Below are 57,438 nucleotides of genomic sequence, written 5' to 3'. Positions count from 1 at the left end.
GGAGTTACCTTCCAGGACGGAGCCCCGTTCAATGCGGAAGCAGTAAAAAAGACGATTGATCGCATTTTGGACAAGAAAAACCCGACGCCAAAAGCAAACATGTTCGGGATGATTAAAGAAGTAAAGATAATCGATCCACAAAAGGTGCAAATTATTCTTCATTATCCGTTTGCCGGTCTCCTGTCTGTTCTGGCAAGTGCTGAGGGCGGTATCATCAGCCCAAAAGCAATCGAGCAATACGGAAAAGATTTGTCGAAGCATCCGGTAGGAACAGGGCCTTTTACTTTTGAATCTTGGACACCAGGTCAAGAAATCGTCATCGTCAAAAATGAAAACTATTGGGGAACGGGGCCAAAGGTTGACAAGGTCGTCTTTAAAACGGTTCCAGAAGATACGACGCGTGTTGCAATGGTGGAAACAGGAGAAGCACATGTGGCTGAACAGCTGCCTGTAACTGAGCTGGAGCGGGTCCAAAATTCCACGAACATGTCTTTGGGGCGTTTTGAATCGTTTGCCGTAGACCATATCGGCATGAATGTTACCAAAAAGCCGTTTGATGACGTACGCGTGCGTCAAGCGATTGCCCATGCTGTGGACAAGGAATCCATTATTAAAGGTGTCTACAATAACGTAGGAAAAGTAGCTATCTCATCGCTGGGACCAAAAGTGATCGGGTACAGCGCCGACATCAAAACGCCAGAGTACGACTTGAACAAGGCAAAACAATTGCTGACAGAAGCGGGCTATGCAAATGGTTTCAAAGCGACCATTTATTTAAATGACAACAAAGCTCGGATCAATGTAGCGGAAGTGCTCCAATCTCAGTTGAAGGGCATTGGCATTGATTTGCAGATCCAGGTAATGGAATTCGGTGCCTATCTGGATCTTGCAGCCAAAGGAGAAGCCGAGATGTTCATTAGTGGCTGGGGGAATGCAACTGGTGACGGCGACTATAATCAGTACAATCTGTTCCACAGTACTTCGGCAGGCGTCCCAGGCAACCACTCCTTCTACAACAATCCCAAGGTGGATGCTCTGATTGAAGCGGCTCGCAAGGAAAAAGACCCTGAGAAGCGCAAGGAAATTTACGCCGAAGCACAGCAGATCGAGATGGAAGAAGTTCCACTGCTCCCATACCGCAGCAGTGAAAACCTCGCTGCCATCGCCAAAAATGTGCAAGGAGTTTACATTAGTCCGTCCGGTTATATCGACGTGAGTGATGTGACCATCGAATAGCAGTGACCAACAAGACAAAAGGCTCTCTCCATGAAAACGGAGAGAGTTTTTTTGTACTTCGCTCCGCTCTAAAGCCGTCTAGAAAAAAGCTGTTTCCTCTCCCCCACTACAGCCCGAACGCATTTAAATCTTTAAAATTTGTTTAAAAATCTGAAAAAATAGTAAAGAAAGTGAAAATTCTAGTAAAGAGAGTGAAAAAATATTGGCGGAATTGTAGGTAAAATGAGACATGCGCGAATGGTTAAAATATTCAAATTGATGAAGCGCAAACGAAAAAGGGGGACATCTACATGAAAAAGACGCGCTTTTTCCAAACGCTGATTGCGCTGACTGTCGCGGTTTCTGCTGCACTCTCAGGCTGCTCGTCAGCACCAGAAGCAGGAACAAATGCAAACGCAAACGCTTCCGGACAAGCTAGTACAGCAGCACCAGCCAGTAAAACAGGAGGCACTCTCGTCATTGCCCGTTTGTCTGACGCGAACAATTTAGACCCGCATTTCCTCACTCAAATCAATTCCGCCGCTATTATTCATCACAAAGTATACGAGGGTCTCGTCCGGATGGACAAAGAAAGTAAATACGTAGGCGCTCTTGCAAGCGAATGGAAGCAAGTCGATGGTGTGACGTGGGAGTTCAAGCTGCGTTCCGGGGTCACTTTCCACGATGGCTCACCGTTCAATGCCGAAGCCGTGAAAAAGACGATTGCGCGTGTCCAGGATCCCGCAGTAGGTTCGAACCGCGCCAATCTGTTTGAAGCGATCAAAGAAGTAAAGGTCGTAGATGATCAGACAGTTCAATTTATATTGCATTACCCGTATACTCCGCTCTTGTCCGTACTCGCAAGCGCAGAAGGAGTCATCCTGTCTCCAAAAGCAATTGAGCAGTACGGCAAAGAACTGACCAAGCATCCGACTGGAACCGGGCCATACAAATTCGAGTCTTGGACACCCGGTCAAGAAGTCGTGTTGGTGAAAAACGACAGCTACTGGGGTGACAAACCGAAATTGGACAAGGTCGTTTTCAAGACCGTTCCAGAGGATACGACCAGGCTCGCAATGGTAGAAACGGGTGAAGCCCAGGTAGCCGAGCAGCTTCCGGTTACTGAGGTAGATCGTGTACAAAACTCTTCCTCTATGACACTTGGGCGCTTTGCTTCCTTCTCCAGTGATCATATCGGAATTAACACGAAGAAAAAGCCATTTGATGATGTCCGCGTACGTCAAGCGATTGCGCATGCGATTGACAAGGCATCCATCATTCAAGGTGTTTACAATGACGTAGGAACTGTGGCACATTCCTCCGTTTCTCCATCAATGGTAGGATACAGCCCGAATGTAAAAGACGCGGACTACGATTTGGAGAAGTCGAAAAAACTGTTGGCAGAAGCGGGCTACGCCAATGGATTCAAAGCAACGATTTACTTAAACGACAACAAAGCACGAATCAACGTAGCAGAGGTTCTGCAGCAGCAACTGAAACAAATCAACATTGATCTGCAAGTAAAAGTGCTGGAGTTTGGAGCTTACATCGATGCAGCGACGAAAGGCGAGACTGACCTGTTCATCAGCGGATGGGGCAATGCTACCGGTGACGCGGACTACAATCAGTACAACTTGTTCCACACCAAATCCCAAGGCGCTCCTGGTAATCACTCCTTCTACAGCAATCCTGAGGTGGACAAGCTGATTGAAGAGGGTCGTAAGGAACAAGATGAGGAAAAGCGGAAACAATTCTATGAAAAAGCACAGCAAATCGAAATGGACGAGGCAGCATTGGTGCCATATCGTTACTCAGAAAACCTGGCAGCGATTGAAAAAGGTGTAGAAGGTGTATGGATCAGTCCAGCAGGTCATATCGAAATTGATGATGTAACCATTCAATAAATGTACACCATGAGCAGCATAGCGACCTTCCTTCTTTGGAACGAGCTATGCTGCTGGTATTTATGAGCTTGCGCAACAGAAAAATAGAGTAATTGGGGGTTGGAGTATGAAAAAGAACAAACGGTTGAGTTCGGTACTGGCAAGTGTACTTAGCGTAGGCATTTTACTTGCGGGCTGTTCCGCGGGTAGCGAACAGAGTACAGGAGGAACCGTAACCGAAACAGAACCAGGGAAGTCGAATCAGACTTTGATTATCGCACGTCAGTCCGATGCCAATAACTTGGACCCGCACTTTATTTCGGCAATAAACGCAGCGAGTGTCGTCCATCACAAAGTTTATGAAGGATTGATCTCACGGGATGAAAACATGGCGTTCAAGCCACTGCTCGCCACTGAATGGAAGCAGCTTGACGATGTCACGTGGGAATTCAAGCTGCGACAAGGCGTCACCTTTCACGACGGAACGCCGTTTAATGCCGAGGCGGTAAAAGCGACAATTGGCCGTGTACTTGATGAAAAGGTTGGATCTCCACGAGCGACCCAATTTCAAATGATCACAGAAGTGAAAGTGGTAGACGATTATACGGTACAGTTCAAGCTGGCGTATCCATACTCACCGTTGCTCTCGATTCTCGCCAATCACGAAGGAAGCATCATCAGTCCAAAGGCGATCGAACAATACGGCAAAGATTTGAGCAAGCATCCAGTTGGGACCGGGCCCTTTGTATTTGAGTCATGGACACCCGGACAAGAAATCGTCCTCGTGAAAAATGACAACTACTGGGGAGAAAAGGTGAAATTCAACAAGGCTGTGTTTAAGGTTGTTCCCGAAGACACGACAAGAATCGCCATGGTTGAGACCGGAGAGGCCCATATTGCCGAGCCTTTGCCAGTCACTGAGATTGAACGAGTGAAGAATTCCCCACAGCTTGATCTATACCGAACTGTTGGGTTGGGAACTGATTTTATCGGCTTCAATAATAAAAAGAAGCCTTTCGATGATGTACGTGTCCGCCAGGCGATCAATTATGCAATTGAGACAGATGCGATTATTCAAGGGGTATACAACAATATCGGAACCAAAGCAAATTCTGCCATGAGTCCAAAGGTTCTTGGTTACAGCGAGAGTCTGAAAGGTTACAATTTTGATCCGAATAAGGCAAAAGCACTTCTGAAGGAAGCGGGTTATCCGAATGGCTTCAAGACGACCATTTGGACAGGAGATCGAAAAGAGAGAATCAATGCGGCAGAAGTCATTCAATCCCAGCTAAAGGGAGTAGGAATCGAAGTAGAACTAAAAGTACTGGAGTATGGCGCTTATTTGGATGCCGAAGATAACGGCGAAACAGACATGTTTATAAGTGGCTGGGGTAACGCAACGGGCGATGGAGACTACAATCAGTATAATTTGTTCCATTCCGCTTCTTTAGGCAAAGGTGGGAACACAACCTTTTACGAAAATCCGGAAGTTGATAAACTGATCGAGGAAGGACGCCGTGAACAGGACATAGAAAAGCGGAAGCAAATTTATGCGAAGGCGTTGCAAATCGAATCCGATGAAGCACCGATGGTTCCCATTCGCAATCTAGAGCATGTTGCTGCTGTAGGGAAAAATATTAAAGGATTCTGGATCAGCCCATCTGGCTACATGATGATCAACGACATTACGATCCAGTAATCGTGAAAGGAAGGAAGAAGTGGTATGAAAGAAAGCTTCTGGATCGCGAATGCAAGTCTGGAGTGCAGCTTTTTAGTGGAAGACGGCAGGGTGAATGGAACAAGTACAGATCAGTTTCATATATCGGTAGCTGATGGACGCATAGAGCGGATCATTCCTGCAGCAGAGCCGCTGCCAGAAGGAGAAGCGGTTTGGGATGCAGACGGACTCCTCATGCTTCCTTCGTTTCGGGAAATGCATATTCACCTGGATAAAACATTTTATGGAGGACCGTGGCAAGCCGTAATCCCTGCCCCTAATCGCTTTTTCAGGATTGAACAAGAGCAGGAGCTATTGCCACTTCAATTACCGGTTGCGAAGGAAAGAGCAGAAAAGCTGTTGCACCTCGTGCAATCTCATGGAGCTACCCATGTTCGGACACATTGCAACATTGACCCGGTCATCGGGCTCAAAAACCTGGAGGCTACCCTACAGGCATTGGAGACATACAGGGGGAAACTTTCCTGGGAAATTGTTGCCTTCCCTCAGCATGGGTTGCTGCGCAGTGATTCTGTTGCGCTGGTGCGGGAGGCGATGAAGCATGGTGCCGGTCTGGTAGGCGGTGTCGATCCGGCTACGTTTGATGATGATGTCGAAAAGTCTCTCTACACCATGATGGATATCGCTGTAGAAGCGAATGCAGACATTGATCTGCATTTGCACGAGCCAGGACATTTGGGGCTCTTTATTATGAAACGGCTTGCGGCCATGACGGAGGAGGCGGGTTGGCAGGGGCGCGTCAGCATCAGCCATGCTTACGGACTTGGGGAAGTAGCTACTGGGCTTGTCGAAGAAATGGCAGAACGCTTGGCCAGCTTGCAGATCTCTGTGATGACAGCAATTCCAATTGATATGCCGACGATTCCGGTTCCGCTTTTGCATGCGAAAGGTGTTCACGTAGGGCTTGGCAACGATAATATTACCGACCACTGGGACCCGTTTGGCACAGGGGATATGCTGCAAAAGGCAAATCGGTTAGCGGAGCGTTTTCGCTTGATCGACGAGGTATCATTATCCAGGGCTTTAGGCTTTGTAACAGGGGGGATGACTCCGCTGGATGAAGCAGGCAATCAAGTCTGGCCAAAAGTAGGGGATGTGGCCAATGCAGTGTTTGTGCGAGCAAAATGCTCAGCAGAGGCAGTCGCCCGTCAATCCTCCAAGGAAGCAGTCATTTTTTCTGGCAAGATCGTCTGGCAAAAGGAAACGTGTGAACGAGGTTAGTTTGTCTAAAAGGGTAAACCCGATCTTCCTTACTGGTTAAGGAAGGTCGGGTTCTTTAAATAAAAGTAAAAATAATATAAATAGATGTAAAGATGCTGAAAAGACTGTCGAATAATATCCCGTATAATGCAAATAGGACATAGATTCAGAATTTTCGACAGTGTTCGACAAGGGGGATTTACAAATGAAGAAGACACGCTTGTTCGGCTCTTTGCTTGCTCTGACGCTGGTAATTGGTACAGCGCTGACGGGATGCAGTTCAGGGGCAGAACAAACGAATACGGGGAATACGTCAGCCGCAGAAGCTCCAAAAGAAGGCGGTACATTGATTGTAGCCCGCAAGGCGGATGCCAACAATCTGGACCCGCACTTCATCTCCAATATTCCATCGGCTAACTACATCTATGGAAAAGTATATGAGAGTCTGGTTTCGCGTGATAAAAATGCTGAATACAAGCCAACGCTCGCAACGGATTGGAAGCAAGTCGACGACCTGACATGGGAATTTAAACTGCGTGAAGGCGTTACCTTCCATGATGGTGCCCCATTTAATGCAGAAGCGGTGAAAAAGACGTTCGAACGAGTACTGGATCCAAAGGTTGCTTCTCCACGTGCATCCAGCTTCTCCATGATCAAAGAGATTAAAGCGGTAGACGATAAAACCGTACAATTCATCTTGCAGTATCCGTTTGCTCCGCTGCTCTCCATTTTGGCTAGCTCTGAAGGCAGCATTCTCAGCCCGAAAGCGATCGCTGAGCATTCAGATACATTGTCCAAGCAGCCTGTGGGTACAGGGCCTTTCAAATTTGAATCGTGGACGCCCGGTCAGGATATGACCCTCGTAAAAAATGATAGCTATTGGGGCGAGAAACCAAAAGTAGATAAAGTCCTCTACAAAGTCGTTCCAGAAGATACGACTCGGATCGCGATGGTCGAAGCTGGTGAGGCTCACATCGGAGACCAGCTCCCTGTAACAGAGGTAGAGCGCGCGCAAGCTACTCCCAGCATGAACTTGGTACGTGCAGAAGGGCTTGGCGTCGAATACATTGGTTTCAACGTACAGAAAAAACCGTTTGACGATGTGCGCGTACGTCAGGCAGTCGCACATGCAATCGAGAAAGAAGCAATTGTCAAAGGCGTATACAACAATGTAGGAACAGAGGCTGTATCCTCGTTGTCTTCCAAAGTGATCGGTTACAATCCGAACCTGAAGGATTACTCCTATGATGTGAACGAAGCGAAGGCACTGCTCGCCGCTGCCGGCTATGCCAACGGTTTCAAGACCTCGATCGTAACAGATGACCGCAAAGAGCGGATGAACGTAGCAGAAGTGATCCAGTCCCAACTGAAGGGAATCGGGATTGATGTTGAAATTAAAGTAATGGAATACGGAGCTTATCTGGATTTCACAGACAAAGGTGAACATGCGATGTTCATCGGTGGCTGGGGTAATGCGACCGGTGACGGCGACTATAACCAATACAATGTTTTCCACAGCTCGTCCAAAGGAAGCGCCGGTAACCTGGCTTTCTACAACAATCCAGAGGTAGATAAATGGATCGAAGAAGGTCGTCGTGAAAAAGATGCAACCAAGCGTAACGAAATCTATGCAAAGCTGCAAGAAATCGAATTGAAGGAAGTGCCAGTCATCCCGATTCGTACGATTGACCACGTATCTGTTACATCCAAAGATGTAAATGGTTTCTGGCTCAGTCCTGTAGGGTATTTGATGCTGGATGAAGTAACTGTAAAATAAATTCAATCAGTGGGGATGGCGATTGACGCTATCCCCCTGTTCTGTTTGGAGGGGCGCATGCTTAGGAACGCACAGACAACAGGATGGAATCAGTCACTAGGGGCGATACAGTGGCCCTTTGGAAGGAGATCGTGCACTGGCTGGACTGGTAGCCATCGGTGTGTTCGTCCTCGTCTTTTGCCTGTCGACATGGGGGAAAAGCTGGTGGAAAAGCTACGCCGTACTCATCGGCATCGCTGCCGGATGGTTTGTTTTCGCCTGTATGGGGATGGGGGGCTCAGCGATTACCGACTCTGCCTGGTTTCGCTTGCCGCACATTTTTGCGTGGGGACCTCCGCAATTTGATAGCGGAATGGCAGTTGCCGTGCCCCCGCTTACTCTGATGCTCCTCTCCAGTACATTGGCTGCGACAGAGTCGATGGAGCAAGCGATCGCAGAGATTCCCAAAAAGGATTCCAGACGTTTCTCACGCGGTGCGGCTGTAGGTGGGCTTGCTCATGTGCTTTCTTCTGTTTTCTCGACGGTCGGGATTGTCCCGCTGGGTGGAAGCGCTGGTTTCGTGCGGATGACTGGGCAAAGCAGACTAGCTCCCTTCCTCATTGGAGGGATCGTTATGGTGTGCCTTTCCTTCATTCCGCCCGCGATCGGACTGCTGACCAAATTACCTGCTCCCGTTGCGTATGCGGTCGAGCTCGCTGCCTTTATACCAATGGTGGGGCTTGGCGTTCGAGCCATTCTGAGGGAAGCGTTGACAGAGAGAAGGATGACGATCCTTGGAGTGACCCTTTTGTTCGGAATGTCGATCATGTTTTTACCGACTGATATGTTCCAAGGGCTGCCTACAGTGATTCAATATATTGCAGGCAATGGCCTCTTGGTCGGCGTCCTCATTGCGATGGTGTTGGAGAGGGTTTGGAAGGATACGGCATGCAAAGAGAGCGGGGCTGTGCAAGCCGAGTTTCAGAAATAGTTCAAATGAGTGTGATAGAATAGGACGGTATGTGAATTTATAGGAAATACAACTTTGAATGAAAGGAAAGACTTGTAACGACTTATGCTAACTAAAAAAAATCGCCTCATGCTATTTCTATCACTCTCTGCCGTGCTGTTGAATGTCCTTCTATTTGTGATTACCAAGTTCTTCGATCCGTTTCATCATTCGATGGGAATGCACGCCACGGGTTTTACAATGAATCCTTCGCTTTTTGTAGAACAAATCGCAATTTGTTTCTTGCCGATCATTTCTATGGCACTAGCCATTTATTGGTATATTGGAAATAAAGAGAACCCTGTCCTGCCATGGATCAACACGCTGACGCTGACGTTGTCGAGTATCGGAATGATCAGCGGTAGCGGTGGTGGCGTGGAATTTCATTTTTCCATCTTTATGGTCATCGCAGCAACGGCTTACTATGAAAATGCACGTTTGATCATGATGATGACACTTCTGTTTGCGGTACAGCACTTGGGAGGATATTTTTTCTTGCCGCAACTGGTGTTTGGAACCGAGACATACCCTTTTACCATGCTGCTCATCCATGCCGGATTTCTGCTTCTGACCTCAGGAGCAACATGTATGCAAATCAATTCGAAGAAGCAGATGACTCTACAGTTGGAAGCAGAAAAGAAAACCAAGGAAAATGAGATAGTGAACTTGCTGGAGCAGGTCCAGTCATTAGCTGAGCAAATTGGCTCCACTTCCAAAATCGTTTCGGGAAAATCAGAACAAAACGTGAAAAGCAATCAAGAGATGCGAAATGCTTTTACTGAAGTATCGCAAGGACTAGGTGACCAAGCCAAAGCAATCGAGCACATGGAATATAATCTGCAAAGCATCCACAACTCGATTCAAGCTGCGCTGTCGGCATCAGAAGAAATGAAAGAAAATGCGGGAGTGACCGAGCAAGCGATCGGAACCAGTTCCCAAAAGGTTCAATTGCTGCATGAGCATATGCTGCAAATTATCGTGGCAATCAGCACGGTCGTGGAAACGATGCGCTCTCTCAAGCAATCCTCAGATCGGGCAAAAAACATGATCGGCATGATTCAACGAGTAGCGGATCAAACGAATTTGTTGGCATTGAATGCCTCTATTGAAGCGGCTCAAGCAGGGGAGCATGGCAAAGGCTTTTCAGTTGTAGCAAGTGAAATCAGAAAGCTCGCGAATCAGAGCCGTGAAGCCGCAAAAGAGGTTCAAATGATCATGGAAGCCATCCAAAAAGAAAGTGATTTGACGTCTGCCCTGATTCAAAACAGCCAAACAGTGGCGGAGCTGTCGGTCACCGAAGTAGATGTGTTTGCAGATGATTTCGTACAAGTGAAGGAGACGATTACGCACCTGCTTACGTTTATTCGAAGGCTGAACCAGATGATGCTCTCTATCAAGAATGATTCAGCTCATGTAACGGGAGAGATCTCACAAATTTCGACGGTTATCGAGGAAGGCATTGCTGCCATGGAGGAACTGTCGATGATGAGCGTTCATCAGATTGAGTCGGCCAAGCAGGTTGATGGTGAAATTAAGCAGTTGACCAGTTTGAATCTTTCCTTGCAGGAGCGCTTCAGTGCGTAGCGAATGATTCATTCAGCCTGAATTTGCCTGCAATTGTGGTAGCCATAAACTGCCATGCCTGTTATCGTGGAGAAAGATAGATACAGGGATGAGAGGTGGATGGCATGCAGGAAGAAAAGCTGGACATTTTCGATGAAGAAGGACAACCTATCGGGATCGAAAAAAGAAGTGAGGTACATCGCAGAGGACTATGGCACCAGACATTTCATTGCTGGATATTTCGAACCACAGGGCAGCAAATTGAGCTGCTGTTCCAAAAAAGACATCCGGATAAAGATACGTGCCCCAATTTGCTCGACATCACTTCAGCCGGTCATCTGCTCGCTTCTGAGCAACCAAGCGACGGTGTGCGAGAACTGGAGGAAGAGCTGGGGCTGTCTGCTCCTTTTCAAGACTTGCATGCTGTCGGTATCATTCGCGATGTGACAAGCGCTCCGGGAGTCATGGACAAAGAATTCTGCCACGTGTTCCTGTATGAATGTGATCAACCGCTCAGCGAGTACCGTTTGCAAGCAGAAGAGGTAACGGGCTTGGTCTGGGTCCATTTGGATGAGATAGAAAAGCTGTTCGCCGGGCAGGTATCCACCATTCGCGCAAGAGGCTTTTTAATCGAAGGAAAAATCGTAAACTGGGACGTCGACGCAGAGGTGGACAAAACCCACTTTGTACCACATGAAGATCATTATTATCAGCAGGTGTTTGCAGCGGTAAAGGACTACGCTGCTCACAGACGGAGCAAATAACATGAGACAAACAAACCTCGTCTTGTTGTGAACATGACGAGGATTTTTCTTTTGCCGGGAAGCAGTCTGTGAAAGAAAAAACTGTGCTATACTATGACAACGCTTTTTGGCGGTCATGATTTTTTTGCAGATAGAGAGGAGAGCATGATGAGAGTAAAGATTATGATGGCACTGATGCTCTCGACATTCCTTGCCGCGATGGAAGGAACGATTGTGAGCACAGCCGTGCCGCGTATTACGAGTGATTTGGCGGGCTTTGAGCAAGTGAGCTGGGTGTATGCGATTTACATGCTGGCCACAGCAGTTTCTGCCCCGATATACGGGAAGCTGGCTGATTTGTTTGGAAGAAAGAATGTGCTGTTGACCGGGATCGGAATCTTTTTGCTAGGTTCTACCCTCTGTGGAGTGGCATTGTCGATGGAACAACTGATTGTGTACCGTGCAATTCAGGGGCTAGGCGCAGGGGCTGTGATGCCGATTACGATGACGATCATCGGCGATTTGTACACAGAGCAAACGGCAAGAGCGAAAGCCCAGGGCTGGATCAGTGCCGTTTGGGGGCTTTCCGGTGTGGCAGGTCCGTTGGTGGGAGGATTTTTGGTCGATACGCTATCCTGGCGTTATATTTTCTTTCTCAACTTGCCATTTGGACTCCTGTCGTTTTTCATGCTGGTGCTGTACTACAAAGAGAAGCTGGCCGTAAAAACGAAGCGGCATATTGATTATCCAGGTGCCCTTATTTTTTCTGTAGGAACGATTGCATTGCTGTACGCATTGTTGACAGGCAGTCAGCATCAGTCTTGGACGAGTCCGGTGACCATTTCCTTGATCGTGTTTGCACTTTCGACCTTTCTCGTTTTCGTGTCAGTGGAAAAGAGGTCGCCCGAGCCGCTCATACCGCTCTCACTGCTCACGAATCGCAACGTGATGATGATCAACTTGCTCACGCTGCTGACGAATGGCATCGTGATCAGCATGGTGGTCTACCTGCCGATCTGGAGTCAAGGCGTTCTGGGAGAGAGTGCGACGATGGCCGGATTTGTCCTGACTCCGATGCCCGTTTGTTGGACAATCGGCGCCGTCCTCTCCGGGAATTTGCTGGGGAAGCTGCGGGCAGAGCAATTAATTATAGCTGGGACAGCCGTACTGACAATAGCTGCGTCGCTACTCACCCTTTTGTCATCCCATTCGGTTGGCTACCTTATTTACGTGGCAGTCGGCTTGATTGGTTTAGGCATGGGTCTGATCAGTCCGATCGTCATGGTAAAAATCCAGGCCTCTGTCACGGTCGACAAACGAGGCACAGCGGTCGCGCTCAATACGTTCACGGGTACATTTAGCCAAACCTTTGGGGCAGCCGTATTCGGGATGCTATTCAATCTGGTGACAGTCGGCAGCGGGCATACCAACCTTGGTGCCTCGTTTGAAGCAGGCGGCATCCCAGTTGAGCAACTCATGCAAATCCGGGATATTCTCGCATCCGGTGTACATGTCGTGTTTACGGGCTCCCTCGTACTGGCTGTATGCTGCTTCTGCCTGTCGCTGGTGTTTGCCAAAGCACAGAAGGAACTAGCAAGGAATAATTAAGGAAAAAGCGTCAGCTATTGGCTGGCGCTTTTTTATGTCAAAAGTGGCAAAGAGCCGCTTCTACAAAAAACTTCATCGAAAATCCCCAAAAAGAACTCCCGACAAAGAGCAAAAGCTGGTGTGAGGAAAAAGGAGAAATAAGCGGAACACGCTTTTAGCGTCCACCTCTGAGATACTCCATGATCGGCTACTTTGGACGCGGTTCCGCTTTTGAAATGGAGCCGGACAGGAATGCCCCCAAGCAAGTGTTCCAAGAACCGGAGCGTTTTCTCCTTTTTCCTCACTTCCATTGAAGCTCGCCACAATTTACCAGAATATACAAATTTCTTATTGCCTTATGCCCCCGAGATTCGATACTATTTTCTGTAAGTAGATAAGGTATCCTCATAATTCAACAGACAGGAGTGCATTGGATGATGGAGGAGATTCGCCCCGTTTCAATTGAGGAAGTAGGCGATGTTGTCAGAATTACAGCTAGGGCTTATCCAGGTAGCAATCTCTTGGGACCGGAGAATAGCCAGCGATTTAGTGAACGTGTAAAGGATACGCTGGAAAACGACCCTAATGTCAGTTTCCACGGGTGTTACCGAGATGAGCGCCTCATTGGAATCATGAAGTGGCACGATTTTTCCATGAACGTACACGGCACACAAATGCTGACAGGCGGTATCGGGATGGTAGCAGTTGATTTGTTGCATAAAAAAGAAAGAGTAGCAAAATCCATGCTGAAAGGATTTCTCGAGAGCTATCGCGAGCGTGGTATCTGTCTTGTCTCGCTGTATCCATTTCGGGTCGATTTTTATAAACAGATGGGGTTTGGAATGGGCACCAAGATCAATCAATACCGGATCAAGCCATCCAGCCTGCCTTATGTCGGCAAAGACCAGATCGTTTACTTGGGAACCGAAGACAGGGAAGAGATTTTGGCCTGTTATCATCGGGTCGTTCGCCAAACACACGGGATGATCAGAAAGACGGATCGGGAATTGAAAAATTTCCTGGAACAACCGGACCAAGTCGTGGTTGGCTGCAAATGCGATGGACGCCTAAGTGGCTATCTCGCCTTCCACTACAAACATGCCCATGAAGAAAACCGGATGTACAATGATCTGGTAATCAAGGAGTTCCATTATGAAACACGCGAGGCACTCGGTCAGTTGCTTTCCTTTTTGCATAGCCAGGCGGATCAGATTCAGCGTATTGTACTGACCACTGCTGATGAAGATTTCCATGTCCTGCTGTCTGATCCTGGAAATGGGACAAACAATCTCCTCCCGAGTGTATATCACGAAAGCCATGTCGCTGGAGTTGGACTGATGTATCGGGTCATTGATGTACCAGGATTTTTTGCAAAGCTTTCCGAGCGTTCTTTTGGCTTAGAAAATGTGACGTTGCGCTTATCCATTCGTGATTCGTTCTTACCGGAAAATGAGGGAACCTGGCTCATCCAATTTACTGAAGGGCATCCGCAATTATTGGAGAACAGTCATGCAGATGTCAGTGTGCAATTAGATATTTCTGATTTTTCTTCGCTCGTAATGGGAGCGGTCAGCTTCCGTAAGCTGTATTTGTATGGACTGGTCGAGGTTGACGCAGCCGAGGAAATTGCCAGGCTGGATCGACTCTTTTACGTAGCAGAAAAACCGCGGAGCACAACTCCTTTTTAATTAAAAGTGTCACATTTTCGCCACATATGGTAATCTTTTTTTATTCCCTCCCATATCATGTAACAAAAGGGGAGGGGGGTTACAGATATGATCTATTTAACGTTAGTCATCTTTTCTGGGTTTCTGCTGGTTGTCTGGTTTCTTGTCAAACTCCTCTTCCGATTGGAACGGAACGACTCGATCGTCCACGACCAAAGACAGCTGTGGGAAAAATCAAAAGTCAGCTTGCAGGATATGCATTACCCCAAGCGGAAAAAATAGAGAAATGGCGCCTATGATTTAGCACTCTATCTATTGGGACGGTGAGCGAATTGGCAGGCATGGAGGAGGGACATCAACGAGAATATTTTCGACTGAAGCTGGAGCACGCCCTCTGTGCTGAAATGACGATTGTGCTTGTCAAAGGGAAAACGATGGAAATTGGGAGTACAACTGTTTTGATTGAGGATATAGGAGCAGGTGGACTTCGTTTTCTGTCCCACCTAAAAATGCCTGCGAATGATCAGCTTGTCCTGCAGTTCGAGACAGTAATGTGTGCCCAACCTTTAAAAATGTACGGGCATGTCGTTCGAACTACGCGATGGGAACAAGATTTTTATGAGTACGCTGTCCGTTTTACAATGGATGAGGTGCAGCATCAGGAGATCAATCGCTTGGTTAATCGGTTAGCGATCCGTTATCGACAGAAGAGAGAAGCGACTGATGGACGTTTTTTGAAAGGAGATCGGCGAGAATTCCTGGAGAAGATGGCGCAAGCGAGTCATGTTCTGCAAGCAAAGGAAAGATCATGACGGCTATGTTTACCTGCATGGCGGACTGTAAAATCCGTATACTAGATCGCGGATCGTTGTTTACATGTAAAAGTCCCTGTCTGTTTATATAAAGACAGGGGTCTTTTTTGTTTGACAATAAATAGACGTAATGATAAATTATCTATAATAAAACAAACGAACGAAGGTTGTGTTTATAAATGTCGCTGGTCGATCAGTTTTGGAGTGCTTCCGTGGAAGATCTGAAACACGGGTATGTAGAACAAGCGGATGACTATTTGTGCCTGCTTTGCGGGGAGAAGGTTGAGAAAGGGATTATTTATCCGGTGGAGGGTAGGCTTTATGACGCTGCCCGATATATGCAGCATCATATTGCGAACACGCATGAATCTGTGTTTGAACACCTGAGCAAGCTGGATAAGCGATTGACAGGATTGTCCGATCATCAAACAAGTCTGTTGCGCCTTTTTTATCAAGGAAAAAACGATAGTGAAGTACAAAAAGAAATGGGAATTGGCAGTGCTTCCACCATTCGCAATCACCGGTTTGCATTGAAGGAGAAGGAACGTCAAGCCAAAGTGTTTCTTGTGATGATGGAGCTGCTCAGAGAAACAGATAAGCAAACATCCTTCTCATCCCCGTCGAGTGTCAAAACGAACAAGGCGGCAGAGGGAGTCCCGCAGTCCCAGGCTAAATTGCAGGCAACTACCGAGGAAGCCGTTGAGATTACAAGCAAGTATTTCCCGGAAGGAACGGACGGTCCTTTGCTCAGATTCCCGCGAAAGCAGAAGCATCGACTCGTTATCCTGCGTCTGATTGCCAGTCGCTTTGATCCGGAACGTATCTATAACGAAAAAGAAGTGAATGAAATACTGGAGGCAGTTTATGCCGATCATGTCACGCTGCGGAGATATTTAATTGATTTTGCATTCTTGGACAGAAAGCCGGATGGCAGTGAATATTGGGTAAACATAGAGAACAACCAGCGAGAGGAACAGGAGGAAACAACGATGAATCGCAAGCAAGAATTAAAGCAATTGTACAAGGAAGTCAAGATAGAGGCAGGCGTTTATCAAATTAAAAATACGAAGAATGGTAAAATATTCATTGACAGCACACCGAATCTAAAGACGATCAATGGGAAGAAATTCAGTCTTCAGCATGGCTCACATACAAATCGTTCTCTGCAAAAAGAGTGGAACGAATTCGGAGCTGAAGCTTTTGAGTTTGAGGTGCTTGAAGTTTTGCAGAAAAAGGATGAGCCATACTTTGATACAGCGGATGCATTGGAAAAGCTGGAAAACAAATGGTTGGAAGAACTCGCGCCGTATGGTGAACGAGGATACAACCAAGAGAAAAAACGCTAGAGGCTGCCATTTGGCAGTCTTTTTATCATTCCTCCAGTAACCGAAAGCGCTGAAGCTGATCCCAGAGACCTTCTTTTTGCAAGATTTCCTTTTGCTTTGGACCGAGCAGGTCAAAATGGGGAAACGGCGGCCGATCGTGAATATAAACGGGATTTAAGCCATGGGCTAGGCACCAGTTCGTCAAAAGCTCACGGTTTGCACAGCCTACTTTTGTAACTGTTTTTATACCTGGAAAACGCGGATCAATCCAATAATGAGTCAAAAAGGCGATCTCTTCTCTAATCACGGCCTGCTTCCACCTGTTTAATTCTTCCCTCGTAATCCCAAATGCCATACTCCGTCATCCTTTGTACGTCTTGTTATACTTCGATCCCATCATTATAGCAAAAAACATAAAGAGACAGCCTTCTTCAGTTTAAAATGAAGGAAGACTGCCTGGGGGTGACTCCTATCGCATACCTATTGGGAGAGACGGGGGAACGTAATTTAATTCTTCATCCGCAGTAATGTAATCAGTATTTACCATGAGCAGCAGGTAGCGCTTGCCTGTTTGGGGGTCGCTCAAGATAATGTGGTCACGACCTGCCGTTTCCAGCACCCCGCGAAAAATCTTGGCGTTCCATTGGCTGTTGTTTTCAAATGTTTGATAGACGGTGATTACTTTGCCGCGGTTTAAACGCAAAATGTTCTCGATGTACGACTCTTCTACGAGCATTTGCCCAGGTGTAACGGGGGTTCCAGGAATAAAGGTCCCGCTTGGTTGCATAGGTGCCAATTGTTGCTGCTGCTGTTGCTGCTGGGGCATTCCATAAGGAAACTGTGTGGATTGATACATATCATACCCGTAAGAGGGGTAGGAAGGGTATGGCATTTGTTGACTCATGATGAACTCGCTCCTTTATCTATCCTTACTAGTAAACACGCGGACAATCAGCTGGGGTCGGTATGAAGAAGCAGTGCGCCTTGTAACGTCCGGAGTTTTGCTGATCCCACCAGGTAGCTGGGCAATCACCGGTCGGGCGGTAAAACCACAAGGCATTACTAGCTGGACGCGTGCGCTCCCCATTAATAGCACGCTTGGCAAGACGTTTTTCTTTTTCGCGTGCACGCTGATAGAAGTACGGTTTTTGAACGGATTCATATCCGCCTGGTGATTGGTATACCATATCACTCATTGAACGGATGTTTTTAAAGTCAAGACAATTACCAAGAATCCGATTTACCCCGACATTTCCCACCATCAGCATGCCAAGCTCTCCTTCACCTTCAGCTTCAGCACGCATTAACCGTGCAAGTAATGCCACGTCATTCGCGTTTGCTTTTATGACGGCCATTGCTTCACCTCCTCCAAAACTCACAATTACAATATATGGGCGAGTAGCAAATGGGTGATTGACTCGCGAAATTTTTATGCAAATGCGGTTTGGTTGACGTTTACGTAAACGACAGGTAAAATGTGTATAATCAGTTATTTCCGAATATTCGCTAAATAATTTCAGGAGGACCTCCATAACATGAGCAGAGAAGGAATTGATCGACAAGAAGCGTGGTCCATCTCTGATCTTGCTCAAGAATTGGATGTCAGTACGAGAACGATACGTTATTACGAGGAGCTGGGCTTAATCTTGCCGGGACGTACTGAGCGGGGGATCAGATTTTACAGCCGCGGGGACCGCGCGAGGCTGCGCTTGATTCTGCGCGGAAAGCGATTTGGATTCTCGCTGGATCAAATCCGCGAGATGATTGAATTGTTTGCTATGGATCGTACTGGCCAAGCACAGCTTTTGCGCACCATTGAGTACGGAAACCAGAAGCTGGCGGAAATCGACGAGAAAATCAGCGAGTTGGCACAGCTAAGGGAAGACATTCTCGTCTACAAGCAAAGCTTTGAACAAAAATTGCTTGAAGAAAGTAGGAGGACAACCGATGAATGTATCAGCTCTACTTGCAGTAAACGGACGAAAGTATGCGAATAAGCCTGCACTGATTGCAGGAGAGGTGGAAGTAAGCTATTCCCAGTGGAACGACATAGCCAGCCTGTGGGCCTGCCATTTGCGTGAACAAGGCATCCAGCCAAATGATCGGGTTGTCCTCTTGATACCGAACTGTCTGGAGTTTGCCTTTTTTTACATGGCAGTCATTCGGTGCGGTGCCATTGTAGTGCCGATAAATGCTCGTTCTACGCAGGAAGAAGTACGCTATATTTGCGAGCAGTCAGGTGCAAAAGCGTTAGTGGTCCACGAGGCCTTGGTGCCAGCGGTGGGGGAGCTAGTCGAAGAAGCCGCCGGGCTGATTGCTATCAAGACGGGAAGAAGCCAAGGCGTTTGGGCAGGAACCGATGACTGGGTATTGGATGAAAATGTATCCTGCAAGCTGAATGTCCATTCGATTGATCCTGATGCGCAGTGGGCAACGGAGGATAGTGAAGTCAGTATTTTGTACACGTCAGGTACGACTGGCCGACCCAAAGGGGTGTTATTTACACATCGCAGCTTGCTTACCGTAGCCAAAATGATGTCGATTGAAATGGGAATGACGCATCGTTCCCGAATTCTGCAACTGATGCCGCTCAGTCACTCTGCGCCTCTGCACCTTTTCTTTCTTCCGGCTTTACTGCTCGGTGCCACGCAGGTGAGTGCGTTAACCTTTTCTCCGGAATTGCTGTTGTCGCTGGTCCAGAAGCACAAGATTACGCATTTCTTTGGCGCACCAGTAGCGTATTTGCTGACGATGAAGCACCCTGAATTTAGCCGGTACGATCTTTCTTCCATTGAATGCTGGGTATACGGAGGGGCTCCATTGTCCAAAGAAATGGCAGCACTTTTGGAGCAGGCATACGGACGTGAGAAGCTGGTGTGCGTGTACGGTTTGACAGAGGCTGGTCCAACTGGTACGTGCCTGTTCCATCGGGAATACCCGGATAAGGTAGGGAGCGTGGGCAATCGAGGTGTTTTGTTTGCAGAGATCGAGGTCGTGGATGAAAGCGGGGCAAAGGCAGCCGTGGGTGAAGTGGGTGAAATCCGCGTGCGAGGGGAAGGAACGATGAAGGGCTACTATAACGACCGAGAGGCGACGAGTGAAACGCTTCAGAATGGGTGGGTTGCTACTGGAGATATGGGGCGAATGGATGAAGACGGGTTCTTGTGGATCGTTGATCGTAAGAAAGACGTCATGATTACAGGCGGCATCAATGTGTACCCAAAGGAGATTGAGCTTGCGCTAGAGCGCCATCCGGCTATTCAAGAGGTGGCTGTCGTCGGCTTGCCGCATCCAGAGTGGGGCGAGACGGTTGCTGCTTATATCGTATTGCGCCAAGGGGAAGAGGCTCCCCGGGATTGGCAGCAGGAAGTGAGCAGCTTTTTGGAAGGGCGCCTAGCCGATTACAAGCTGCCGCGGCAAGTCACTGTCCTGCCTGCTCTGCCGCGCAATACGAGTGGAAAAATACGAAAGCACAGCTTGCGAGAGTCGCATTCATTGACGGGAGTGGAGCGGACATGAGCCGCCTGCAATGGAGCATTGACCGTAGAGCTTACAGTGACAATATCCCTCATCCTCGACCAGCGAGCGAACAAAACTTTTTTCAGGCAGATCCCAATATTCACTACTTGTTAAAGCGTTATTTGCCAGCCGCTATGCAGAATTGGGCAGAAAATCAGCTGTTTGCATTGGGAGCATATGTAGCTGGTCCCATGGACGAACGCGCTGCGCATACGGACAAAGAGGGTAAGCCCCGCCTGCGCAAATACAATCGGCTGGGGGAAGACATTTCCGAGATCGTCACCAACGAAGGCTATAAAGAAACGGTTGCTCATATATATGGTGCCGGGATTGTCAGCCATCTCTATCATCCGGTCCCGGAGCTGGGAGAGACTGTTCCTTACACCAATTCCTTTCTGATGGGATATGTGGTCAGTCAATCCGAGCCGGGTTTTTACTGCCCAGTTACTTTGACCATGTCAGCGGCTTATTTGATCAACCGCTATGGGAACGAGGAGCAGAAAAAGCAGTACTTGATGGGTCTTACTACATGCGACCGTAAACGCATGTATGAGGGAGCTACCTGGCTGACAGAGCGGCAGGGCGGTTCGGATGTCGGGGCAAATGTTACGGTGGCACAACCTGTAGAAGGGCAACCGGACGTATACCGTTTAACAGGCGAAAAATTTTTTGCGAGCAACGCTGGTGCCATGGTAGCGACTGTGCTGGCGAGAATCGATGCTGACAAGCCGGGAACAAAAGGATTGGGACTTTTTTTAGTACCGTGGATCAAGCCGGATGGGGAGCGTAATCAGATCCAGATTCGGCGTTTAAAGGATAAGCTCGGGGTGAATGCCGTGCCGTCCGCCGAGGTGCTGCTTGAAGGAGCGGAAGGCTATTTGATCGGGCAGCCTGAGAGTGGCTTCAAATACATGGCAGAGGCTCTGAATCTGTCCCGCATTTGCAACGCAGTCGCTTCGATTGGCATTATGCGCAGGGCTTTTTACGAGGCCCAGTATTATTCCCATGAACGACGGGCATTTGGCAATCCGATCGACCAGTATCCGATGGTGCGGCAAATGCTGATAACCCTCCTGCTGGATGTAGAAGTAAGCAGCGGAGCTGTGTTTGACATGATTCAGGTGTACGATCGACTCCAATCTAAACAAGTGAAAAAAGAAGATGCAGCGCTGGCTCGCTTGCTGATTCCCCTGCTGAAATACCGCACAGGTGAGGAAGCGGTCTCAGCTGCGCACACCGCCATCGAAATCCATGGAGGAAACGGGTATATCGAGGAATATGTGACTCCGCGATTGCTGCGTGATGCACAAGTTCTCACTGTGTGGGAGGGGACTTCCAATATTCTTGCACTGGATCTATTGCGGGTGATGCAAAAAGAGAACAGCCATCAGATTTTTTTTCAGATGATTCGAGAGCGTGTCGCTCGTTGGAACTACGAATTATCGGCTCCTTTTGCCCAAATCGTGTTAGCTGAGCTACCGATTCTGGAGGAGAATATCGCTTACTTGATGCGCCAATCGGCTGATTATCTGACTTATAAATTGAAGCCGCTTGCCGATCACATGGTAGACATTTATTCCTTGACCTGCATCGTAAGTGAGGCAGAGGATCAGGCTGTTCATGAAGGGAATGTGCGAAAATACATTCTCGCCAGACTTTACGTAAATAAGCATTTACAGGAAAAAAGGAAAAGGGGAATTCAAGACGATCAGCTTCTGGATGTCCACTTTTTTACAGAGCTTATGGAGTATCGACCTGTTTCCATAGAAATGTGGCAGGGTAAGGTATCCACTGCTTTCAGATAATTTTTGACCAATCTAAAAACGCCCAATGCCTCTGCGAAAGCTGGCCTGGGCGCTTTTCATTTCAGTGCGTAGCGTTTTCTTCGTTTGTTCCAAATAAACCAGGCGATCGCAACAATTGCAGCAATCCCTAGAAGGCTTACCTCTAAATAATCATCCAAAAGCACTTTTGCATGTTTGCCGTATAGCTGAAACAAAGTTCCGATTAAGAAAAATTTTAAACCTCGTCCAATAATGGCAAAGAGCATCAGCTTGGTCAGCGAATAATTAAACACACCGCTAAGCACAGTAAACACCTTGAAGGGAATCGGTGTAAAGGCTCCGATCAATACGGCAGCATCCCCGTTTTTAGCAAACTTCTCGGTGGCCAGCACAACCCATTTTTCCGGCAGCAGCTTTTGCAAAAGTGGTTTTCCTAACCATTTTCCGAGCATATATCCGATGGGTGCACCGAGTACGGAGGCGGTAAAGGCGACCGTAGCATAACGGAGGGCAGACTCGGGATTGAGCAGACTCATCGCAATTTGCATAAAGAAGGGAGGAATCGGACTGATGAACGAATCCAAAAATGCCATCCCAAAGAGTCCCCAAATTCCGTAATTCATGAAAAGTTGCGTTAATTGTTCGAGCATGAGCATCTCCTTACGACGTTTCCTATCGTATACGATTATACAGGAAAGATTCGGGTTTCTGTAGTTAGGTTATGCCTCTTTGTCCAAACAAAGACCGACAAGCGGCTTTTGGTGGGCAAGGGGTACCCGAAAATCAAGGTATGACAATAAGGAATACGGTTGCTTCCGGTAATGGGTTACAACAATAGTGCTAGTCATTTGGTCCTTTGTTTTTTTATTGACGCTAGGAAAGATTATCCATTAGTATAGAAAAATAGGACAAACAGCATTGGGAGGAACCCATGAAGACATTGGGATCGGGGAAAGTCGTTTACTATGCGCCAAACGGGACCAGCTTGCAGTTATCAGGGGAGATTGACGTTCGCGGCGATCGTGTATCCGTGACGGAAATTATCTATTTCAATGGACAGCCAAATGGAGCGAGAGAAACCAATTTGCCGCTTGCTCAAAGCGTTATTTATTGGGAACCAGAAGTGTATGAGCAGATTGGTTTTGAATAGAATCATATAAAGAAAGCCCGAGCAGCCTTGCTTTTCGCATGGTTGTTTTTTATTTCGGCACCACTCCCGCAGCACCTGAGCTATAGCCGGGGTGTTTGTATTGTGATATCATGTGGAGTGGAATTTACGTATGGTACAAGGAGTGATCCTTATGATCGACAACATATTGGAACGTGCCGTTGCTGGCGAACGCCTGGGTCTAGAAGATGGTTTGGCCCTATTTGCGAGCAATGAGATCGAAAAAATGGGCCATTACGCTAATCAAGTAATGCTAAAGCACCATCCAGACCCCATTGCTACATTTGTAATCAGCCGCAACGTTAACTACACAAACATTTGTGACACGTATTGCCGTTTTTGTGCATTTTACCGCGCACCGGGATCATCACAAGGATATGTTCTCCCGAGAGAAACTATTTTCCAAAAAATTCAGGAGACGGTAGATGTCGGCGGAACGGAAATTTTGATGCAGGGTGGAACGAATCCTGATTTGAAACTGGATTACTATACGGATTTGTTGCGTGCTATCAAACAACGTTTTCCGCACATTACCATGCACTCTCTGTCTGTAGCAGAAGTAATCAAAATCGCCGAGGTTTCCAACATGACAGTGGAGGACGTGCTCAGAGAGCTGAAAGCAGCCGGGCTCGATTCATTGCCAGGGGCGGGCGGAGAGATTTTGGATGACCGCACTCGTCGGAAAATTTCTCGTCTGAAAGGCTCGTGGACCGAATGGATTGATACCCAGAAAGCGGCACACCGCGCAGGCCTGCCAGGTACCGCTACGATGGTTATCGGTTTCGGTGAGGAAATGGAAGAGCGTGTCTTGTCCCTCATGCGTATTCGTGAAGCGCAAGACGAGACTCATGGCTTCAAAGCGTTTATCGTATGGACCTTCCAGCCGGACAATACCAACATGAAAGCTGTTAACAACACACCGGAAGAATATCTTAAAACACTGGCAATTAGTCGACTAATGTTAGACAACGTAGAGAATTTCCAGTCTTCCTGGGTGACCATGGGACCTCATTACGGACAGCTTTCCTTGTCTTATGGAGCGAACGATTTTGGTCAAACAATGATGGAGGAAAACGTCGTTTCTGCAGCAGCATGTACGTACAAGGTAAACACCAACCAAATTCTGGAGCTGATTCGAGGTGCAGGCAAGATCCCTGCGCAGCGCAACACCCAGTACGACATCCTGCGCGTGTTTAATGAGGGCGAGATGGCGGAAAAAGATTTTGTTATGCAAAACTAATGGGAAATAGATAATGAGTATTTGCAACACGCTTGTCTGTTATTTTTTCGCCGCCTGAGGTGGAAGGAATGATGGAGAGGCGTGTTTTTATGTGGAATGTATGATTTTGACAGAGAGGCAATTTGCCTGATACTGCAACCTTCCCGGAGTTTCCAACCGTTTAAAAGTATATCGCTCCTAACGGGACATATACTGTAACTACAATTGCGGTTGGGGGGATGGTTATGCAGACGTTCCGCGTATTGCTGGAGAATGTCCCTGCGCATTGTGGCACGTATCGCGCCATCGTAAACGAGATGACGGAACGGGTCAACACCGCACCAGTGCGCATTACATACAAAGAAGAGGAACAGGACGATTACCACCTGTTCTATTTTCAAAGCTGGTGCGAAGAGGAGTACGATGCGCAGACGATTGATTGGGCGAGGGCTTTTGTAGCGCTCACGTTGGCTGAATGGGTCATTCAGGTGAAGGACCCGGAAATCTTGGAAGAAATTGCGGGCGACCTGTTGCAGGCAGAGGAGATCGAAGAAGAATGGATTGAAATTTTTCCATACATTGAGCGTATGTGTCAAGAGGTTGAGTCAACAAAGCTGGAGCTGTTGACGGCGACTACGCGCAAAGCAAACGTGTATCGCAAAGCTTTCAACTACCTCGAACAGGATAGGTCCATCAATGTACTTGGTTTTGTCCGATTCCGCCTCCAGGAACATTGGAATGAGCTGTTTGAATTAGTGGAGGCTGGCATTGATGAGTATCTGGAAGACAAGCAATACCAGGAATTTGTCGAGTTGCTTCGCTACTTTATCGACGTTCAGGAAACAAAGCAGGAAGTAGTTCACGTCGTTCCTAGTGTGGACAAACCTTTCCATCTTTATGATAAAAATGGAGATCGACTTTGGCTTGATCAGCTGGATGCAGTACTGAGCATGGACGAGCAAAAATGCCGAGACGAAGATTATTTGGTCAGCGCTTTGGTTACACTGGCACCAGAGAGCATCATTCTGCACATGGCACCAGAAAAGCCGGGATTAGCCCAGACGATTCGCAGCATTTTTGACAACCGTCTTACCACCTGTCATTCCTGTGCGCTTTGTATGACACAAAGACGTGCACTTGACGTCCACAATCCGACTAAACTATAATAGCAACAACAAAACTTTACATGCGATACGATGAGAAGGACATGGACGATATGAAGGTCGCTATAGAGAGGCGGGTCATTGGCTGGAAGCTCGCTGCGTACCCATATGGATCTACCCCCTTCGAGTAGCAGTCGGGAACGAAGCGTTTTGCTTTTACTAACGGCTAGCCGGTTAAATACCGTTACATTGACTTGAGGAGTCTGCTTGTTGACGAACTTTGTTTGTTGATCTTGCTTTGTAAGCAGACTTGAACTAGGGTGGTACCGCGAGAACACACTCGTCCCTTTTTGGGGATGAGTGTTTTTTTATTTTCTCAAAATCAACAAACAGGAAGGAAGAATCCAAGGTGGCACAAATTAACGTAACTTTCCCAGATGGCGCAGTACGTCAGTATGATGCTGGGATTACCATCGAAGAGATCGCAGGCTCCATTAGCGCAAGCCTGAAGAAAAAAGCAGTAGCTGGTAAAAAAGACGGCAAAGTAGTAGATCTGTACACAGCACTTGAAGACGATGCAGCGATCGAAATCGTAACGCTTGATTCTGCGGACGGTCTGGAAGTGTACCGTCACAGTACGGCTCACTTGCTGGCACAAGCTGTAAAGCGCATTTACGGAAGTGAAGTAAAATTCGGTATCGGTCCAGTCATCGAGGACGGCTTCTACTACGATATGGACATTCCTGTTTCCCTTTCGCCGGAAGACCTCGGCAAGATCGAAGCGGAAATGGAAAAAATCGTGAAGGAAGATTTGCCGATTCGTCGCAAAGTAGTCAGCCGTGCAGAAGCAACGGAGATTTTCCAAGGGCTGAACGATCATTTGAAATTAGAACTGATCCGTGATCTGCCAGAGGATTCTACAATTACTCTCTATGAGCAAGGCGAATTCTTCGACCTCTGTCGTGGACCTCACCTGCCATCCACTGGCTTCATCAAAGCATTCAAGCTGATGAGCGTAGCTGGTGCCTACTGGCGTGGTAAATCGGAAAACCAAGTACTACAACGTGTATACGGTACTGCTTGGCCGAAAAAAGCAGAGATGGATGAATATCTGCACTTCATCGAAGAAGCGAAAAAGCGCGACCACCGCAAATTGGGTAAAGAACTCGAGTTGTTCATGTTTTCCGAGGAAGCGCCTGGCATGCCGTTCTACCTGCCAAACGGTTTCACTGTACGCAACGAGCTGGAGCAGTTCTCCCGCCGTCTGCAGCAATTGGCCCAATACACTGAGGTGCGTTCGCCATTCCTCATGAACGAGCGCCTCTGGAAACAATCTGGACACTGGGATCACTACCATGAAAACATGTATTTCTCCGAGGTGGACAATGCTACTTACGCTTTGAAGCCGATGAACTGTCCAGGGCACATGCTCATTTACAAAAACGCGATGCATTCCTACCGCGATCTGCCAATCCGTTACTCCGAGTTTGGTCAGGTTCACCGCCACGAGTACTCCGGCGCGCTGAACGGAATGCTTCGAGTACGTACTTTCTGCCAGGATGACGCGCACGTCTTTGTCCGCCCTGACCAGATCGAGAGCGAGATTAAAAACATGATGAAACTGATCGACACCATTTACAAGGTGTTCGGCTTTGAATACAGCGTGGCGCTCTCCACTCGTCCGGAAGACTCGATGGGCTCCGATGAGCTGTGGGAAATCGCGGAAAGCTCTCTGAAAAATGTACTCGAGGAATCCGGCCTTCCGTACAAGATCGAGGAAGGGGACGGCGCATTCTACGGACCGAAGATCGACTTTCATATCACCGACGCCCTGAAACGCCGTCACCAATGCGGAACCATCCAGCTCGACTTCCAATTCCCTGAGAAGTTCGACTTGACCTATGTGGGCCAAGACAATGAAAAGCACCGCCCGGTTGTTTTGCACCGTGCGATGTACGGTTCCATGGAGCGTTTTATCGGTATCCTGATCGAGCATTATGCAGGAGCATTCCCAACTTGGCTGACTCCCATTCAGGCTCGCCTGATGAACATCAGTGAAGTGCACGTTCCATACGCAGAAGAAGTGAAGGTAAAACTGCAACAAGCTGGCATTCGCGTAGAGCTCGATGCACGCAATGAGAAAATCGGCTACAAAATCCGTGAAGCCCAAGTCCAAAAAATCCCGTACATGCTGGTCATTGGTGAAAAAGAGATGGCTGACGGTACACTGTCTGTTCGCAGACGCGGCGTAGGCGATGAGGGTGCGATGACTGTAGACGAGTTTGTTGAAAAAATTCGTGCGGAAATCAATGAAATGAAGTAAGAGGTTTGATCTTGAATAGGAAAAAGGCTGCCCGCAAGTAATAGGGGCAGCCTTTTTTTTGCGATTCGGATGATCAGTGCCCGACGTATTTTGCATACAAGGTCCGGGCTGTAGTGATATCGTGAGTCCCTTGCACAAGGACACGGCCATCTTCAAAAAAGACGAGCGTGCAGTTGTCTACATGAAAGCGCAGCAGAAATCGGTTTTGTTCCACCAACCCAAGGACGGAAAGACGTTTTGATAGCGTTGAGAAATCGACGGAACGGGGCTGGGTGGGACTAATTTGCACCGTATCGCGTCCGCAGAGGGTGACAAACTCCTCGCTCTCTTTCCCGTGCAAATTGAGATACTCGAATTCTTTCTTCCCGCAGGCAGGACAGGTCGGATTTTTTCCCTCGGCAATGGGCAAAAAATCACAGTCATTTTGCCACAGGTCGATCTGTTCGAGATGGGTATTAAGCTGGGCTGTAGCTCCTACCAACAGCTTGATCGCTTCCGTAGCCTGATAAGAGGCAATGACGTGAACGAGGGGGCCGATGACGCCTACCGTATCACAAGTTTCGCCCCGCCCTACAGGAGCGTGAGGAAAGATGCAGCGAAAACAAGGTGTGATCTGCGGCCTGATTACAGCAAACATTCCCCGCGAGCTGACTGCTCCGCCATATACCCAAGGAATACCATGTTTAACCGCAACGTCGTTGATAATATAGCGGATCTGGAAATTGTCAGAGCCATCGAGTATCACGTCTGCGTCCGACAGCAGGGATTCTGCATTGCCTGCGTGAACATCAGCTATGATCCCTTCCATCCGGACCGACGAATTGATAGCTTGCAGCTTGGCAACAGCAGCCATCGCTTTGGGCAGATGCTGGCGAGCATCCTCTTCATCGTAGAGCATTTGCCTTTGCAAATTGCTTTCCTCAACAAAGTCCCTGTCGATAATCCGGACGTATCCGACCCCGGCTCGGACCATATGGTTGGCCAGTACGGTTCCCAATGCGCCCATTCCAACGATCACCACTTTTTTTTGCGACAGCAACTCTTGACCGTGCTTACCGATGGGAGCGAATCGAATTTGCCTGGAGTAACGGGAGGTAAATTCCATGGATAGCTCCTTTCCTTGGTTCAACAGATCATGCGACCGGAGACAAAATCTTGAAGCTCGCGGCACGCTGGTCGGTTAAAGAATGTTTCCGTCTCGCCGTATTCCACCACTCGTCCATCGAGAAGAAACAAGCAAACGTGCGCAAGACGCCTTGCTTGCGGCAAATTATGCGTGATGATGAGGACCGTTGTTTGCTGCTGCTGGTGAATCATCTGGACGACCCGTTCGAAAATAGTGATGTTGTACGGATCGAGGCTAGCTGTAGGTTCATCTAAAAGCAACAATTCAGGTTTAAAAACGAGTGCTCTGGCTAGGGCAATCCGCTGGGCTTCCCCCCCTGACAGCGTTTCGGCACGCTGAGCTGCGAGATGGGATAGCTCGACCAGCTCTAGGGCTTCAAGGACTAGGCTTTGAATTCGAGCACGATCCAGCTTGCGATAACGCAAACCGAGCGCAACGTTGTCAAAAACAGTAGCGTGAAACATAGAGGGTTTTTGCGCGACATAACCCATTTGACGCTGGATCGCCAATCCTTTTGAATGGGTGAGGGAAGGGAGCTCCACGTCAGTGCCAAACAAATGCATGCTGCCTTTTGAAGGTTTTTCTAACAGGTTGATGATTCGCAAAAGTGTACTTTTGCCTGCGCCGCTGGGACCTACAATTCCATAAATTTTCCCCCGTTCAAAAATAATCTGCTCCACATCCAAAACGGTGCGTCCGTCGTAGGCTACCACAAGATTTTGAAGCTCCAATTGACTCATAGGGTCATCTTTTCCTCGCTTTCAATTGGCTAAGCATCCCGACCATCATGAAGCTGTTAAACAAAAAGCTGATGGCCAAGAGGACAAATCCCATTTGCAGTCCGCCGGAGAAGTTCCCCGTCCGTGTTTCTAAAATAATCGCTGTTGTCATGACGCGGGTGTGGTGCTCGATGTTGCCGCCGACCAGCATAACGGCTCCTACCTCTGAAATGGCCCGCCCATAGGCGGCTGCAACGCCTGACCATATGCCCCCGCGGGCTTCTTTGACGATGGTCATCATCAATTGAAATGGACTTGCCCCCATGCTTTTGGCCGTTTCCCAGTAGGCCTTTTCTTTTGCCTGAACAGCAGCCATGGTTAATCCGGCAAGAATGGGGGTCACCAGGACCACTTGTGCGATGATCATGGCTTGCGCGCTAAACAACAAGTCTAGTGAACCCAGCGGGCCATAGCGTGAGAGTAGGAGGTAGACGACTACGCCTACCAATACAGGCGGGAGGCCCATACACGTATAGATCAGGATGACAATCAATCGTTTTCCTGGAAAGGAATAAAGCCCGAGAAAGGCCCCGAAGGGGATGCCTAGAATCATTCCGATTAATACGGACGTGGTCGTAACCTGCAGGGAGAGCCAGATAACCTCCCATACATCAGGAGTAAACGTCATCGGAATAAACTCCTAGCGTTTCTTCGCATCAGGGACGAACAGCCCTTTTCCGTAGGTGGCTTGTCCGAATTCGCCGATGAGCTTTTGACCTTCAGCCCCTGTGAAAAATTGAATCAATTGCAGTCCTTCATCTTGCTTGGCAGAGGATTTGACCTGAATGATCCCGTATGGATTCAAAAGAGACTTGTCGCCTTGCATCACAATCTCAAGCCCGAGCTTGCGAGACAAAAAGGTCGCCTCGTCCGTCAAGGTGTAGGCCTTCTTTTCATCTGCCATTTGCAGTGTTTCCCCCATGCCTTGCCCGGAGGAGAGGTACCAACTGCCTTCAGGCTTGATCGCTGCTTCCTTCCAGATGCTTTTCTCTTTTTTATCGGTGCCGGAATCATCTCCTCGCGAGACAAAGGTGGACTTATTCGCCGCGATTTTTTCCATCGCTTCCTTGGCTGTTTTTGCTTGCTTCAACCCGGCAGGATCATCGGCAGGCCCTACGATGTAAAACTGATTGTACATGACGTCGTAGGCGTTTATTCCGAAGCCTTTTTCTACAAATTCATCTTCTGATTTGCGAGCGTGTACCAACAGGACGTCAGCATTGCCATCCTCTCCCAATTTAATGGCTTGTCCGGTTCCTACGGCGACCACCTTCACTTTTATGCCAGTCTCCTTTTCAAATACAGGGAGGAGACTATCCAGCAGTCCAGAGTCTTGTGTGCTGGTAGTGGTAGCGAGAACAATCTCCTTGGCTTCCTTGGCAGGTGCCGGAGTAGAAGCGGCTGGAGCTGCTGCAGGAGAGGAAGGGGCCGCCGAATTTGGCTGAGTCGATTGCGATGAACAGGCAGCCAGGAGGAGCAAGAGCAACGCTAGAAAAAAGCTGGGGATAAGCGAAAACCTTTTCATAAAAGTATTCTCTCCTTCTTGAATGAAATGGAAACTTCAATACATTCTGTAAATTTCCTTGCCAGTCATTGAAATGTTGTACCCGCCTTGGGCGACAATCGCTTGTTTAAAGCCTGGGTCTCGCAGTACCGCAAGCAAGTCTTGAAAACTCTCCTGCTTGCTCAGGTGAGCGGGGATGACCAAATCATAGCGCTCTTCTTGAATGGGATAAAAATCAAGTCCAAGTCCGCGGGCCACACTCTCGATTCCCAATGCAACATCAGCCGTTCCTTGGAGGACAGCGGAAGCCGTCGCGTAATGGGTGGTTAATTCCAGATCATAACCGGGAATTTCGCCAGGGGAGACGCCCATTTGCTGCATGTTGAAATCGAGGAGGACCCTCGTCCCAGACCCCCGTTGTCTGTTGGCGATTCGATGGCGACCACTGAGCAGCTCCTGCCAGCTTGTAATCATTTTGGGATTGCTCCTTGGAACCATAAAGCCCTGCCATCGGCTCACAAGATTGATGACGGTTACTCCCTCATTGGGCAGCAGGCAGCGAATGTAAGGCAAGTTGTATTCACCGCTGGAACGATCCAATAGGTGCGTTCCGGCCATCTCGACTCGGCCCTTGTACAATTCGATTAACCCATCCAGACTGCCGCAAAAAGCCGGGAGCAGAGTAATCCCGCGCTCGGCAAGCTTACGTGTGAGCAGGTCAATGGTGAGGTCGTGACTTCCAGCGAAGAGGATTTCCAGCGGCTGCTTCTGCTGGCGCACCGGATTTGTCAGAAGATAAGACGGAAGATCGTCGCGTGATTTGTTTCTATGCATGAATACATCCAGATCGGATCGTAAAATCCGAAGCGCTCGTCCAATTTTGGAGGCGGGTAGTTCACCGCGTTTGATCATCTCGTAGACGGTATATCTGGTGAGCTTCAGCTCGGCTGCGACTTCGTCAGGAGTTAAATACTCACTATCCAATACATCACCCCCTTTTTTTAGTTTGGTTGAATTGGTTTTAGTTAGTTTGAGTTAGTTTTACATGTATTTACCTATAAATAACATACTTTACAGTCAGGGAAATAAGCAAGGATTTAATCGAAATATTGCTAATTTTGCTGAGTTTCGCAGGAATTTAGGAAGGATATCTCACATAATAGTCGAACTAGGTACTTATTATTAGCGTTTTTAATAAGAATGAAGAAAGGGAGGAGTCCAGTCATGAATCTAGGTGGGTTTAAAAATCGCGAAATCGTGGTCGATCTGTCATCGGGTGTAGTTGGTTATCAGGAAATTAATGAGGATCTGGCAAGGACCTATATCGGGGGACGTGGACTCGGGGTGAAGTACGTGTACGACAATGGCCCCGAAGTGGAACCGTTATCCGCCGAAAACATTCTCTGCATTATGACAGGGCCGGTCACAGGCTCTCGCTCGTCCATGAGTGGCCGCTTGTGTATGGTTACCAAGTCGCCTTTGACAGGAACGGTTACGGATTCGCACATGGGAGGATGGTCGGCTGCCCGTCTCAAATGGTCTGGTGTTGACAACGTCATTTTCAAAGGGACGAGCGACAAGCCTGTCTATCTTTACATCGAAAATGGCCAAGGCGAGCTGAGAGATGCCAGTGATTTGTGGGGACAAGGAACGAGAGCGACCGTCCGTGCGATGCAAGACCGCTATGGTAAAGAAGATCTCAGCGTGATCTGTATCGGACAAGCGGGAGAAAATCTCGTGCGCTACGCCGGTTTCATGAACGAAAACGATCGAGCAGCAGGACGCGGTGGAACAGGTGCTGTAGCTGGTTATAAAAAACTAAAGGCGATCGTCATCAAGGCCCCACAAAAAGGAAATATGCCACAGCCGGCACAGGATGAGGAGTACAAAAAAGCGAATCAAAAAGCATTGAAAGCCATTATGGAGGGCGGCCTGACCGCTCCGAAAAAAGGCGGACTCTCTGTATACGGAACGAACGTCTTGACCAGCATCATCAACGAGGTAGGGGCGCTCCCGGCCATGAACTCCAAGTTTTCTCATTGGGATGCGTCTGAGGGGCACAGCGGTGAAACTGTAAATGCCACATTGCTGGTGGCAGACAACACCTGTCACGCCTGTCCGGTGGCCTGTAAGAAAGAAGTAGAAGTGAAGGAAGGCAAGTACAAGACGCGTGTGGAAAGCTTTGAGTATGAGTCCGGCTGGGCTCTCGGGGCCAACTGCGGTGTAGGTGACGCAGCGCCGATCTCCTTTCTGATCAATCTGTGCAACGAGCACGGAATGGATACGATTGAGCTGGGGAATACGCTCTCCTGTATGATGGAGGCGTACGAACGAGGATTAACTGAGGAAAAAATCGACTGGGGCGACGCAGATCGAATGATCGAGCTGACAGAAATGATGGTTTTCCGAAAAGGAATCGGAGATGTGCTTGCTGAGGGTACCACTCGGGCAGCGAGGCATTTTGGTGATGAGAATCTGGCTATGTGCGTGAAAGGCCAGGCGATTCCAGCATACGATCCACGCGGTATCCAAGGAATTGGGCTCGGGTATGCAACGAGCAACCGCGGTGCTTGTCACTTGCGCGGTTATACGGTTGCGAGCGAGATCGCAGGGATTCCGATGCCGACTGACCGCCTCGTACCTGAAGGAAAAGGAGAGCTGCTGAAGGTGTTCCAAGACCTGCTCGCCTTCTCAGATTCCATGAATATTTGCAAATTCTCCTCCTTCTCAGAGAATGCGGAGAACTATGCGGAACAGTATTCTACCATGACTGGTGTTCATGTAACGGCTGATGATGTGATGAAGATCGGGGAACGCATTTACAATTTGGAGCGCCACTATAACAATGTAGCTGGTTTTGACAAGCGCGAGGACGATCACCTGCCCAAGCGTTTTACAGAAGAACCGGCAACCGGTAACAGCGCGGGACATGTCAGCAGAATGGATGTCATGCTGGATGAGTACTACCTGGTGCGCGGCTGGGTGGACGGCGTCGTGCCAGAGGGCAAACTGAAAGAATTGAACATCGTGTAAAACAGGCAAAAAGAAGGTGGAAACCTGTTTCCACCTTCTTTTCTTCCACTACCATTAATCATCCGCCGACTCTCAGTACCTTCATGCGAAATTGCTTCATGAGGCGGGAGAAACGTTCTTCATCATCTGACCTGAAGTGGATAAACACGGCGTTTACGAGAAAACGGGATGTAATCGTAACCGTTTCCTCCCGCAACATTTCTGCTTGCCAGCCTTCACCTACCACGATGATCGGCCCATTTTCTGATTGGACAATTCCCCCGCATTCCACTAGGTACGAGACTAAATGAGTGACAGGGATGCCTCTAATCTCCAAGGTTTTTTCAAACATTCTACCCTCCTGCCACCGGCGGGAACAGCGCAAACTGATCACTTTCCAATACGCGGGTCTGCAGTCCATCCGCATGAATGATGTTGCGTCCGTTGATAAATACATGCACAAACGGTTTGAATGTTCGCTCCGGTGTAAAGACCTCCTCTTCTAAAGCAGGATACATTTGGATCAATGTCTCCATAATGTCGATGACCCGATTGCCATTATCCATCGGTACTTCTACCGATTTTGCCTGGCATATTTCACGAAAGTTAGCGAATACCTTCACGATCATTTTTGAGTATTCCCCTTTTTCTTTTTATTATAATAGATTTTGACAAGTAAGAAACATGGAGGCAATCATGAAATTCTTCAATGTGAAAACCGTAGCGGAAACGTTGGATGTGATTGCGAGTCAATTCAATCCGATTGCAAAGCCTGTAGAGGTTTCGTTAATAGAAGCATTAGATATGGTTCTATCGGAAAATATCGTAGCTGGCGAACAAGTTCCCCATTTCGACCGATCTACCGTAGATGGATTTGCGGTGAGAGCCAGGGACACGTACGGGGCATCCGATTCATTGCCAGGATTTCTTACCATCACCGGCAAAATTGAAATGGGGAAAAAAGCCGACCAATTCCTCAAAGAAGGACAGGCACAAGCGATTCCTACAGGGGGTATGCTCCCGGATGGCGCAGATAGTATCGTGATGATCGAGCACGTAGAGGAAGTAGATGATTTGCTCAATGTATATCGGCAGGTCGCCCCGGGAGAAAACATCATCCGTGCTGGTGACGATGTGAAAAAGGGAGAGTTGATCATGGCAGCTGGTCAGCGTCTTCGCCCGCAAGATCTCGGGGTTCTCGCCGCTGTTGGAATAACGAATGTGCGCGTATATCCACGTCCGGTTGTCGCGATTTTGTCTACAGGTGACGAGATTGTTTCCCCTGACAAGAAGGAGCTCGTTCCCGGTGAGGTTCGCGATATCAACAGCATTACAATTGGAGCGGCAGCCAGCCAATGCGGTGCAAAGGTTATTTACGGCGGTATTGTAAAAGACGACTACGAAACATTTGCAGCAAAAGCAAACGAGCTGTATCAGCAAGCAGATCTCTTGCTGCTTTCAGGAGGCAGCTCTGTTGGGACTCGCGATTACACGGAGCAGGTCATGCAGTCGCTTGGGAAGCCGGGAGTACTAGTCCACGGTGTGGCTATCAAGCCAGGAAAGCCGACTATTCTGGCCAAGGCAGGCGAAAAGCCGGTCATGGGTTTGCCTGGCCATCCTGCATCCGCATTAATCATTTTTCATTTGTTTGTCGTACCTTTGTTGAAAAAACTGCAGGGGCAAGCCCTCACGCAGTTTGACCAGCGAATTGGTGCACGTATATCCCGCAATATCCCTTCTGCTGTCGGGAGATCGGATTACATCCGCGTCAAGCTTGAGGAGAGAGCAGACGGATTATGGGCGGTACCTGTTTTCGGCAAGTCTGGATTGATCTCTACCTTGGTCCGAAGTGATGGCATGGTGGAAATAGAGGCGAACAAAGAAGGGATTTTGGAAGGTGAAATGGTATCGGTTCAACTGTTTCAATGATGGATTTTGAAATAGAATTAACGAGAGATGAAATGCCAGGAGGAGTAAGATGCGCAAAATCTATCTAGAAGATACGCCGCTAAAAGAAGCACAGGAGAGAATAGCAGGTCGCATCTCCTTTACGCCCAGTGTAGAAGTGATCCCGACCAGAGAGGCTCTGGGGCGAGTGACTGCCGGGTCCGTCTATGCCAAAGTATCCATGCCTAATTTTCATGCCTCTGCCATGGATGGAGTCGCTGTGCGTGCAGAAAAAACGTACGGAGCGTGTGAGCAGAATCCCGTACGGCTCAAATATAGCGTAGATTACGTAGAAGTCGACACGGGTGATCCAATCCCTGAAGGCTATGATGCGGTCATTATGATTGAACATATTCATCAGGTCGACAAGGAGACGATTGAAATTCTTGAGGCTGTGGCACCTTGGCAGCATATTCGGCCCATCGGGGAGGATGTCGTCGTCGGCGAGATGATCGTTCCGGACCGACACAAGCTTAGGCCGGTTGATCTGGGAGCGCTTTTGGCCGGTGGGAATGTAACTGTCCCTGTACTGAGGAAGCCTCGTGTAGCCATTATTCCTACAGGAACCGAGCTGATTGAGCCGTCTACGCAGGTTGCCCCAGGTCAGATCATTGAATTCAACGGAACCGTCTTTGCGGCGTATTTGCAGGAATGGGGTGCCGAGCCCATTTACCATGGCATCGTGAAAGATGATTATGCGATGATTCGAAATGCAGTAAAAGCCGCCCTAGAGGACGCAGATATGGTACTCTTAAATGCAGGATCATCTGCGGGACGAGAAGATTTTACGGTTCATGTCGTAGAGGAGCTGGGCGAAGTATTGACGCATGGCGTAGCGACCCGGCCTGGAAAGCCCGTAGTTGTAGGTGTTGTAGATGAAAAGCCAGTCATTGGCTTGCCTGGCTATCCTGTTTCTGCTTATCTGAATATGGAGTGGTTTGCACGTTCGCTGGTGTATCATTACTACGGGTTGCTAGAGCCTGTGAGGCAACGTGTCAAAGCGATCGTTGGTCGGCGAATTGTTTCCGTTATGGGGGCAGAAGATTTTATCCGTGTGACGATTGGTTCCATTGACGGGCAGTACATCGCCAATCCCTTGACACGCTCGGCTGGGGTGACCATGTCGATGGTGCGTGCGGATGGACTCTTGCGCATTCCCCCAGGAGATTTGGGATACGAACAAGGGGAAGAAGTAGAGATCGAGTTATACCGTCCACTTGAGCAAATTCAAAATACGATAGTAGCAACCGGCAGCCATGATCTGGCCATGGATGTGCTTCATTCCTTGATCCGCAAGGCAAATCCCGAACGTTTTCTTGTTTCGTCGCATGTAGGGAGCATGAGCGGCATTTTGGCCATTCAAAAAGGAGAGGCGCATGCAGCAGGAATCCATTTGTTTGATGAACAAACAGGGACGTACAATCAGCCCTTTATTGAAAAATATCTTCGCGACAAAGAAGTTATCTTGGTTCAGTTGGTTTACCGCCAGCAAGGCTGGTTCGTGAAAAAGGGCAATCCGCTTGGGATCACGTCTGTTCACGATTTGGTCAAACCAGGTATTACGTATATAAATCGACAGCGAGGAGCAGGCACAAGGCTGTTATTTGATTACTTGCTGGCAGCAAGCGAGATAGACCGGGAGTGCATTTACGGTTATTCGCGTGAAGCGGTATCTCATCTAAGTGTAGCTGCGGCTGTGGCAGGTGGCACGGCAGATGTAGGATTAGGCATTTACTCAGCTGCGCAAGCGATGGATCTTGACTTTATTCCCGTTTCCGAGGAAAGGTACGATTTGCTGATGAGCGGTTCTTTTTACCGAAGCAGTCAGGGCCAGGAGCTTCTCGCTTGCATCCGCTCCCACGAGTTTTTGGAAGAAGTGGAAGCGCTGGGTGGCTACAGCTGCCGAGATTCAGGCAAGATTCTCTATGCATCGTTTGGCTTACGTGAGTATTGAGAGATGACAGGATATGGATAGAAGGGGGGACACCACGATGCAAGAGCAAGTGCTTGATTTACGAAAACGGCCTTTACGGGATTTGCGCATTTCCGTGACTGACAAATGCAATTTTCGATGCCGTTATTGCATGCCTGCCGAGATTTTTGGTCCGGATTTCGAATTTTTACCGCAGCATAAGCTGCTGTCTTTTGAAGAAATTACACGCTTGACACGTATTTTTACTTCCCTTGGCGTTGGCAAAATTCGCATTACCGGCGGAGAGCCATTGATGCGAAAAAATTTGCCTGAGTTGATTAAAATGATTCGGCAGGTTGAAGGTGTCCAAGATATTGCCATGACCACCAATGGTTCTCTACTTGCACGCCATGCTCCGGCATTGAAAGCAGCAGGACTGGATCGGGTCACTGTAAGCTTGGATAGTCTGGACAATGAGCGATTTGGCCTGCTCAATGGCAGAGGATATCAGGTGGATGATGTGCTGCGAGGAGTGGAAGCGGCAGCCGAGGCTGGACTTTCGGTGAAAATGAATATGGTCGTTCAGCGCGGTGTCAACGATCAGGATATATTGCCAATGGCCCGCTATTTCCGGGAGAAGAAGCATACTTTGCGTTTTATCGAATTCATGGATGTGGGAAACAGCAACGGCTGGAAGCTGGATCAAGTGGTGCCGTCCAGCGAGATCGTGCGCATGATTCACGAGGAAATGCCGCTTGAAGCCATCGATCCCAATTACTTTGGGGAAGTCGCCTCACGCTACCGCTACGTGGGCTCGGATCAGGAAATCGGCCTGATCTCATCGGTAACCCAAGCGTTCTGTTCTACCTGTACACGTGCGAGGCTATCGGCTGAAGGGAAAATGTACAACTGTTTGTTCGCTTCTGCAGGAGAGGATTTGCGTGAGCCACTGCGAAGCGGGCGAGGTGATGAGGAAATAAAAGAGCAGATTCGATCCATTTGGGAGCATCGTGATGATCGCTACTCGGAAGAACGTCTCAAGGAAACGCCGGGTCTTACCACTCGTTCAAAGGTGGAAATGTCTCATATCGGTGGATAATGGGAATAAGCCTTGACAAAGTGGATTCAGCCCTGTATCATAAAGGGCGTGTATAAACACTTCATACTTCGAGAACAAGCAGAGGCGCACAGCTTCTCACCTGGGTCGACGTCTTAATCGATTGTTGACAGGTAACTCTTACGCAAAGATCTTTGGATCTGATGAATTTGCTTAGGTGAGATATGTGCGAGCGCGATATGCGTTCGCATATTTTTGTTCCTTCTCGAAATTGACGGGGGTGGCAAGTATTAGCAAGGATCAAATGTTAATTAACGAAGCGATCCGTGCCCGTGAAGTCCGATTAATCGGCGCTGACGGGAGCCAATTGGGAGTTGTGCCCTTTAGAGAAGCACTACGCATCGCCCAAGAAGCCGAATTGGATCTGGTGAACGTTGCTCCTACAGCCAAGCCGCCTGTATGCCGTATTATGGACTACGGAAAGTTCAAGTACGAGCAGGCTAAGAAGGAAAAGGAAGCACGTAAGAACCAAAAGATCATCGAGCTGAAAGAAGTGCGTTTTTCTTCCAACATCGAGGAACACGATTTTCAAACAAAGCTTCGCAACGTCCGAAAGTTCTTGGAGGATCATCACAAGGTGAAGTGTTCGATCCGTTTCCGTGGACGTGAAATCACCCACTCCGAAATCGGACTTGCAGTTATGGAACGTGTAGCTGCCCAGTGTGAAGATCTCGCTGCGCCTGAGCGCAAACCGAAGATCGAGGGCCGCAGCATGATCATGATTCTGGCTCCGAAAGCGGAAAGTAAGTAGTTAAGACAGGAGGATTTTTCAGATGCCTAAAATGAAAACCAACAAGGCTGCTGCGAAACGTTTCAAGAAAACCGGAAGCGGCCAATTGAAGCGCGACCGCGCATTTGGTAGCCACTTGTTTGCCAACAAATCGACTAAAGCAAAGCGCCACCTGCGCAAAGCTGCACTCGTATCCAAAGGCGATCAAAAACGTATTGAGCAAATGCTCACATACCTGTAAGTTTGATCCGTGAAAAACGTCTCGACGTTTTTCATGAAAGGTAGATCTGACCGTGAAGCGGTCAACACTTTTGTCCCCTGATGAGAGGGGAAAACGGTCATGACCGTTTTGTATTACACACCATCACACAGCATGAGCTCCCTAAGCGCCTAGCAGTAGGCCGCCATGCTGGAAAGACCAGGAGGAGTTTAGTATGCCAAGAGTAAAAGGTGGCATTGTTACACGCCGTCGTCATAAGAAAATCCTGAAGCTGGCGAAAGGTTACTTCGGTTCCAAACATCGCCTGTTTAAATCCGCTAATGCTCAGGTAATGAAATCCCTGATGTATGCTTACCGTGACCGTCGTCAAAAGAAACGTGATTTCCGCAAACTGTGGATCACTCGTATCAACGCACAAGCTCGCATGAACGGTCTGTCCTACAGCCGTCTTATGCACGGCCTGAAAGTAGCTGGCATCGAAGTAAACCGCAAAATGCTGGCTGACCTGGCTGTTAACGACAAAACTGCGTTCAACGAATTGGCAACTGTTGCTAAAGGCAAACTGAACGCGTAATTACCGAACATAAAGCCGATCTTCTCCTTGAGAATGGTCGGCTTTTTTTGTTGCCAAAATAAGGCCCCTCGTTGTATGGGCGGATTGGATGTGACAAGGGATTGTAGTGGGATTTCAAACTCCGCCTCAAGTTGGAGAAAAAAACAATCCCCCGTCCGTGTCGATCAGACTGCTTGATGCAATACAATAAAAAGCGTCAAAGGAAAACATTGGATAGGGAGAGATAACAGATATGAAAAAACAAAAGTGGATGATGATGGGTGTTTCGGCAATCGCTTGTGCAGCGTTGCTCGCTCCAGGGGCTTTTGCAAAAGACAAAGAAGAAGCAGGTTCCACACCACCTAAATTCTTTACTCCTGGTCAGGCTCAGACTCAGTTGGTAGGCCAGGCAGCAACGACGGGAGCAGATGTAAAATCTCCTACTGGCGCAGCCTTCTTATTTCCAGCAGAAAGCCCAAATCAAAAAGACAAATAAAAAGGTTACCGTAAAAGCTATCAGGCAATCTGTCTGATGGCTTTTCTTTTGTTTGGCATGCATGGGTGGCAAGTTTTGTGGGCTGGACGAATCGCCACTTCCAGCAAACCCACATATGATGATGGATGAATCCTAGCAAGAAAGGAGTTTCGCTGATGAGTAATCGCCACGTGATGGCGGACGAGGAATTACAGGTATGGGCGTATCGTCTAGAATCCAAATCACCGCAGGAAGTGCTGGTAAAGGCGGTGGAGAACTACGCGGCAGGTCTTGTTCTCGCGTCCAGTTTTGGGGTAGAGGATGTGGTGCTGATCGACATGCTGCATAAGTTAGCACCTACCATTCCTGTTTTTTACCTTGATACCAACAAGCATTTCAGAGAAACATATGCCACGCGCGACAAGCTTCAGGAACGCTACGGAACAAGGTTTATTCAGGTTTTGCCTCAGATGTCTTTGACTGAACAGGCAAAGATGCACGGAGATAAATTGTGGGAAACGCAGCCCAATCTCTGTTGCCATATCCGTAAGGTAGAGCCGCTGCAACGGGTTCTTTCTAACTATCAGGCATGGATTACAGGGATTCGTCGTGAACAGTCTCCTACCCGTGCTGACGCGAAAAAAGTGGAATGGGATGAAAAATTCAATCTGGTCAAGTTTAATCCACTAGCGGATTGGACAGATGGTCAGGTGTGGGAATATATACATGCGCACGATGTCCCCTACAATCCATTGCATGACAACAATTATCCCAGCATTGGCTGCAGTGTATGCACAAGGCCAGTCACACCGGGTCAAGACCCTCGGGCAGGACGTTGGGCGGGCTTTGAAAAGACAGAATGCGGTCTGCACAAATGAGCGGTAGAGGAGGGAACGCGTGATGCAAACGATCCTACCACACGGTGGTTCGCTCATCAATCTGATGACAGACAGGCAAGACAAAAGTCGCCTAAAGGGGCTCAAGAAGGCGATTACCGTTGACAAGTGGACGCTGTCGGATATTGATTGTCTGGCTATGGGCGCTTTTTCTCCGTTGACAGGCTTTTTGTGTGAAGCCGATTATCATTCGGTTGTAGAAACAATGAGACTTGGAGACGGCACGATTTGGCCCCTGCCCGTGACCTTGGCAGTGGATGCGAGGGAGCATGACAACATTCAGATTGGTGACCGGATCCTGCTTCGCGGGGAAAATGGCGAGGATTATGCCATTCTTCAAGTGGAGAGCCGTTTTCGACCGGATAAAGGTCGCGAAGCCATACAAGTGTTCCGCACGGATGATAATGTACATCCAGGTGTGAAGAAGCTTTTTGATAAGCCTGAATTGTATTTGGGCGGTCCTGTTGAGGTACTGCAAAGACCTCGACCAGAAAGGTTCTCCGACTATTATTTGACCCCTCACCAAACGAGAGAAGTATTTCGCAAAAACGGCTGGAAGACGGTCGTTGGCTTTCAAACCCGCAATCCGGTACACCGAGCCCATGAGTATATTCAAAAATCGGCGCTAGAGATCGTAGATGGGCTTTTTCTCAATCCGCTGATGGGTGAAACCAAGGCGGACGATGTACCGGCAGAAGTTCGAATGAAAAGCTATTTGACGCTCCTCGAAAACTACTATCCGATGAAGCGGGTTCTGCTGGCCGCCTTTCCTGCCGCTATGCGGTACGCGGGGCCGAGAGAGGCCGTATTTCATGCCTTGGTACGTAAAAATTACGGCTGCACACATTTTATTGTTGGGCGCGATCATGCGGGTGTCGGAGATTATTACGGTACTTACGACGCCCAGCACATTTTCTTTGAGTTTGCTCCAGATGAATTAGGGATTCAACTGCTCTTTTTTGAACACAGCTTTTATTGCACGGCATGTCAAGGAATGGCTACGACCAAAACATGTCCACATGAAGCTGGTTATCATATGACCCTTTCTGGAACCAAAGTAAGAGAAATGTTACGAAACAAGAAGACGCCACCCCCTGAATTCACCAGACCGGAAGTGGCCAATATTTTGATCGAGGGATTGCAAAACAAGGAGTAGAAAAATGGGAGGAAATCGAAAAAGGAGCGGCATAGCCGTTCCTTTTTGCGTCTAAAATAGAGGACTAGTAAGCGGTATTATGTATCCGCTTTCAACCAAGATCCGCGCTGTAAGGCCGTTTTCAAGTGAGCATTCGTTCGGACGAAAGTCTAGAAAAATCTTTTTGTTTTCGTTGACACCCCCTAGGTGCCTAGCTATAATCAAACGTAACACTTTATTTTCTGACAACAACAATATTGAAAATATTGTTATAATAGTAGGCCATGACGAGGATGGTGCACGTTATCCCTTTTACAGAGAGCCCTGATTGCTGAGAAACGGGTATAGGGTACGATGCATTGCTCACCTCCGAGCCGTTTTGCTGAAATCTACACCGCGTAGGCAGTAGGCCAAACCGATTAACACCCGTTAGCGTGTTACAGTCCACATTTGTTGTGACTGGCTGAGATCGGCTGACCGTGAGGCACCGATAAAGTTGGGTGGTACCGCGAACCCTTTCGCCCCAAAAGACATGGAAAAAGAACCGTGTCGGGGCGAAAGGGTTTTTCTATGTGTCTATAGTTATTTTCAATACCTGCCTAAGAAGTGGGAGGAGGAGAAGAAATGAGTGTTGAAATGGCCGAATTGCAGAAAAAGAACGGCATTCCACCGATTCAGTTCGGTGAAGAAGTGACAGGAGCTGAAACATTGCTCCGCTGTCTAATTCTGGAGCAGGTCGAATACATCTTCGGCTATCCGGGTGGGGCAGTACTCCCCATTTACGACTCGCTGTACGGGAGCTACTTCAAGCACATTTTGACCCGTCACGAGCAGGGGGCGATTCACGCAGCTGACGGTTACGCCCGTGCAACAGGCAAGCCTGGTGTTTGTATCGCCACTTCTGGCCCTGGAGCAACCAACTTGGTAACAGGAATCGCTACGGCCCAGATGGACTCGGTTCCACTGGTATGTATCACCGGTAACGTAGCTCAGTCCCTTATCGGTACAGATGCGTTCCAAGAGGCGAACATCACAGGGATCACCATCCCGATTACCAAGCACAGCTACTTCGTCCGCGATATCCGCGATCTGCCGCGGATCGTAAAAGAAGCGTTCCACATTGCAACAACTGGCCGTCCTGGTCCAGTATTGATCGACATTCCAAAGGATGTCGCCAATGCATCGGCACCGTTTACCTATCCGGACAAAGTCGAGATTCGCGGGTACCGTGACTCGCTTGTTCCAAGTGACGAAGAAGTGCAAACGTTTGTCCAAGCGATTGAGGAAGCAAAACGACCAGTTATCCTGGCTGGAGGCGGAATCATTGCAGCAAGCGCCGACAAGGAATTGCTCGCCTTTGCTGAAAAAGCCCGAATTCCGGTTATCAATACCTTCATGGGATTGGGCGGGTTCCCAGGGACGCACGAGTTGTCGCTGGCAATGCCGGGAATGCACGGCAACTACACGGCCAATCAGGCGTTGCTCAATGCAGACTGCGTAATTGGTCTTGGAGCTCGCTTTGACGACCGAATCACAATGGGGCGCACGAAGGAATTTGCTCCAAAAGCCCGCATCGTTCACGTGGACATCGATCCTGCAGAGCTGGGGAAAAACGTCTCGACGGCAGTAACGGTAGCAGGCGATGTGAAAAGCACACTGGTAAAAGCACTTCCACTGATTGGTAAATGCGATTCAGAAGCATGGATCAACCAGTTGAAGGAATGGCAAGCACAGCATCCGTACAAGTACAACACCGATGGAGATGTATTGAAGCCACAAGCGGTCATCGAGCTCTTGTACCGCTCCACAGATGGGGAAGCGATCGTCACCACAGACGTGGGACAACACCAGATGTGGACAGCTCAATACTACAAGTTCAAGCACTCTCGCTCGTTTATCTCCTCTGGTGGTCTCGGTACAATGGGCTTTGGTTTCCCGGCCGCGATCGGTGCGCAAATCGCTCATCCAGATCGCACAGTCATTGCTGTGGTAGGGGACGGGGGTTTCCAGATGACCAATCAGGAGCTGGCGATTGTCTCCCAGTACAACATTCCGGTCAAAGTAGCGATTGTCAACAATCAGTGCTTGGGTATGGTTCGTCAATGGCAGGAGCTGTTCTACGATAACCGTTACAGCCAGATCGACCTTACCTGCAGCCCGGATTTTGTCAAGCTGGCCGAAGCTTACGGGGTGATGGGCCTGCGTGCAAGCACTCCACAAGAAGCAGAAGCAGTTTGGGCTGAGGCGCTCCAGCATGATGGTCCAGTCGTCGTTGATTTCCGTGTTGCACAGGAAGAAAACGTGTATCCGATGGTGGCCTCAGGCAACACATTAGACCAGATGGAATTGGGGGACGAATAGGATGCAGCAGCATACCATTTCCGTACTCGTCAACGATCAACCCGGTGTTTTGACCAGAGTAGCTACACTGTTTGGTCAACGCGGCTTTAACATCGACAGCATTACAGTAGGTGGCTCGGAAGAAAAAGGGCTTTCCCGGATGATTATTAGCACCGGGGGAGATGACCAGCAAATCCATCAATTAATGAAGCAGCTGTACAAACTAATTGATGTGATCTCGGTCATCAACCTGAGCGAAAATCCTTATGTCTCCAGAGAGCTTGCACTGATCAAGGTCAGTGCATCCCCTAGTCAGCTGGCAGAGTTAAACGGGATTGTTGAGCCGTTCCGCGCCGCGATTGTCGATGTTGGGCCTAGCTCACTGATCGTACAAGTAACGGGAGATACTGAAAAGATTGATGCGCTTCTTGTTCTTTTGCAAAGCTACGGCGTTCTCGAGCTGACGAGAACAGGCTCTGTAGCGATGGCGCGTAGTATTGTTCCAGCAACAGCTGCAGCAACGGTTTAAATTGCAAAATTCAGAATAAAAATTCAAACTAACATTTTTTTAGGGAGGCTATACAAATGGTAAAAATGTACTATGAAGCAGACGTAAAACAAGAGGCACTGCGTGGTAAAACAATCGCAATCATCGGCTACGGTAGCCAAGGTCATGCGCAAGCACAAAACCTGCGCGAGAGCGGTTATAAAGTAGTAGTGGGTCTGCGCCCAGGTAAATCTTGGGATGTAGCAGTAAAAGATGGTTTCGAAGTACTGGCTGTAGCAGAAGCTGCAAAACGTGCAGATCTCATCCAAATCTTGTTGCCAGACGAGCGTCAAGCAGATGTATACCGTGAAGAAATCGCTCCAAACCTGAAATCTGGTTCTACTCTGTGCTTCTCCCATGGTTTCAACGTTCACTTTGCGCAAATCGTACCACCAGCTGACGTAGATGTTATCCTGGCAGCTCCAAAAAGCCCAGGTCACCTGGTTCGCCGTGTATACCAAGAAGGCTTTGGTGTTCCTGGCCTGATTGCAATCCACCAAGACGTGACTGGAAATGCGAAAGACATCGCTCTCGCATACGCAAGCGGTATTGGTTGTACACGTGCTGGTGTAATCGAAACGAGCTTCCGTGAAGAAACGGAAACAGACCTGTTCGGTGAGCAAGCAGTATTGTGTGGTGGCGCAAGTGAGCTGGTGAAAGCTGGTTTCGACACATTGGTAGAAGCAGGATATGCTCCTGAAATGGCGTACTTCGAGTGCTTGCATGAGCTGAAGCTGATCGTTGACCTGATGTATGAGGGTGGACTCGCTCGTATGCGTTATTCCATCTCTGACACAGCTGAATACGGTGACTACAGCATCGGTCGTCGCATCATCACTGACGAAACTCGTAAAGAAATGAAAAAGGTTCTGACTGAAATTCAAGATGGTACGTTCGCTCGCAACTGGATCTTGGAAAACCAAGCTAACCGTCCTGGCTTCACTTCCCGTCGCCGCCTGGAATCCGAGCATGGCATCGAAGTAGTAGGGGAGCAGCTGCGTGGCATGATGTCTTGGTTGAACAAAGAAACGAAAAAAGAAGAAGCGAAAATCGGTCAATAAGTAACGCGACTCTTTTGGCATATATGACATATATAATGTAGGAAAAAATGTGGAGGTGAAAAGTTCATGCGGACCATTGAGATTTTTGATACGACACTACGTGATGGGGAGCAGTCTCCGGGCGTCAACATCAGCACGAACGAAAAGGTGGAGATCGCCCTTCAACTCGAAAAGCTGGGTGTAAACAGAATTGAGGCCGGCTTCGCAGCGGCTTCCCCAGGTGACCAAAAGTCTGTGGCCGAAGTGGCGAAGCGGGTGAAGAATTCCACCATCGTCAGCCTGGCACGTGCCGTCAAAGACGACATGGATAAGGCATACGAAGCGCTACGCAACGCGCAAAACGCATCCCTCCACGTCTTTCTTGCAACCTCACCGATCCACCGCCAGTTCAAGTTGAACATGAGCAAGGAACAAGTCCTTGCTCGTGCAGTGGAAGCAGTCACGTATGCGAAAAAGTACTTTACGGAAGTGCAATTCTCTGCCGAGGACGCAGCACGCACTGAAATCGACTTTTTAGCTGAGGTAGTAGAGGCTGTCATCAAGGCAGGTGCTACAACGGTTAATATTCCAGATACAGTTGGCTACATGACTCCGTATCAGTATGGTAATATTTTCCGAGAACTGAAGCAGCGTGTGCCTGCGACAGAAAATATTCGCCTGAGCTGTCACTGCCATGACGACCTCGGTATGGCTGTAGCAAACAGTCTTGCTGCGGTTGAAGGCGGGGCAACACAGGTAGAGGGCACGATCAACGGGATCGGAGAACGTGCTGGTAATGCTGCCCTGGAAGAAGTGGCGCTGGCACTCGAAACGCGCAAAGACTACTATCAGGCAACTACCAAGCTGAATCTTAAGGAAATCGCTCGTACCAGCCAATTGGTGAGTCGTTTGACAGGTATGATCGTTCCAGGGAATAAAGCAGTCGTCGGGGCCAACGCCTTTGCGCATGAATCCGGTATTCACCAGGATGGCGTGCTGAAGGAAGTAACGACGTATGAGATCATTCGTCCCGAGTCCGTTGGCTTCAAGTCAAACAAACTGGTCCTTGGCAAGCACTCTGGACGTCATGCGTTCAAGGATAAGCTGGTAGACCTGGGCTATCACCTCGAACAAGAAGAGGTGAACGCAGCATTTGCAGCGTTCAAAGTATTGTGCGACAAGAAAAAGGAAATCAGCGACGACGATATTCTTGCATTGGTGGATGCCAAGATGGTACGCGGTCCTGAAGCATTCCAGCTCGAGTCCGTCCAGCTCGCGTACGGCAACATTTCTGTGCCGACAGCTAGCGTTCGGTTGGCTCGCCCAGACGGATCGGTATGCGAAGAGGCAGCATGCGGGAATGGATCGGTAGATTCCATCTACAAGGCGATTGACCGTGCGACAGGTGAAGACGTTACCCTGGTTGATTACAAAATCCTTTCCGTCACGCATGGAAAAGATGCATTGGGTGAAGTATTCGTCCGACTGCAACAAGGCGATTTGACTGTAACAGGACGCGGTGTGAGCACGGATGTACTGGAAGCGAGCGCAATCGCTTATGTTCGGGCGATCAACAAGATCTTGGAGCGCCGTGGAGAAGCAGTACCAGTCGCTGCGAACTAGAAGCATAGTTATCTGCAACTGGATAGGAACCAGAGGAACCAGTAGAGAACGGAAACCATTACAGAAAAGAAAAGCGGGATAAAACGATGAAGAAAAACTATCGCATCGCCGTTCTTCCGGGAGACGGTATTGGGCCGGAAATCATGCAGGAAGCGGTTAAAGTCCTCACCCTCGTAGGGGAGAGGGAAGGTGTCACTTTTACATGTGAAGAAGGCCGTATCGGTGGGATCGCCATCGACACGGATGGAACACCGTTGCCGGAAGAAACCGTAGCTCTGGCTAAACAGGCAGATGCTGTTCTGCTTGGTGCGGTTGGCGGACCGAAGTGGGATCAAAATCCTGGACATTTGCGTCCGGAAACAGGTCTCCTCGGAATTCGCAAGGCGCTCGGTCTATTTGCTAACATTCGTCCAGCAACCATGCACAGCTCTCTGGTCGATGCCTCATCGCTGAAGCCGGAAGTGGTTTCTGGCGTGGATCTGATCGTCGTTCGTGAACTGACCGGAGGAATTTATTTCGGTGAGAAAAAACGTTACGATGGTCCGAATGGAGAAGTAGCCGAAGACCAATGCATTTACAACGAAGCGGAAGTGGAACGGATTATCCGTGTAGGCTTTGACATTGCACGCAAGCGTCAAAAGCGACTGGTATCTGTCGACAAGGCAAACGTACTGGAAAGCTCTCGTCTCTGGCGCAAGGTAGCCGAGCGTGTAGCAAAAGACTATCCGGATGTGGAGCTGTCCCACCAGCTGGTAGACTCTTGCGCGATGCAACTGGTACGCGCTCCCAAGCAGTTTGACGTCATTGTGACGGAAAACATGTTTGGTGATATTTTGAGCGACCAGGCAGCCATGTTGACGGGCTCGATCGGGATGTTGTCCTCTGCGAGTTTGGCTGCCGGCAGCTTCGGGCTGTTCGAACCGGTACACGGCTCTGCACCTGACATTGCCGGTCAAGGCATTGCCAACCCGCTCGCGACTATTCTCTCCGTAGCCATGATGCTTCGTCTCTCCCTGGAGATGGATGAAGCTGCGGCTGCAGTAGAGAATGCGGTATGGTCGGTGTTGGAAGCAGGTCATCGCACAGGCGACATCGCTTCAGATCGCAGCAAGGCCATCGGTACGCTGGAAATGGGGCAGCTGGTTCGCGACGAGCTGTCTAAGCTTCTCCCACAGAAATAACAAAGGAAAACCCTGCCACTCTCCTTCGGGATGGTTGCAGGGTTTTTTTGTACAGATAGGAATTTATGCTGTCGCCTAAAGGCTAGGCATCGCCGAGTTTTCTAATGTTTGACCTTACCCGATCGTAATCTTTCCTTTCGGGTAGCGGTAGTATTCTTTTTGTTTTCGTTGGGCCAGGGCAAATGCGATGGTCAAAGGGCCTACCCGACCAGCAAACATGGTTAGCACGATCAGACATTTTCCAACCGGGGATAGCTCAGGTGTCAAGCCCATCGATAATCCAGTAGTCGCAAAGGCTGATGTCACCTCAAACAGCACCATCTGAAAGGTTGCCTTAGTCTCTGTGATGGACAAGGCCATCGTCATCGCCATCACGATAAAGAGTCCGATCATGGTCACAGTTAAGGACTTGTAGATCATGTGCGGTAAAATACGCTGGCGGAAGAAGATCACATCTTCTTTTCCTTTAACCTGCGCAATGACAGCGCCAATCAAGGTGGCAAACGTAGTTGTTTTAATTCCGCCCCCGGTCGATCCTGGAGAAGCACCAATGAACATCAACAGGATGATGAGGAACAAGGATGATTGGTGCATGTCGCCGATGCTCAGCGTATTGGAGCCTGCCGTACGCGCAGTAACAGACTGGTAGAGTGAGCCGAGTACTTTTCCTAACAGCGACAAAGGCTGCAAGGTCTTAGGATTGGTGTATTCCAAAAGAAAGATAAGAACCGTACCTGCTACCACCAGAATCGCTGTAGTTGCCAATACTACCTTGGTATGTAGAGAGAGACGGTGAGTACGGCGGTAATCGTAGACTTCACTCACGACAATGAAGCCGATCCCGCCGACGATAATCAAGGCGCATACGACGAGTGTGACGAGCGGATCATCCACATAAGCAGTCAGGCTAGAGAAGTCGCCCATCAAATCAAAGCCTGCATTATTGAAATTGGAGATCGCATGAAAAAAGCCGAGGTAAATAGCCGTGCTGAGAGGGAAGTCAAACGCAAAGCGAATGGAGAGCAGAACGCCCCCAATGAACTCGGCTGCCGCGGTAAAAATCAGAATCATTTTGGCTAGACGGACGACACCTTCCATCGCCATATGATTCAACGATTCTTGAAGGATGAGCCGCTCGCGCAAGGAGATTTTTTTGCGCATGATCAAGGCAAAAAAGGTGGCCACTGTCATAAAACCGAGACCGCCGACCTGAATGAGCGACAGGATCACGATCTGCCCAAACACGGTAAAGGTCGTCCCTGTATCGACGACGACTAATCCAGTGACACAGGTGGCTGAGGTGGCTGTGAACAAGGCATCCAGCCAAGGTAGGCCAAGTCCATTTACTGTCGCAGAAGGAAGCGTTAAAAGCGTAGTCCCAAGTAGGATAATAAAAGCAAATCCAATCACCAGCGTTTTGGGGGGATCAAGATGAAGCTTCTCTACGATTCGTTTGATCATATTCGGTTATACCTCGACTTTTTTCGATTCTCTTTTCTCTACATAGAACTTACAGCCCGTACCTTAGTATGACACTATCGGAATAAAATTACCGGATGAGTGCAGCGCCGAGCCGACGAAGCCAATGCTTTAGCTCTCGTTCCTCCATCGGAGCAAGCGGAAAGCGGACAGCTGGACGACGCACAGTATCGGCTGGTTCATCCGCTACACGAAACGCGTGGCCTCCTGTCAGTTCCAAGCCCTCTTCGCGCAGCATCGCTACGACCCGCTCCTCCAGTTCCGCAGCTTTGGCAGTAGGTGTCCCCCATTCAATCCATGTGTTTAATCCGCCAGAGATCGGATACATGTGTGCATCGGCAGGAAGAGCTTGTCGTTTTTCCTGCCATAGACGCAGAAAGCGCGAGTGGAACAAGGTGCGTCTGTCCGCGAGATACACCTCGGAGAACCACGGATCATCGAGCAGGTGGACAGCAGCCTCCACCACGAGCAGTGATGGCTCCGCGCCGGTCATGGAAACGATCTGGCGATAACGCTCCAGTTCATCTTCGTTTAAGTCTGAGGGCAGCATCAAGACACCTAGCTGCAGATCACGTGCCAATGTTTTTGATAAAGAATGCAAATAGTAAACTTCGACAGAGCTTTCCTTTTCTCGTGCCAATTGGTAGATAGGGTGGCTCGGCTGTTCAAACCACAGGTCCCCGTAATGGTCGTTTTCCACGAGTCGGACATTATGCAGCTTTGCCCAAGCAAGTAATTCTTCCTTGCGTTTTTCCGAATAGCTGATGCCTGTTGGGAAGTGATAATGCGGATTGATCAAAAGCCAGTTGGCAGGATAATGCTCCTGCTCACGATCAAGGGCCTGGATCGAAACCCCCTCTTCATCAAGCTTGATCGGACGCACCGTAATCCCGCACTGGCTCAGCAAGCGCAGAAATACAGGGTAGCTGTATTCCTCAACATAGACGACATCGCGGGGATTCATGATGCGTTGGGCGAGAAAGGCAAAGCCGCTGGTGCTTCGGTTAAACAGAAGCAGCCGTTCCGGTGAATGCGGGAGACCACGGCGACTGAGGTGATCAGCGAATACTTTTGCAGCGTTTGCCCGTCTGACTTTCTTTTGCGCGGATGGTTCGTCCAGGACAGTCAGGCTTTCGTAAAAGGCGCCGCGCAAGCGTTTGACGAGTTCTTCGCCAGGGCGTGGAGAAGAGTCGGCGAGCGAGGCAATCGGGATATCCGTGAGGGGCAGACGATTTTCCAGACGCGCTTCCTTTGCTTGCTGTGTCAGGTAGTAGCCCTTGCCATGCACGGCTTCCAGCCAGCCCTCCAAGGCGAGATGATCATAAGCCTTTTTTACCGTTTCCAGTGAGCAGCCACTGACAGTCTTCATGTCACGAAGCGAGATTAACTGTTGTCCATCCACGAGAAAGGCGCCACGCAAGATAGCTGCTTGCAGTTGTTCCGCAAGCTGTACGTAAATGGGCGTGTGGGATTGTTTATGGAAGTGAAAAGAGAAAAAAGGGCGGTTTGACATCCGGCCACGCCTCCTTGTCGATCAAAAATAGCAGTCATCAGCATTATATAGGAAAGAGAAGCAACTAGGGTATAGGGTGAGCATAATTTCTTCTGCGGGACGAACGTAAGGTATCAACGAGTAGAACGTGGTATCATGAAAAGACAAGCCAATGGAGCAGGAGGAAAAAGAGAAGATGAGTACCCAGGAGCATAAGGCACTGTCGCCCAAACAGGTAACCTGCATGGTGATTACAGTTTCGGATACGCGAACAGAAGAGACAGATAAGAGCGGGCAGTTAATGAAGCAGCTACTAATAGAGGCAAAGCATGAGGTTGCGTTGTATCGAATTGTAAAGGACGAGCCTCTAGAGGTGATCGCGGCCATCGAGGCAGGGATTGCCCACAAGGATGTTCAGGTGATTCTCTTAAATGGAGGGACCGGCATATCGCCTAGAGATAACACGTTTGAAGCCGTCTCAGGTCTACTCGATAAAGAGATGCCCGGCTTCGGTGAACTATTCCGAATGCTGAGCTTTACAGAGGATATCGGTTCTGCTGCGATGCTGAGCCGAGCCATTGCGGGTGTGCGCCAGGGGAAAATGATCTTTTCTACACCTGGTTCCACAGGGGCCGTCCGATTGGCAATGAACAGGCTGATTGTCCCAGAGCTAGGACATGTCGTTCGGGAATTAAATCGCTAGGACGGGATTTGCTGTTTTCTTACTACGTATGGTACTGTTACGAAAGGAATCTGTCGGTCATACGAAAAACCATCCTGCGAGAGATGGTTTTTCTTGCCGAAAAGTGCAAGGAGAGTAGAACCAAACATGAAGATCTTACTATCTACGCTAAACGCCAAATTTATTCACTCGTCTCTGGCATTGCGCTATTTGCGCAGCTACACCCAGTCGTCGTTTCCTTCCATTGAATTGGTCGAATATACGATTAACGATGTAACGCTGAACGTTGTTGCCGATATTTACAAAAGACAACCGGATGTCGTAGCTTTTTCCTGTTATATCTGGAACATACGCGAGACGCTGGACGTGATTAAGAGCCTGAAGAAGGTGTGCCCGGACTTGCCGGTTATCCTCGGCGGCCCTGAAGTCACGTACGATGCGGATTATTGGATGAAAAAGCATCCGGAGATTGATGTGATCGCGATCGGAGAAGGGGAGCAGACCTTTTTAGAACTGCTTCAGGTGTATCAGGAAGCTATGGAAACAGGACAGCCTCCGCGTCTGCGTGATGTGGCTGGAATCGCCTATCGCGAAGAAGAATATGTGCGCTTTTCGATGCCCCGTGCCCAAATTGAGGAGATGGACAGTATCCCGTCCCCGTACGTGGATCATCTGGACGAGTTGAACAACCGTGTCGTCTATTTTGAGGCATCGCGCGGCTGCCCGTTTAAATGCCAATACTGCCTGTCCTCCATTGAGGATGGTGTACGCTATTTTAGCCTCGAACGGGTAAAAGAAGAGTTGCTCCGCTTGATTAACCATGGTGTCAAAACGATTAAATTCGTTGACCGTACATTTAATATTAATAAAAAATACGCGCTGGAAATCTTTCAATTCTTGATTGATAACCACAACGGGACGGTTTTTCAGTTTGAAATTACGGCTGACATTTTACGTGCCGACGTCCTGGATTTCCTGACTGAAAATGCACCTGCGGGCGTGTTCCGGTTTGAAATTGGGGTTCAGTCGACCAACGACGAGACGAACCGACTCGTGCAGCGTATCCAGCGCTTTGACCGACTCTCTAGAACGGTTACGCAGATCAAGGAATCCAAGAAAATTGATCAGCATTTGGACTTGATCGCAGGCTTGCCGGAGGAAGATTACCATTCCTTCCGCAAAACCTTTAATGATGTGTTTGCCCTGCGTCCGGAAGAGCTGCAGCTCGGATTTTTGAAAATGCTGCGCGGGACTGGTGTTCGGGCAAGAGCGGCGAACCATGGCTATGTATTTATGGACGAAGCCCCTTATGAAATTTTGGGTAACAACGTCCTGTCGTTTGGGGACATGCAAAAGATTAAAAGAGTTGAGGATGTCCTGGAAAAATACTGGAATGCCCATCGCATGGACCATACACTCGAATGGATTTTGGCCCACCAATTCGAAACGCCATTTGATTTCTTCCAATCGTTCGGAGATTACTGGGAAAAGCAGGATTGGAATCGAATCGGGCATCAGCTTGAAGATTTGTTTATCCGTCTTCAGCGCTTTTTGCAGGCTCAGCAGGTGGAGGGACTTGAGCATGTTGTCAGCCTGATGAAATTTGATTTTCTGCGCAATCAAAAGCATCGCCCGCGTAAGCTGTGGTGGGAGGATGTCATGGAAAAGGAAGAAATGCAGGAGACGTTTTCGACTGTATATGAACAGCGGGATCGTCTGCGTGAGGATTTCGCACAGCATGCCTCTGTGGAAAAGGATTACTTCAAGCATACGCTGGCGGCAAAGGTTACATTCGACATTGAGACCTGGCTGAAAACAGGGGAAGTCATCGAAGGTGATTTTACACTCGTCGTATATTATCCATACAAGGATGAAATGCAAAATGCGTTTACAGTCGTGGATAAAAGTGTAAATGTAGCAGGCTAATAGAGATGGGGGGAACAGGATGTCCAGCACGTTTACAGATGCAGCCGTGCAGTTGTTTTAGACTCATGCCAATGCTGATGTGGCTGGCCCTATGGAGAAGTATATGAAGAATCACTTCCCCTTTTTGGGAATCAAGTCCCCCTTTCGAAAAGAACTGAGCAAGCAGCTGTTTAACGAACAGGGGGTGCCACAGAACTGGGAGCAGGCTGTGCTTCAGTTATGGGAGCTGCCTATAAGGACAGGACGGATCAAGAGCTCCTTTTTTCCTTGATTCGGGCATGTGCACCATCCAAGGAGTTTTTTATCCAGAAGGCGATTGGCTGGTCTTTGCGGGAATATGCCAAGACAAATTCCAAAGCGGTACATGACTTTGTAGAAATGACTCCACTAGCGAATCTTAGCAAGCGAGAAGCACTCAAGTATTTTGCCTGAAGCCAGCTAGGCGATTTCTAGCTTGATAAAAATAGCGCTTCTATTGCAAAATAGACAAGTAGCTTTTTGGAGGGTTCGTACGTATTACTAAGAGTCATATATCGCAAGAAGCCGCTGCCTGTCATCTGAGAAAAGGCTGCAAAGTGGCGAAGATAGGGGATTTTGCCTGATGGAAATCAACCTGCTGATGTCAATCATAGAGCAATACGGTTACTTGGCCATCTTTTTTCTTTTGTGGCTGGGAATCGTGGGGCTACCGATCCCTGACGAGCTGGTCGTCGCTACCGGGGGATTTTTGGTATCTATTGGACTGTTAGATCCATTCTACTCCTTTTTGGCGGGGTATCTGGGTGTTGCTTCTGGACTTACGATCGGATTTTTGCTTGGAAAATATTTCGGAAGGCCCATTTTACAATGGCTTTCCAAAAGTGAGAAGATGAGGCATGCCGTAGAGCGCTCTACGGTTTTGCTGGAAAAATACGGAACCACTGCCCTGTGCATCAGCTATCTGTTTCCCGTAGTCCGTCACGTGGTGCCCTATCTGGTTGCATTAGGTGGAATGACCTATCGCCGGTACGCCTTGCTGTCTTATCCAATCGGCTTAGTATGGACGATTGCTTTTTACTTTCTCGGATACGTCTTTGGGAACAACGTAGAAACGATTATCGGGATGATTCGAAAGTACGGCTTTTACGCCTTGCTCGTCCTTGTCGTTGTGGTCGCAGTAGGTTTAATCGTACGTAAAGTCGTTCTGGGGAATCGGACTTTCCGGGCAAAAGGAGAATAAGTGATGTTCCATCGACAATTGGCGCTCCATAGACGTAATCGAAATCTGCTTCTCGCCATTGGGTGGGTGCTTCTCTTGGGAGGTTATGCCCAATCCGCACTTTGGCTACTAGCTGCTGGAGGATTGCTGCTGAATGGATATGCGTGGTATTTGATGAAAGCAGACAAGCGCCTCGCACCTAGAAGAAGCTTCCGCATTCCAGAAGCCAGCCTCTTTATTGTTGCTTTTCTGGGAGGGGGGATCGGTGCACTTGCTGGCATGCTCGTCTATCGCCACAAGACAAAGCACACTTCCTTTCTCCTTTTGATTCCCGTATTCTGTATCTTGCAAGTATTACTACTCATCTGGATGAATAGCAGGTAAGTACATAGAAGAATCTCGTGTCGAGCAAGGATTGACGCGAGATTTTTTTTGTTGTGAAAGAACGATAAATGACAGAAAACTCTAAATTGTATGTTGCGCTGTCGGAATAGTACACCTATAATAAGAAATGTAATCAATATTATCGAACGCCGTTCGTCAATGTCGAACGGAAAGGAGGGATCATGAGCGAGCGATTTATTCAATCGGTGGACCGAGCTGTTGATATTTTGGAGTTATTTTCACTCACCGAGAATGAACTAAGTGTCAAAGAAATCAGTGACCGACTCCAACTATCCAAAAGCACAGTTCATGGATTGATCAAAACATTGGAGAACAGAGGATACCTCGAACAAAAACCAACCGATCAAAAATACAAATTGGGCCTTCGCCTGTTCGAGTTGGGAAATCTGGTGGGCAGCGGAATGGAAATGCGGAATCTCGCGTATCCGATCATTCAAGATCTGGTCGCAACCTTGCAAGAGACTGTCCATTTGGTTGTCCAGGACAAAGACGAGGTTGTATACGT

The 57,438-nt window shown here is 48.7% G+C and carries 55 protein-coding genes (2 of these 55 only partly in view); 42 read left to right on the top strand and 13 right to left on the bottom strand.

The features are described from left to right. The 13 genes from ACIFQN_RS21550 to ACIFQN_RS21490 all read left to right on the top strand — a co-directional run. Nucleotides 1–1,236, top strand: the 3' portion of a protein-coding gene (locus ACIFQN_RS21550) for a glutathione ABC transporter substrate-binding protein (RefSeq protein WP_429835091.1). It extends 369 nt beyond the left edge of the window; the window shows 1,236 of its 1,605 coding nt (coding positions 370–1,605); its start codon lies beyond the left edge, outside the window; it ends in the stop codon at nt 1,234–1,236. 290 nt (nt 1,237–1,526) lie between these two features. Next, complete coding sequence (locus ACIFQN_RS21545) at nt 1,527–3,119, top strand: glutathione ABC transporter substrate-binding protein (RefSeq protein WP_429835090.1); 1,593 nt, start codon at nt 1,527–1,529, stop codon at nt 3,117–3,119. Nucleotides 3,120–3,225: 106 nt separating this feature from the next. Next, nucleotides 3,226–4,797 carry a glutathione ABC transporter substrate-binding protein gene (locus ACIFQN_RS21540; RefSeq protein WP_429835089.1) on the top strand — a complete coding sequence of 524 codons (1,572 nt, stop codon included), beginning with the start codon at nt 3,226–3,228 and terminating at the stop codon, nt 4,795–4,797. A gap of 24 nt (nt 4,798–4,821) precedes the next feature. After that, entirely contained in the window at nt 4,822–6,057 is a 1,236-nt protein-coding gene (locus ACIFQN_RS21535) for an amidohydrolase family protein (protein WP_429835088.1), read from the top strand. A gap of 184 nt (nt 6,058–6,241) precedes the next feature. Then, on the top strand, nt 6,242–7,813 hold the full coding sequence (locus tag ACIFQN_RS21530) for a glutathione ABC transporter substrate-binding protein (protein WP_429835087.1): 1,572 nt from the start codon (nt 6,242–6,244) through the stop codon (nt 7,811–7,813). Between the two features lie 118 nt (nt 7,814–7,931). Then, nucleotides 7,932–8,783 carry a purine/pyrimidine permease gene (locus ACIFQN_RS21525; RefSeq protein WP_429835086.1) on the top strand — a complete coding sequence of 284 codons (852 nt, stop codon included), beginning with the start codon at nt 7,932–7,934 and terminating at the stop codon, nt 8,781–8,783. 84 nt (nt 8,784–8,867) lie between these two features. After that, entirely contained in the window at nt 8,868–10,385 is a 1,518-nt protein-coding gene (locus ACIFQN_RS21520) for a methyl-accepting chemotaxis protein (protein ID WP_429835085.1), read from the top strand. Nucleotides 10,386–10,489: 104 nt separating this feature from the next. Further along, complete coding sequence (locus ACIFQN_RS21515) at nt 10,490–11,128, top strand: NUDIX hydrolase (protein WP_429835084.1); 639 nt, start codon at nt 10,490–10,492, stop codon at nt 11,126–11,128. A 147-nt stretch (nt 11,129–11,275) separates the two neighbouring features. Beyond that, the gene (locus tag ACIFQN_RS21510; protein ID WP_429835106.1) at nt 11,276–12,715 is read left to right on the top strand and encodes an MDR family MFS transporter; all 1,440 of its coding nucleotides are present in this window, start codon (nt 11,276–11,278) and stop codon (nt 12,713–12,715) included. A gap of 413 nt (nt 12,716–13,128) precedes the next feature. Continuing rightward, nucleotides 13,129–14,382, top strand: coding sequence for a GNAT family N-acetyltransferase (locus tag ACIFQN_RS21505; protein ID WP_429835083.1), 1,254 nt, complete (start codon nt 13,129–13,131; stop codon nt 14,380–14,382). An 87-nt stretch (nt 14,383–14,469) separates the two neighbouring features. Then, on the top strand, nt 14,470–14,643 hold the full coding sequence (locus tag ACIFQN_RS21500) for a hypothetical protein (protein WP_429835082.1): 174 nt from the start codon (nt 14,470–14,472) through the stop codon (nt 14,641–14,643). Between the two features lie 59 nt (nt 14,644–14,702). Then, entirely contained in the window at nt 14,703–15,173 is a 471-nt protein-coding gene (locus ACIFQN_RS21495) for a PilZ domain-containing protein (RefSeq protein WP_429835105.1), read from the top strand. A gap of 179 nt (nt 15,174–15,352) precedes the next feature. Next, complete coding sequence (locus tag ACIFQN_RS21490; protein ID WP_429835081.1) at nt 15,353–16,519, top strand: DUF2087 domain-containing protein; 1,167 nt, start codon at nt 15,353–15,355, stop codon at nt 16,517–16,519. Nucleotides 16,520–16,544: 25 nt separating this feature from the next. On the opposite strand, the gene ACIFQN_RS21485 is transcribed toward ACIFQN_RS21490, so the two are convergent. From ACIFQN_RS21485 to ACIFQN_RS21475, 3 genes are all read right to left on the bottom strand, one after another. Beyond that, nucleotides 16,545–16,853 (bottom strand): hypothetical protein, encoded by a 309-nt coding sequence (locus ACIFQN_RS21485; protein ID WP_429835080.1) that lies wholly within the window; start codon nt 16,851–16,853, stop codon nt 16,545–16,547. Nucleotides 16,854–16,967: 114 nt separating this feature from the next. Then, entirely contained in the window at nt 16,968–17,402 is a 435-nt protein-coding gene (gerQ, locus tag ACIFQN_RS21480) for a spore coat protein GerQ (protein ID WP_429835079.1), read from the bottom strand. Between the two features lie 28 nt (nt 17,403–17,430). Continuing rightward, nucleotides 17,431–17,853 (bottom strand): cell wall hydrolase, encoded by a 423-nt coding sequence (locus tag ACIFQN_RS21475; RefSeq protein WP_429835078.1) that lies wholly within the window; start codon nt 17,851–17,853, stop codon nt 17,431–17,433. A gap of 180 nt (nt 17,854–18,033) precedes the next feature. Between ACIFQN_RS21475 and ACIFQN_RS21470 the strand changes: the two genes are divergently transcribed. Genes ACIFQN_RS21470 through ACIFQN_RS21460 form a run of 3 tightly spaced genes read left to right on the top strand, consistent with a single transcriptional unit; the run spans nt 18,034 to nt 21,822 of the window. Beyond that, nucleotides 18,034–18,495 (top strand): MerR family transcriptional regulator, encoded by a 462-nt coding sequence (locus tag ACIFQN_RS21470; protein ID WP_429835077.1) that lies wholly within the window; start codon nt 18,034–18,036, stop codon nt 18,493–18,495. Next, nucleotides 18,446–20,017, top strand: coding sequence for a class I adenylate-forming enzyme family protein (locus tag ACIFQN_RS21465; protein ID WP_429835076.1), 1,572 nt, complete (start codon nt 18,446–18,448; stop codon nt 20,015–20,017). The genes ACIFQN_RS21470 and ACIFQN_RS21465 overlap by 50 nt, the downstream gene beginning before the upstream one ends. Then, nucleotides 20,014–21,822 (top strand): acyl-CoA dehydrogenase family protein, encoded by a 1,809-nt coding sequence (locus tag ACIFQN_RS21460; RefSeq protein WP_429835104.1) that lies wholly within the window; start codon nt 20,014–20,016, stop codon nt 21,820–21,822. Before ACIFQN_RS21465 ends, ACIFQN_RS21460 begins: the two co-directional genes overlap by 4 nt. A 56-nt stretch (nt 21,823–21,878) precedes the next feature. Here ACIFQN_RS21460 and ACIFQN_RS21455 read toward each other — a convergent pair whose 3' ends face one another. Beyond that, nucleotides 21,879–22,451 (bottom strand): YqaA family protein, encoded by a 573-nt coding sequence (locus tag ACIFQN_RS21455; RefSeq protein WP_429835075.1) that lies wholly within the window; start codon nt 22,449–22,451, stop codon nt 21,879–21,881. A 281-nt stretch (nt 22,452–22,732) separates the two neighbouring features. Here ACIFQN_RS21455 and ACIFQN_RS21450 point away from each other — a divergent pair, with 281 nt between their 5' ends. From ACIFQN_RS21450 to thrS, 4 genes are all read left to right on the top strand, one after another. Then, nucleotides 22,733–22,951: a hypothetical protein gene (locus ACIFQN_RS21450; protein WP_429835074.1), complete on the top strand. Its 219-nt coding sequence runs from the start codon at nt 22,733–22,735 to the stop codon at nt 22,949–22,951. 151 nt (nt 22,952–23,102) lie between these two features. Continuing rightward, a complete protein-coding gene (gene mqnC / locus ACIFQN_RS21445; protein ID WP_429835072.1) occupies nt 23,103–24,209 on the top strand; it encodes a cyclic dehypoxanthinyl futalosine synthase in 1,107 nt (368 codons plus the stop codon). A gap of 224 nt (nt 24,210–24,433) precedes the next feature. Beyond that, on the top strand, nt 24,434–25,354 hold the full coding sequence (gene ytxC / locus ACIFQN_RS21440) for a sporulation protein YtxC (protein ID WP_429835070.1): 921 nt from the start codon (nt 24,434–24,436) through the stop codon (nt 25,352–25,354). A 346-nt stretch (nt 25,355–25,700) separates the two neighbouring features. Beyond that, on the top strand, nt 25,701–27,614 hold the full coding sequence (gene thrS, locus ACIFQN_RS21435) for a threonine--tRNA ligase (RefSeq protein WP_429835069.1): 1,914 nt from the start codon (nt 25,701–25,703) through the stop codon (nt 27,612–27,614). Nucleotides 27,615–27,687: 73 nt separating this feature from the next. Here thrS and ACIFQN_RS21430 read toward each other — a convergent pair whose 3' ends face one another. The 5 genes from ACIFQN_RS21430 to ACIFQN_RS21410 are packed head-to-tail and all read right to left on the bottom strand — an operon-like array spanning nt 27,688 to nt 32,007. Continuing rightward, on the bottom strand, nt 27,688–28,719 hold the full coding sequence (locus ACIFQN_RS21430) for a ThiF family adenylyltransferase (RefSeq protein WP_429835068.1): 1,032 nt from the start codon (nt 28,717–28,719) through the stop codon (nt 27,688–27,690). A 20-nt stretch (nt 28,720–28,739) separates the two neighbouring features. Continuing rightward, nucleotides 28,740–29,480, bottom strand: a complete 741-nt coding sequence (locus ACIFQN_RS21425; protein ID WP_429835067.1) for a phosphate ABC transporter ATP-binding protein — start codon at nt 29,478–29,480, stop codon at nt 28,740–28,742. Between the two features lie 4 nt (nt 29,481–29,484). Then, on the bottom strand, nt 29,485–30,147 hold the full coding sequence (locus ACIFQN_RS21420) for an ABC transporter permease (RefSeq protein WP_429835066.1): 663 nt from the start codon (nt 30,145–30,147) through the stop codon (nt 29,485–29,487). A gap of 12 nt (nt 30,148–30,159) precedes the next feature. After that, nucleotides 30,160–31,044 carry a substrate-binding domain-containing protein gene (locus tag ACIFQN_RS21415; protein ID WP_429835065.1) on the bottom strand — a complete coding sequence of 295 codons (885 nt, stop codon included), beginning with the start codon at nt 31,042–31,044 and terminating at the stop codon, nt 30,160–30,162. A gap of 36 nt (nt 31,045–31,080) precedes the next feature. Continuing rightward, complete coding sequence (locus tag ACIFQN_RS21410; RefSeq protein ID WP_429835064.1) at nt 31,081–32,007, bottom strand: substrate-binding domain-containing protein; 927 nt, start codon at nt 32,005–32,007, stop codon at nt 31,081–31,083. 240 nt (nt 32,008–32,247) lie between these two features. Between ACIFQN_RS21410 and ACIFQN_RS21405 the strand changes: the two genes are divergently transcribed. After that, entirely contained in the window at nt 32,248–34,056 is a 1,809-nt protein-coding gene (locus tag ACIFQN_RS21405; RefSeq protein ID WP_429835063.1) for an aldehyde ferredoxin oxidoreductase family protein, read from the top strand. 58 nt (nt 34,057–34,114) lie between these two features. Here ACIFQN_RS21405 and ACIFQN_RS21400 read toward each other — a convergent pair whose 3' ends face one another. Continuing rightward, nucleotides 34,115–34,387, bottom strand: coding sequence for a hypothetical protein (locus ACIFQN_RS21400; RefSeq protein WP_429835062.1), 273 nt, complete (start codon nt 34,385–34,387; stop codon nt 34,115–34,117). A 1-nt stretch (nt 34,388) separates the two neighbouring features. Continuing rightward, nucleotides 34,389–34,664 (bottom strand): ubiquitin-like small modifier protein 1, encoded by a 276-nt coding sequence (locus ACIFQN_RS21395; protein ID WP_429835061.1) that lies wholly within the window; start codon nt 34,662–34,664, stop codon nt 34,389–34,391. Between the two features lie 67 nt (nt 34,665–34,731). On the opposite strand from ACIFQN_RS21395, the gene ACIFQN_RS21390 reads away from it, so the two are divergent. From ACIFQN_RS21390 to leuB, 14 genes are all read left to right on the top strand, one after another. Next, nucleotides 34,732–35,964: a molybdopterin molybdotransferase MoeA gene (locus tag ACIFQN_RS21390; protein WP_429835060.1), complete on the top strand. Its 1,233-nt coding sequence runs from the start codon at nt 34,732–34,734 to the stop codon at nt 35,962–35,964. A 49-nt stretch (nt 35,965–36,013) separates the two neighbouring features. Beyond that, nucleotides 36,014–37,936 carry a molybdopterin biosynthesis protein gene (locus tag ACIFQN_RS21385; protein WP_429835058.1) on the top strand — a complete coding sequence of 641 codons (1,923 nt, stop codon included), beginning with the start codon at nt 36,014–36,016 and terminating at the stop codon, nt 37,934–37,936. 37 nt (nt 37,937–37,973) lie between these two features. Then, nucleotides 37,974–38,993, top strand: a complete 1,020-nt coding sequence (gene moaA, locus ACIFQN_RS21380; RefSeq protein ID WP_429835057.1) for a GTP 3',8-cyclase MoaA — start codon at nt 37,974–37,976, stop codon at nt 38,991–38,993. A gap of 262 nt (nt 38,994–39,255) precedes the next feature. Beyond that, complete coding sequence (gene infC / locus ACIFQN_RS21375) at nt 39,256–39,762, top strand: translation initiation factor IF-3 (protein ID WP_141260979.1); 507 nt, start codon at nt 39,256–39,258, stop codon at nt 39,760–39,762. A 22-nt stretch (nt 39,763–39,784) separates the two neighbouring features. Next, nucleotides 39,785–39,982: a 50S ribosomal protein L35 gene (gene rpmI, locus ACIFQN_RS21370; protein ID WP_012685334.1), complete on the top strand. Its 198-nt coding sequence runs from the start codon at nt 39,785–39,787 to the stop codon at nt 39,980–39,982. 193 nt (nt 39,983–40,175) lie between these two features. Then, entirely contained in the window at nt 40,176–40,535 is a 360-nt protein-coding gene (rplT, locus tag ACIFQN_RS21365) for a 50S ribosomal protein L20 (protein ID WP_429835056.1), read from the top strand. Between the two features lie 232 nt (nt 40,536–40,767). Beyond that, nucleotides 40,768–41,010, top strand: coding sequence for a hypothetical protein (locus tag ACIFQN_RS21360; RefSeq protein ID WP_429835055.1), 243 nt, complete (start codon nt 40,768–40,770; stop codon nt 41,008–41,010). Between the two features lie 155 nt (nt 41,011–41,165). After that, nucleotides 41,166–41,867: a phosphoadenylyl-sulfate reductase gene (locus tag ACIFQN_RS21355; protein ID WP_429835054.1), complete on the top strand. Its 702-nt coding sequence runs from the start codon at nt 41,166–41,168 to the stop codon at nt 41,865–41,867. 22 nt (nt 41,868–41,889) lie between these two features. Then, on the top strand, nt 41,890–43,041 hold the full coding sequence (sat, locus tag ACIFQN_RS21350) for a sulfate adenylyltransferase (protein WP_429835053.1): 1,152 nt from the start codon (nt 41,890–41,892) through the stop codon (nt 43,039–43,041). Between the two features lie 603 nt (nt 43,042–43,644). Then, nucleotides 43,645–45,381, top strand: a complete 1,737-nt coding sequence (ilvB, locus tag ACIFQN_RS21345) for a biosynthetic-type acetolactate synthase large subunit (protein WP_429835052.1) — start codon at nt 43,645–43,647, stop codon at nt 45,379–45,381. A gap of 1 nt (nt 45,382) precedes the next feature. Then, nucleotides 45,383–45,889: an acetolactate synthase small subunit gene (ilvN, locus tag ACIFQN_RS21340; RefSeq protein ID WP_429835051.1), complete on the top strand. Its 507-nt coding sequence runs from the start codon at nt 45,383–45,385 to the stop codon at nt 45,887–45,889. 56 nt (nt 45,890–45,945) lie between these two features. Further along, the gene (gene ilvC / locus ACIFQN_RS21335) at nt 45,946–46,968 is read left to right on the top strand and encodes a ketol-acid reductoisomerase (protein ID WP_429835050.1); all 1,023 of its coding nucleotides are present in this window, start codon (nt 45,946–45,948) and stop codon (nt 46,966–46,968) included. A 66-nt stretch (nt 46,969–47,034) separates the two neighbouring features. Then, complete coding sequence (locus ACIFQN_RS21330; RefSeq protein WP_429835049.1) at nt 47,035–48,570, top strand: 2-isopropylmalate synthase; 1,536 nt, start codon at nt 47,035–47,037, stop codon at nt 48,568–48,570. Between the two features lie 86 nt (nt 48,571–48,656). After that, nucleotides 48,657–49,751: a 3-isopropylmalate dehydrogenase gene (gene leuB / locus ACIFQN_RS21325; protein ID WP_429835048.1), complete on the top strand. Its 1,095-nt coding sequence runs from the start codon at nt 48,657–48,659 to the stop codon at nt 49,749–49,751. Between the two features lie 114 nt (nt 49,752–49,865). Here leuB and ACIFQN_RS21320 read toward each other — a convergent pair whose 3' ends face one another. Together ACIFQN_RS21320 and ACIFQN_RS21315 are read right to left on the bottom strand one after the other, a co-directional pair. Next, nucleotides 49,866–51,212, bottom strand: coding sequence for a TrkH family potassium uptake protein (locus tag ACIFQN_RS21320; protein WP_429835047.1), 1,347 nt, complete (start codon nt 51,210–51,212; stop codon nt 49,866–49,868). 88 nt (nt 51,213–51,300) lie between these two features. Next, nucleotides 51,301–52,743 carry a PLP-dependent aminotransferase family protein gene (locus ACIFQN_RS21315; protein ID WP_429835046.1) on the bottom strand — a complete coding sequence of 481 codons (1,443 nt, stop codon included), beginning with the start codon at nt 52,741–52,743 and terminating at the stop codon, nt 51,301–51,303. A 175-nt stretch (nt 52,744–52,918) separates the two neighbouring features. Here ACIFQN_RS21315 and ACIFQN_RS21310 point away from each other — a divergent pair, with 175 nt between their 5' ends. The 7 genes from ACIFQN_RS21310 to ACIFQN_RS21280 form a co-directional block, all read left to right on the top strand. Further along, nucleotides 52,919–53,425, top strand: a complete 507-nt coding sequence (locus ACIFQN_RS21310; protein WP_429835045.1) for a MogA/MoaB family molybdenum cofactor biosynthesis protein — start codon at nt 52,919–52,921, stop codon at nt 53,423–53,425. A gap of 126 nt (nt 53,426–53,551) precedes the next feature. Further along, nucleotides 53,552–55,330, top strand: a complete 1,779-nt coding sequence (locus ACIFQN_RS21305; RefSeq protein ID WP_429835044.1) for a B12-binding domain-containing radical SAM protein — start codon at nt 53,552–53,554, stop codon at nt 55,328–55,330. Between the two features lie 91 nt (nt 55,331–55,421). Further along, complete coding sequence (locus ACIFQN_RS21300) at nt 55,422–55,601, top strand: DNA alkylation repair protein (protein WP_429835043.1); 180 nt, start codon at nt 55,422–55,424, stop codon at nt 55,599–55,601. Beyond that, a complete protein-coding gene (locus ACIFQN_RS21295; protein WP_429835042.1) occupies nt 55,550–55,762 on the top strand; it encodes a DNA alkylation repair protein in 213 nt (70 codons plus the stop codon). The genes ACIFQN_RS21300 and ACIFQN_RS21295 overlap by 52 nt, the downstream gene beginning before the upstream one ends. Before the next feature lie 169 nt (nt 55,763–55,931). After that, nucleotides 55,932–56,549, top strand: coding sequence for a DedA family protein (locus ACIFQN_RS21290; protein ID WP_429835041.1), 618 nt, complete (start codon nt 55,932–55,934; stop codon nt 56,547–56,549). A gap of 3 nt (nt 56,550–56,552) precedes the next feature. Further along, nucleotides 56,553–56,912: a DUF1294 domain-containing protein gene (locus tag ACIFQN_RS21285; RefSeq protein ID WP_429835040.1), complete on the top strand. Its 360-nt coding sequence runs from the start codon at nt 56,553–56,555 to the stop codon at nt 56,910–56,912. Nucleotides 56,913–57,094: 182 nt separating this feature from the next. Beyond that, on the top strand, nt 57,095–57,438 hold the beginning of the coding sequence (locus tag ACIFQN_RS21280; RefSeq protein WP_429835039.1) for an IclR family transcriptional regulator. 421 nt of this gene lie beyond the right edge of the window; 344 of the gene's 765 nt are visible here — the first part of the coding sequence; its start codon is at nt 57,095–57,097; the stop codon falls past the right edge of the window.

Source organism: Brevibacillus sp. NRS-1366 (assembly GCF_050467985.1).
This window is presented reverse-complemented; position numbering and strand designations above follow the sequence as displayed.

What these genes read in the sequence shown, in the direction of transcription:
- ACIFQN_RS21505 (WP_429835083.1), top strand. Translation starts at nt 13,129, where the DNA reads ATGATGGAGGAGATTCGCCCCGTTTCAATTGAGGAAGTAGGCGATGTT.
- ACIFQN_RS21455 (WP_429835075.1), bottom strand. Translation starts at nt 22,451, where the DNA reads ATGCTCGAACAATTAACGCAACTTTTCATGAATTACGGAATTTGGGGA.
- ACIFQN_RS21465 (WP_429835076.1), top strand. Translation starts at nt 18,446, where the DNA reads ATGAATGTATCAGCTCTACTTGCAGTAAACGGACGAAAGTATGCGAAT.
- ACIFQN_RS21475 (WP_429835078.1), bottom strand. Translation starts at nt 17,853, where the DNA reads ATGGCCGTCATAAAAGCAAACGCGAATGACGTGGCATTACTTGCACGG.
- rpmI (WP_012685334.1), top strand. Translation starts at nt 39,785, where the DNA reads ATGCCTAAAATGAAAACCAACAAGGCTGCTGCGAAACGTTTCAAGAAA.
- ACIFQN_RS21315 (WP_429835046.1), bottom strand. Translation starts at nt 52,743, where the DNA reads ATGTCAAACCGCCCTTTTTTCTCTTTTCACTTCCATAAACAATCCCAC.
- ytxC (WP_429835070.1), top strand. Translation starts at nt 24,434, where the DNA reads ATGCAGACGTTCCGCGTATTGCTGGAGAATGTCCCTGCGCATTGTGGC.
- ACIFQN_RS21510 (WP_429835106.1), top strand. Translation starts at nt 11,276, where the DNA reads ATGAGAGTAAAGATTATGATGGCACTGATGCTCTCGACATTCCTTGCC.
- ACIFQN_RS21285 (WP_429835040.1), top strand. Translation starts at nt 56,553, where the DNA reads ATGTTCCATCGACAATTGGCGCTCCATAGACGTAATCGAAATCTGCTT.
- ACIFQN_RS21305 (WP_429835044.1), top strand. Translation starts at nt 53,552, where the DNA reads ATGAAGATCTTACTATCTACGCTAAACGCCAAATTTATTCACTCGTCT.
- ACIFQN_RS21400 (WP_429835062.1), bottom strand. Translation starts at nt 34,387, where the DNA reads ATGTTTGAAAAAACCTTGGAGATTAGAGGCATCCCTGTCACTCATTTA.
- sat (WP_429835053.1), top strand. Translation starts at nt 41,890, where the DNA reads ATGCAAACGATCCTACCACACGGTGGTTCGCTCATCAATCTGATGACA.
- ACIFQN_RS21470 (WP_429835077.1), top strand. Translation starts at nt 18,034, where the DNA reads ATGAGCAGAGAAGGAATTGATCGACAAGAAGCGTGGTCCATCTCTGAT.
- ACIFQN_RS21425 (WP_429835067.1), bottom strand. Translation starts at nt 29,480, where the DNA reads ATGAGTCAATTGGAGCTTCAAAATCTTGTGGTAGCCTACGACGGACGC.
- infC (WP_141260979.1), top strand. Translation starts at nt 39,256, where the DNA reads ATGTTAATTAACGAAGCGATCCGTGCCCGTGAAGTCCGATTAATCGGC.
- ACIFQN_RS21515 (WP_429835084.1), top strand. Translation starts at nt 10,490, where the DNA reads ATGCAGGAAGAAAAGCTGGACATTTTCGATGAAGAAGGACAACCTATC.
- ACIFQN_RS21385 (WP_429835058.1), top strand. Translation starts at nt 36,014, where the DNA reads ATGCGCAAAATCTATCTAGAAGATACGCCGCTAAAAGAAGCACAGGAG.
- ACIFQN_RS21530 (WP_429835087.1), top strand. Translation starts at nt 6,242, where the DNA reads ATGAAGAAGACACGCTTGTTCGGCTCTTTGCTTGCTCTGACGCTGGTA.
- leuB (WP_429835048.1), top strand. Translation starts at nt 48,657, where the DNA reads ATGAAGAAAAACTATCGCATCGCCGTTCTTCCGGGAGACGGTATTGGG.
- ACIFQN_RS21520 (WP_429835085.1), top strand. Translation starts at nt 8,868, where the DNA reads ATGCTAACTAAAAAAAATCGCCTCATGCTATTTCTATCACTCTCTGCC.
- ACIFQN_RS21545 (WP_429835090.1), top strand. Translation starts at nt 1,527, where the DNA reads ATGAAAAAGACGCGCTTTTTCCAAACGCTGATTGCGCTGACTGTCGCG.
- moaA (WP_429835057.1), top strand. Translation starts at nt 37,974, where the DNA reads ATGCAAGAGCAAGTGCTTGATTTACGAAAACGGCCTTTACGGGATTTG.
- ACIFQN_RS21415 (WP_429835065.1), bottom strand. Translation starts at nt 31,044, where the DNA reads ATGAAAAGGTTTTCGCTTATCCCCAGCTTTTTTCTAGCGTTGCTCTTG.
- ACIFQN_RS21540 (WP_429835089.1), top strand. Translation starts at nt 3,226, where the DNA reads ATGAAAAAGAACAAACGGTTGAGTTCGGTACTGGCAAGTGTACTTAGC.
- ACIFQN_RS21420 (WP_429835066.1), bottom strand. Translation starts at nt 30,147, where the DNA reads ATGACGTTTACTCCTGATGTATGGGAGGTTATCTGGCTCTCCCTGCAG.
- ACIFQN_RS21290 (WP_429835041.1), top strand. Translation starts at nt 55,932, where the DNA reads ATGGAAATCAACCTGCTGATGTCAATCATAGAGCAATACGGTTACTTG.
- ACIFQN_RS21355 (WP_429835054.1), top strand. Translation starts at nt 41,166, where the DNA reads ATGAGTAATCGCCACGTGATGGCGGACGAGGAATTACAGGTATGGGCG.
- ACIFQN_RS21495 (WP_429835105.1), top strand. Translation starts at nt 14,703, where the DNA reads ATGGAGGAGGGACATCAACGAGAATATTTTCGACTGAAGCTGGAGCAC.
- ACIFQN_RS21535 (WP_429835088.1), top strand. Translation starts at nt 4,822, where the DNA reads ATGAAAGAAAGCTTCTGGATCGCGAATGCAAGTCTGGAGTGCAGCTTT.
- ACIFQN_RS21500 (WP_429835082.1), top strand. Translation starts at nt 14,470, where the DNA reads ATGATCTATTTAACGTTAGTCATCTTTTCTGGGTTTCTGCTGGTTGTC.
- ACIFQN_RS21300 (WP_429835043.1), top strand. Translation starts at nt 55,422, where the DNA reads ATGGAGAAGTATATGAAGAATCACTTCCCCTTTTTGGGAATCAAGTCC.
- ilvC (WP_429835050.1), top strand. Translation starts at nt 45,946, where the DNA reads ATGGTAAAAATGTACTATGAAGCAGACGTAAAACAAGAGGCACTGCGT.
- gerQ (WP_429835079.1), bottom strand. Translation starts at nt 17,402, where the DNA reads ATGAGTCAACAAATGCCATACCCTTCCTACCCCTCTTACGGGTATGAT.
- ACIFQN_RS21460 (WP_429835104.1), top strand. Translation starts at nt 20,014, where the DNA reads ATGAGCCGCCTGCAATGGAGCATTGACCGTAGAGCTTACAGTGACAAT.
- ilvN (WP_429835051.1), top strand. Translation starts at nt 45,383, where the DNA reads ATGCAGCAGCATACCATTTCCGTACTCGTCAACGATCAACCCGGTGTT.
- ACIFQN_RS21360 (WP_429835055.1), top strand. Translation starts at nt 40,768, where the DNA reads ATGAAAAAACAAAAGTGGATGATGATGGGTGTTTCGGCAATCGCTTGT.
- ACIFQN_RS21395 (WP_429835061.1), bottom strand. Translation starts at nt 34,664, where the DNA reads ATGATCGTGAAGGTATTCGCTAACTTTCGTGAAATATGCCAGGCAAAA.
- mqnC (WP_429835072.1), top strand. Translation starts at nt 23,103, where the DNA reads ATGATCGACAACATATTGGAACGTGCCGTTGCTGGCGAACGCCTGGGT.
- ACIFQN_RS21320 (WP_429835047.1), bottom strand. Translation starts at nt 51,212, where the DNA reads ATGATCAAACGAATCGTAGAGAAGCTTCATCTTGATCCCCCCAAAACG.
- ACIFQN_RS21310 (WP_429835045.1), top strand. Translation starts at nt 52,919, where the DNA reads ATGAGTACCCAGGAGCATAAGGCACTGTCGCCCAAACAGGTAACCTGC.
- ilvB (WP_429835052.1), top strand. Translation starts at nt 43,645, where the DNA reads ATGAGTGTTGAAATGGCCGAATTGCAGAAAAAGAACGGCATTCCACCG.
- ACIFQN_RS21450 (WP_429835074.1), top strand. Translation starts at nt 22,733, where the DNA reads ATGAAGACATTGGGATCGGGGAAAGTCGTTTACTATGCGCCAAACGGG.
- ACIFQN_RS21405 (WP_429835063.1), top strand. Translation starts at nt 32,248, where the DNA reads ATGAATCTAGGTGGGTTTAAAAATCGCGAAATCGTGGTCGATCTGTCA.
- rplT (WP_429835056.1), top strand. Translation starts at nt 40,176, where the DNA reads ATGCCAAGAGTAAAAGGTGGCATTGTTACACGCCGTCGTCATAAGAAA.
- ACIFQN_RS21330 (WP_429835049.1), top strand. Translation starts at nt 47,035, where the DNA reads ATGCGGACCATTGAGATTTTTGATACGACACTACGTGATGGGGAGCAG.
- ACIFQN_RS21295 (WP_429835042.1), top strand. Translation starts at nt 55,550, where the DNA reads ATGGGAGCTGCCTATAAGGACAGGACGGATCAAGAGCTCCTTTTTTCC.
- ACIFQN_RS21390 (WP_429835060.1), top strand. Translation starts at nt 34,732, where the DNA reads ATGAAATTCTTCAATGTGAAAACCGTAGCGGAAACGTTGGATGTGATT.
- ACIFQN_RS21490 (WP_429835081.1), top strand. Translation starts at nt 15,353, where the DNA reads ATGTCGCTGGTCGATCAGTTTTGGAGTGCTTCCGTGGAAGATCTGAAA.
- ACIFQN_RS21485 (WP_429835080.1), bottom strand. Translation starts at nt 16,853, where the DNA reads ATGGCATTTGGGATTACGAGGGAAGAATTAAACAGGTGGAAGCAGGCC.
- ACIFQN_RS21430 (WP_429835068.1), bottom strand. Translation starts at nt 28,719, where the DNA reads ATGGAATTTACCTCCCGTTACTCCAGGCAAATTCGATTCGCTCCCATC.